The organism is Staphylococcus sp. HMSC072H03 (assembly GCF_001809305.1).
In the GTDB taxonomy this organism is placed as follows: Bacteria; Bacillota; Bacilli; order Staphylococcales; family Staphylococcaceae; genus Staphylococcus; species Staphylococcus hominis.
In genome coordinates this window covers 44,402-102,072 of the sequence record NZ_KV796872.1, presented here as the reverse complement: position 1 = coordinate 102,072, position 57,671 = coordinate 44,402, and the positions used below count along the sequence as shown (strand labels likewise).

The 57,671-nt window shown below is 30.8% G+C and carries 56 protein-coding genes and 3 pseudogenes (1 of these 59 cut by a window edge); 35 read left to right on the top strand and 24 right to left on the bottom strand.

Annotated features, from left to right (window positions below; translation table 11 throughout):
• The 9 genes from ilvA to ilvD all read right to left on the bottom strand — a co-directional run.
• Positions 1 to 1,119 carry the 5' portion of a threonine ammonia-lyase IlvA gene (ilvA, locus tag HMPREF2578_RS01790; protein WP_017175296.1) on the bottom strand. Its footprint begins 150 nt before the window's first position, so the window shows 1,119 of its 1,269 coding nt (coding positions 1–1,119); its start codon is at positions 1,117 to 1,119; its stop codon lies beyond the left edge, outside the window.
• Positions 1,120 to 1,131: 12 nt separating this feature from the next.
• Positions 1,132 to 1,701 (bottom strand): 3-isopropylmalate dehydratase small subunit, encoded by a 570-nt coding sequence (gene leuD / locus HMPREF2578_RS01785; RefSeq protein WP_017175295.1) that lies wholly within the window; start codon positions 1,699 to 1,701, stop codon positions 1,132 to 1,134.
• Positions 1,702 to 1,704: 3 nt separating this feature from the next.
• A complete protein-coding gene (gene leuC / locus HMPREF2578_RS01780) occupies positions 1,705 to 3,075 on the bottom strand; it encodes a 3-isopropylmalate dehydratase large subunit (RefSeq protein WP_037541697.1) in 1,371 nt (456 codons plus the stop codon).
• A gap of 17 nt (positions 3,076 to 3,092) precedes the next feature.
• Complete coding sequence (gene leuB, locus HMPREF2578_RS01775) at positions 3,093 to 4,136, bottom strand: 3-isopropylmalate dehydrogenase (RefSeq protein ID WP_017175293.1); 1,044 nt, start codon at positions 4,134 to 4,136, stop codon at positions 3,093 to 3,095.
• Entirely contained in the window at positions 4,136 to 5,668 is a 1,533-nt protein-coding gene (locus HMPREF2578_RS01770; protein ID WP_017175292.1) for a 2-isopropylmalate synthase, read from the bottom strand. Before HMPREF2578_RS01770 ends, leuB begins: the two co-directional genes overlap by 1 nt.
• Before the next feature lie 20 nt (positions 5,669 to 5,688).
• Entirely contained in the window at positions 5,689 to 6,693 is a 1,005-nt protein-coding gene (gene ilvC / locus HMPREF2578_RS01765; RefSeq protein WP_002455079.1) for a ketol-acid reductoisomerase, read from the bottom strand.
• A 125-nt stretch (positions 6,694 to 6,818) separates the two neighbouring features.
• Complete coding sequence (locus tag HMPREF2578_RS01760; protein ID WP_017175291.1) at positions 6,819 to 7,058, bottom strand: ACT domain-containing protein; 240 nt, start codon at positions 7,056 to 7,058, stop codon at positions 6,819 to 6,821.
• On the bottom strand, positions 7,055 to 8,773 hold the full coding sequence (gene ilvB, locus HMPREF2578_RS01755; RefSeq protein WP_017175290.1) for a biosynthetic-type acetolactate synthase large subunit: 1,719 nt from the start codon (positions 8,771 to 8,773) through the stop codon (positions 7,055 to 7,057). The genes HMPREF2578_RS01760 and ilvB overlap by 4 nt, the downstream gene beginning before the upstream one ends.
• 18 nt (positions 8,774 to 8,791) lie before the next feature.
• Positions 8,792 to 10,480, bottom strand: coding sequence for a dihydroxy-acid dehydratase (gene ilvD / locus HMPREF2578_RS01750; RefSeq protein WP_017175289.1), 1,689 nt, complete (start codon positions 10,478 to 10,480; stop codon positions 8,792 to 8,794).
• 442 nt (positions 10,481 to 10,922) lie between these two features.
• On the opposite strand from ilvD, the gene tsaE reads away from it, so the two are divergent.
• The 4 genes from tsaE to tsaD are packed head-to-tail and all read left to right on the top strand — an operon-like array spanning position 10,923 to position 13,485.
• Positions 10,923 to 11,384: a tRNA (adenosine(37)-N6)-threonylcarbamoyltransferase complex ATPase subunit type 1 TsaE gene (tsaE, locus tag HMPREF2578_RS01745; protein ID WP_017175288.1), complete on the top strand. Its 462-nt coding sequence runs from the start codon at positions 10,923 to 10,925 to the stop codon at positions 11,382 to 11,384.
• Entirely contained in the window at positions 11,365 to 12,030 is a 666-nt protein-coding gene (gene tsaB, locus HMPREF2578_RS01740) for a tRNA (adenosine(37)-N6)-threonylcarbamoyltransferase complex dimerization subunit type 1 TsaB (RefSeq protein ID WP_017175287.1), read from the top strand. The genes tsaE and tsaB overlap by 20 nt, the downstream gene beginning before the upstream one ends.
• A gap of 11 nt (positions 12,031 to 12,041) precedes the next feature.
• A complete protein-coding gene (rimI, locus tag HMPREF2578_RS01735; RefSeq protein WP_369963310.1) occupies positions 12,042 to 12,467 on the top strand; it encodes a ribosomal protein S18-alanine N-acetyltransferase in 426 nt (141 codons plus the stop codon).
• Positions 12,460 to 13,485, top strand: coding sequence for a tRNA (adenosine(37)-N6)-threonylcarbamoyltransferase complex transferase subunit TsaD (gene tsaD / locus HMPREF2578_RS01730; protein WP_017175286.1), 1,026 nt, complete (start codon positions 12,460 to 12,462; stop codon positions 13,483 to 13,485). Before rimI ends, tsaD begins: the two co-directional genes overlap by 8 nt.
• A gap of 337 nt (positions 13,486 to 13,822) precedes the next feature.
• Here tsaD and HMPREF2578_RS01725 read toward each other — a convergent pair whose 3' ends face one another.
• Positions 13,823 to 15,760, bottom strand: coding sequence for an ABC-F family ATP-binding cassette domain-containing protein (locus HMPREF2578_RS01725; protein WP_017175285.1), 1,938 nt, complete (start codon positions 15,758 to 15,760; stop codon positions 13,823 to 13,825).
• Positions 15,761 to 16,007: 247 nt separating this feature from the next.
• On the opposite strand from HMPREF2578_RS01725, the gene HMPREF2578_RS01720 reads away from it, so the two are divergent.
• From HMPREF2578_RS01720 to HMPREF2578_RS01700, 5 genes and pseudogenes are all read left to right on the top strand, one after another.
• Positions 16,008 to 16,646 (top strand): redox-sensing transcriptional repressor Rex, encoded by a 639-nt coding sequence (locus tag HMPREF2578_RS01720; protein ID WP_017175284.1) that lies wholly within the window; start codon positions 16,008 to 16,010, stop codon positions 16,644 to 16,646.
• 66 nt (positions 16,647 to 16,712) lie between these two features.
• Positions 16,713 to 16,871 (top strand): annotated as a pseudogene (locus tag HMPREF2578_RS01715) (sulfurtransferase TusA family protein); the annotation flags it as partial.
• 109 nt (positions 16,872 to 16,980) lie between these two features.
• Positions 16,981 to 18,225, top strand: a complete 1,245-nt coding sequence (locus HMPREF2578_RS01710) for an ammonium transporter (protein WP_017175282.1) — start codon at positions 16,981 to 16,983, stop codon at positions 18,223 to 18,225.
• A gap of 254 nt (positions 18,226 to 18,479) precedes the next feature.
• Positions 18,480 to 19,967: a sucrose-6-phosphate hydrolase gene (locus tag HMPREF2578_RS01705; RefSeq protein ID WP_017175281.1), complete on the top strand. Its 1,488-nt coding sequence runs from the start codon at positions 18,480 to 18,482 to the stop codon at positions 19,965 to 19,967.
• Entirely contained in the window at positions 19,968 to 20,927 is a 960-nt protein-coding gene (locus HMPREF2578_RS01700; protein WP_017175280.1) for a carbohydrate kinase family protein, read from the top strand.
• Positions 20,928 to 20,977: 50 nt separating this feature from the next.
• Here HMPREF2578_RS01700 and agrA read toward each other — a convergent pair whose 3' ends face one another.
• The 6 genes from agrA to HMPREF2578_RS01670 all read right to left on the bottom strand — a co-directional run bounded on the left by agrA (position 20,978) and on the right by HMPREF2578_RS01670 (position 25,971).
• On the bottom strand, positions 20,978 to 21,694 hold the full coding sequence (gene agrA, locus HMPREF2578_RS01695) for a quorum-sensing response regulator AgrA (RefSeq protein ID WP_002455088.1): 717 nt from the start codon (positions 21,692 to 21,694) through the stop codon (positions 20,978 to 20,980).
• 12 nt (positions 21,695 to 21,706) lie between these two features.
• Entirely contained in the window at positions 21,707 to 22,996 is a 1,290-nt protein-coding gene (gene agrC / locus HMPREF2578_RS01690; RefSeq protein ID WP_017175279.1) for a quorum-sensing sensor histidine kinase AgrC, read from the bottom strand.
• Between the two features lie 24 nt (positions 22,997 to 23,020).
• Complete coding sequence (gene agrD, locus HMPREF2578_RS01685) at positions 23,021 to 23,161, bottom strand: cyclic lactone autoinducer peptide AgrD (RefSeq protein WP_017175278.1); 141 nt, start codon at positions 23,159 to 23,161, stop codon at positions 23,021 to 23,023.
• Between the two features lie 2 nt (positions 23,162 to 23,163).
• Complete coding sequence (locus tag HMPREF2578_RS01680) at positions 23,164 to 23,730, bottom strand: accessory gene regulator AgrB (RefSeq protein WP_017175277.1); 567 nt, start codon at positions 23,728 to 23,730, stop codon at positions 23,164 to 23,166.
• A 701-nt stretch (positions 23,731 to 24,431) separates the two neighbouring features.
• Entirely contained in the window at positions 24,432 to 25,217 is a 786-nt protein-coding gene (locus tag HMPREF2578_RS01675; protein ID WP_017175276.1) for a carbon-nitrogen family hydrolase, read from the bottom strand.
• A 130-nt stretch (positions 25,218 to 25,347) separates the two neighbouring features.
• Positions 25,348 to 25,971, bottom strand: a complete 624-nt coding sequence (locus HMPREF2578_RS01670) for a nitroreductase family protein (protein ID WP_017175275.1) — start codon at positions 25,969 to 25,971, stop codon at positions 25,348 to 25,350.
• Positions 25,972 to 26,148: 177 nt separating this feature from the next.
• Here HMPREF2578_RS01670 and HMPREF2578_RS01665 point away from each other — a divergent pair, with 177 nt between their 5' ends.
• A complete protein-coding gene (locus tag HMPREF2578_RS01665; protein WP_070508221.1) occupies positions 26,149 to 27,552 on the top strand; it encodes an SdrH family protein in 1,404 nt (467 codons plus the stop codon).
• 55 nt (positions 27,553 to 27,607) lie between these two features.
• Here the strand turns inward: HMPREF2578_RS01665 and mroQ are convergent, their stop codons facing one another.
• Entirely contained in the window at positions 27,608 to 28,348 is a 741-nt protein-coding gene (gene mroQ, locus HMPREF2578_RS01660) for an intramembrane glutamic endopeptidase MroQ (RefSeq protein WP_037541691.1), read from the bottom strand.
• Positions 28,349 to 28,522: 174 nt separating this feature from the next.
• Here mroQ and groES point away from each other — a divergent pair, with 174 nt between their 5' ends.
• The 4 genes and pseudogenes from groES to HMPREF2578_RS01640 all read left to right on the top strand — a co-directional run bounded on the left by groES (position 28,523) and on the right by HMPREF2578_RS01640 (position 32,067).
• Complete coding sequence (gene groES / locus HMPREF2578_RS01655) at positions 28,523 to 28,810, top strand: co-chaperone GroES (protein WP_017175272.1); 288 nt, start codon at positions 28,523 to 28,525, stop codon at positions 28,808 to 28,810.
• A gap of 56 nt (positions 28,811 to 28,866) precedes the next feature.
• Positions 28,867 to 30,486 (top strand): chaperonin GroEL, encoded by a 1,620-nt coding sequence (gene groL, locus HMPREF2578_RS01650; RefSeq protein ID WP_017175271.1) that lies wholly within the window; start codon positions 28,867 to 28,869, stop codon positions 30,484 to 30,486.
• 518 nt (positions 30,487 to 31,004) lie between these two features.
• Positions 31,005 to 31,214, top strand: a pseudogene (locus tag HMPREF2578_RS01645) (hypothetical protein); the annotation flags it as partial.
• Positions 31,215 to 31,395: 181 nt separating this feature from the next.
• Positions 31,396 to 32,067 carry a type 1 glutamine amidotransferase gene (locus HMPREF2578_RS01640; RefSeq protein ID WP_017175268.1) on the top strand — a complete coding sequence of 224 codons (672 nt, stop codon included), beginning with the start codon at positions 31,396 to 31,398 and terminating at the stop codon, positions 32,065 to 32,067.
• Between the two features lie 50 nt (positions 32,068 to 32,117).
• On the opposite strand, the gene HMPREF2578_RS01635 is transcribed toward HMPREF2578_RS01640, so the two are convergent.
• Positions 32,118 to 33,404, bottom strand: a complete 1,287-nt coding sequence (locus HMPREF2578_RS01635) for an aminotransferase class I/II-fold pyridoxal phosphate-dependent enzyme (protein ID WP_017175267.1) — start codon at positions 33,402 to 33,404, stop codon at positions 32,118 to 32,120.
• Between the two features lie 469 nt (positions 33,405 to 33,873).
• Here HMPREF2578_RS01635 and HMPREF2578_RS01630 point away from each other — a divergent pair, with 469 nt between their 5' ends.
• The 9 genes from HMPREF2578_RS01630 to HMPREF2578_RS01590 all read left to right on the top strand — a co-directional run bounded on the left by HMPREF2578_RS01630 (position 33,874) and on the right by HMPREF2578_RS01590 (position 39,868).
• Positions 33,874 to 34,050, top strand: coding sequence for an SE1626 family protein (locus HMPREF2578_RS01630; RefSeq protein ID WP_002455099.1), 177 nt, complete (start codon positions 33,874 to 33,876; stop codon positions 34,048 to 34,050).
• A gap of 187 nt (positions 34,051 to 34,237) precedes the next feature.
• Positions 34,238 to 34,618 (top strand): PSM export ABC transporter transcriptional regulator PmtR, encoded by a 381-nt coding sequence (locus HMPREF2578_RS01625; RefSeq protein ID WP_002450053.1) that lies wholly within the window; start codon positions 34,238 to 34,240, stop codon positions 34,616 to 34,618.
• Positions 34,615 to 35,514, top strand: coding sequence for a phenol-soluble modulin export ABC transporter ATP-binding protein PmtA (locus tag HMPREF2578_RS01620; protein ID WP_017175265.1), 900 nt, complete (start codon positions 34,615 to 34,617; stop codon positions 35,512 to 35,514). The genes HMPREF2578_RS01625 and HMPREF2578_RS01620 overlap by 4 nt, the downstream gene beginning before the upstream one ends.
• Entirely contained in the window at positions 35,511 to 36,173 is a 663-nt protein-coding gene (locus HMPREF2578_RS01615; protein ID WP_017175264.1) for a phenol-soluble modulin export ABC transporter permease subunit PmtB, read from the top strand. The genes HMPREF2578_RS01620 and HMPREF2578_RS01615 overlap by 4 nt, the downstream gene beginning before the upstream one ends.
• 17 nt (positions 36,174 to 36,190) lie before the next feature.
• The gene (locus HMPREF2578_RS01610; RefSeq protein ID WP_017175263.1) at positions 36,191 to 37,063 is read left to right on the top strand and encodes a phenol-soluble modulin export ABC transporter ATP-binding protein PmtC; all 873 of its coding nucleotides are present in this window, start codon (positions 36,191 to 36,193) and stop codon (positions 37,061 to 37,063) included.
• Positions 37,064 to 37,792 carry a phenol-soluble modulin export ABC transporter permease subunit PmtD gene (locus HMPREF2578_RS01605; RefSeq protein WP_017175262.1) on the top strand — a complete coding sequence of 243 codons (729 nt, stop codon included), beginning with the start codon at positions 37,064 to 37,066 and terminating at the stop codon, positions 37,790 to 37,792.
• Between the two features lie 145 nt (positions 37,793 to 37,937).
• Positions 37,938 to 38,423 (top strand): hypothetical protein, encoded by a 486-nt coding sequence (locus HMPREF2578_RS01600; RefSeq protein ID WP_002450066.1) that lies wholly within the window; start codon positions 37,938 to 37,940, stop codon positions 38,421 to 38,423.
• A 48-nt stretch (positions 38,424 to 38,471) separates the two neighbouring features.
• Positions 38,472 to 39,026, top strand: coding sequence for an HAAS signaling domain-containing protein (locus tag HMPREF2578_RS01595; protein ID WP_017175261.1), 555 nt, complete (start codon positions 38,472 to 38,474; stop codon positions 39,024 to 39,026).
• On the top strand, positions 39,026 to 39,868 hold the full coding sequence (locus tag HMPREF2578_RS01590) for a DUF4097 family beta strand repeat-containing protein (protein WP_017175260.1): 843 nt from the start codon (positions 39,026 to 39,028) through the stop codon (positions 39,866 to 39,868). Before HMPREF2578_RS01595 ends, HMPREF2578_RS01590 begins: the two co-directional genes overlap by 1 nt.
• Before the next feature lie 65 nt (positions 39,869 to 39,933).
• On the opposite strand, the gene HMPREF2578_RS01585 is transcribed toward HMPREF2578_RS01590, so the two are convergent.
• Complete coding sequence (locus HMPREF2578_RS01585) at positions 39,934 to 40,974, bottom strand: C45 family autoproteolytic acyltransferase/hydrolase (protein ID WP_017175259.1); 1,041 nt, start codon at positions 40,972 to 40,974, stop codon at positions 39,934 to 39,936.
• 279 nt (positions 40,975 to 41,253) lie between these two features.
• Between HMPREF2578_RS01585 and HMPREF2578_RS10960 the strand changes: the two genes are divergently transcribed.
• The gene (locus tag HMPREF2578_RS10960; protein ID WP_002450085.1) at positions 41,254 to 41,427 is read left to right on the top strand and encodes a hypothetical protein; all 174 of its coding nucleotides are present in this window, start codon (positions 41,254 to 41,256) and stop codon (positions 41,425 to 41,427) included.
• 122 nt (positions 41,428 to 41,549) lie between these two features.
• Positions 41,550 to 42,596, top strand: a complete 1,047-nt coding sequence (locus HMPREF2578_RS01580) for a 6-phosphogluconolactonase (protein WP_017175258.1) — start codon at positions 41,550 to 41,552, stop codon at positions 42,594 to 42,596.
• Positions 42,597 to 42,653: 57 nt separating this feature from the next.
• Here HMPREF2578_RS01580 and HMPREF2578_RS01575 read toward each other — a convergent pair whose 3' ends face one another.
• The 3 genes from HMPREF2578_RS01575 to HMPREF2578_RS01565 all read right to left on the bottom strand — a co-directional run bounded on the left by HMPREF2578_RS01575 (position 42,654) and on the right by HMPREF2578_RS01565 (position 45,754).
• The gene (locus HMPREF2578_RS01575) at positions 42,654 to 44,036 is read right to left on the bottom strand and encodes an aldehyde dehydrogenase (RefSeq protein WP_017175257.1); all 1,383 of its coding nucleotides are present in this window, start codon (positions 44,034 to 44,036) and stop codon (positions 42,654 to 42,656) included.
• A gap of 179 nt (positions 44,037 to 44,215) precedes the next feature.
• The gene (locus tag HMPREF2578_RS01570) at positions 44,216 to 45,145 is read right to left on the bottom strand and encodes a manganese-dependent inorganic pyrophosphatase (RefSeq protein ID WP_017175256.1); all 930 of its coding nucleotides are present in this window, start codon (positions 45,143 to 45,145) and stop codon (positions 44,216 to 44,218) included.
• Positions 45,146 to 45,193: 48 nt separating this feature from the next.
• A complete protein-coding gene (locus tag HMPREF2578_RS01565) occupies positions 45,194 to 45,754 on the bottom strand; it encodes a cysteine hydrolase family protein (RefSeq protein ID WP_002450084.1) in 561 nt (186 codons plus the stop codon).
• A 133-nt stretch (positions 45,755 to 45,887) separates the two neighbouring features.
• Here HMPREF2578_RS01565 and HMPREF2578_RS01560 point away from each other — a divergent pair, with 133 nt between their 5' ends.
• Together HMPREF2578_RS01560 and HMPREF2578_RS01555 are read left to right on the top strand one after the other, a co-directional pair.
• On the top strand, positions 45,888 to 46,970 hold the full coding sequence (locus tag HMPREF2578_RS01560) for a glycosyl hydrolase family 28-related protein (protein WP_029376776.1): 1,083 nt from the start codon (positions 45,888 to 45,890) through the stop codon (positions 46,968 to 46,970).
• Positions 46,971 to 47,236: 266 nt separating this feature from the next.
• Complete coding sequence (locus HMPREF2578_RS01555) at positions 47,237 to 48,796, top strand: SLC13 family permease (protein ID WP_017175254.1); 1,560 nt, start codon at positions 47,237 to 47,239, stop codon at positions 48,794 to 48,796.
• A gap of 180 nt (positions 48,797 to 48,976) precedes the next feature.
• On the opposite strand, the gene pheA is transcribed toward HMPREF2578_RS01555, so the two are convergent.
• Positions 48,977 to 49,777 carry a prephenate dehydratase gene (gene pheA / locus HMPREF2578_RS01550; protein WP_017175253.1) on the bottom strand — a complete coding sequence of 267 codons (801 nt, stop codon included), beginning with the start codon at positions 49,775 to 49,777 and terminating at the stop codon, positions 48,977 to 48,979.
• A gap of 30 nt (positions 49,778 to 49,807) precedes the next feature.
• Positions 49,808 to 50,875: a nitric oxide synthase oxygenase gene (locus HMPREF2578_RS01545; RefSeq protein ID WP_017175252.1), complete on the bottom strand. Its 1,068-nt coding sequence runs from the start codon at positions 50,873 to 50,875 to the stop codon at positions 49,808 to 49,810.
• 178 nt (positions 50,876 to 51,053) lie between these two features.
• On the opposite strand from HMPREF2578_RS01545, the gene HMPREF2578_RS01540 reads away from it, so the two are divergent.
• The 8 genes and pseudogenes from HMPREF2578_RS01540 to HMPREF2578_RS01505 form a co-directional block, all read left to right on the top strand.
• Positions 51,054 to 52,523 carry a nicotinate phosphoribosyltransferase gene (locus HMPREF2578_RS01540; protein ID WP_017175251.1) on the top strand — a complete coding sequence of 490 codons (1,470 nt, stop codon included), beginning with the start codon at positions 51,054 to 51,056 and terminating at the stop codon, positions 52,521 to 52,523.
• Complete coding sequence (nadE, locus tag HMPREF2578_RS01535; RefSeq protein ID WP_017175250.1) at positions 52,516 to 53,352, top strand: ammonia-dependent NAD(+) synthetase; 837 nt, start codon at positions 52,516 to 52,518, stop codon at positions 53,350 to 53,352. Before HMPREF2578_RS01540 ends, nadE begins: the two co-directional genes overlap by 8 nt.
• 110 nt (positions 53,353 to 53,462) lie before the next feature.
• Positions 53,463 to 54,068 (top strand): DUF2179 domain-containing protein, encoded by a 606-nt coding sequence (locus HMPREF2578_RS01530; protein WP_017175249.1) that lies wholly within the window; start codon positions 53,463 to 53,465, stop codon positions 54,066 to 54,068.
• Positions 54,049 to 54,231 carry an NETI motif-containing protein gene (locus tag HMPREF2578_RS01525; protein ID WP_002455112.1) on the top strand — a complete coding sequence of 61 codons (183 nt, stop codon included), beginning with the start codon at positions 54,049 to 54,051 and terminating at the stop codon, positions 54,229 to 54,231. The genes HMPREF2578_RS01530 and HMPREF2578_RS01525 overlap by 20 nt, the downstream gene beginning before the upstream one ends.
• A gap of 222 nt (positions 54,232 to 54,453) precedes the next feature.
• Positions 54,454 to 55,749 carry an adenylosuccinate lyase gene (gene purB, locus HMPREF2578_RS01520; RefSeq protein ID WP_070508220.1) on the top strand — a complete coding sequence of 432 codons (1,296 nt, stop codon included), beginning with the start codon at positions 54,454 to 54,456 and terminating at the stop codon, positions 55,747 to 55,749.
• 104 nt (positions 55,750 to 55,853) lie between these two features.
• A complete protein-coding gene (locus HMPREF2578_RS01515) occupies positions 55,854 to 56,156 on the top strand; it encodes a YerC/YecD family TrpR-related protein (protein ID WP_017175247.1) in 303 nt (100 codons plus the stop codon).
• A gap of 159 nt (positions 56,157 to 56,315) precedes the next feature.
• On the top strand, positions 56,316 to 57,008 hold the full coding sequence (locus HMPREF2578_RS01510) for a heptaprenylglyceryl phosphate synthase (RefSeq protein WP_017175246.1): 693 nt from the start codon (positions 56,316 to 56,318) through the stop codon (positions 57,006 to 57,008).
• Positions 57,008 to 57,671: pseudogene (locus HMPREF2578_RS01505) on the top strand (UvrD-helicase domain-containing protein); the annotation flags it as partial. The gene HMPREF2578_RS01510 and the pseudogene HMPREF2578_RS01505, both read left to right, overlap by 1 nt.

The window sequence follows — 57,671 nt, the reverse complement described above, 5'->3', positions numbered from 1 at the left end:
TTTTAGATATTCAAATTTAGTAATATCATCTTGAGGACCTAAAACATCATTAACAAATTCTTTTAAAGCTCCTGGACGTTGAGGGAAATTTAAAATGAAATAATGTTTCATTTCTTCATATAAAAGTGAACGTTCTTCAATTTCTTTCATACGATTAATATCATTATTTCCACCACTGACTACGCATACTACAGTTTTTCTTATAATATTGTCTTTATAAAATTCAAGAGCTGATACACTTAATGCACCTGCTGGTTCTGCTACTATTGCTTGTTTAGAGTACATATCTAAAATTGTAGAACATACTGCGCCTTCATCAATTTGTAAGTAGTCGTTGACGTATTGTTTGACAATATTAAAGGTAATATCACCAACACGTGCTACTGAAGCGCCATCAACAAATTTATCTATATGTTCTAAAGTTACAACTTTATTTTGAACTACTACTGATTCATACATACTACTTGCTCCGGCAGGTTCGACGCCAATGATTTGTGTATGTGGACTATGTTCATGCATATATGTACTTACACCGGATATTAGACCTCCGCCTCCAATAGCTGCAAAGAGATAATCAAATTGAATCTTTTCTTTTTTTGCTTCTAATAAAATTTCTTTTGCTAATGTCCCTTGACCAGCGATAGTATAAACATTGTTGAATGGATCAATAAATGTCATATGATGCTCATCTGTATAAACTAAAGCTTCTTTTAAACAATCATCAAATGTATCGCCAGTTAGAACGATTTCTACATTTTCTGCACCGAAGAATTTAACTTGATTTACTTTTTGAAGAGGGGTTGTCACTGGCATAAAGATAACAGCTTTTAAATTTAATGCTTTAGCAGTATAAGCTACTCCTTGGGCATGATTACCAGCACTTGCGCAAGTAATACCTTTTGATTTAGCTTGTGTGTCTAATACTGAAATAGCGTTATAAGCACCACGCAATTTAAATGAGCGTACCCATTGCAAGTCTTCTCTTTTTAAATAAACATTACAATTATATTTTTGTGAAAGATAATGATCATATTGTAATGGTGTTTCTTTCACAACATCTTTTATACGTAAATAAGCTTCGTCTACATCAGTAGCTGTTACCGTTGTCTTTAAAACCATTTGTTATCATCCTTACATTGTTTTCTCATATTTCTCTATTAATTCTTCATATTTTAATGTAATAGCAATATCATCTAATCCATTTATAAGTTTATCTTTCCAAGTTTCATCTATATCAAAGTGGAAAGATTGATGATTTGCTGACACAGTTTGATTTGGTAAATCAACCGTTATATTATTTTGATCGGCTAGATATTTTCTAGATTGTTCATTTAAAACAATAGGTAACATTCCATTTTTTGTACAATTCATATAGAAGATATCGCTAAAACCACCAGCAATAATAATATTAAAGCCAAAATCTTTTAAAGCCCAAGCAGCATGTTCACGACTTGAACCACAACCAAAGTTGTCTCCAGTAATAAGAATTGAAGCACCTTTATATTTTGGTTTGTTTAGATTAAAATCCGGATTATCTGATCCATCAGGTAAATAACGCCATTCATCAAAAGCAAAGGGTCCAAAACCAGTTTTAGTAATTCGTTTAAGATGAACTTTTGGAATAATTTGATCTGTATCAATATTGTCGTTAAACAAAGGGACTACTTTACCTGTGTATTGGGTGATAGGTTGAATATCCATTACTTATACAACCACCTTTCTTACGTCAACGAATTTACCATTTATTGCTGCGGCTGCAGCCATAGCCGGAGAAACAAGATGTGTACGTGCACCTTTACCTTGTCGACCCTCAAAATTTCGATTACTTGTTGAGGCACAATGGACACCTTCTGGTACTTGGTCAGGATTCATTCCTAAGCACATGGAACATCCAGGTTCTCTCCATTCAAAGCCTGCTTCTTTAAATACTTTGTCTAACCCTAGAGATTCTGCTTCTTTTTTTACTGTACGTGAGCCAGGAACAACAATAGCAGTAATTTTAGGATGTACTTTTTTTCCTTTTACGATATGGCTTGCTTCTATCAAATCTGATAGGCGAGCATTAGTACATGAACCTAAAAAGACATAACCTAAATCGATATCTTCTGCTTTTTGACCAGGTTTTAGTCCCATATAGTTGTATGCACGTTCATCATTAATATTTTGAATTTCTGGGAATGGAGAACTAAAATTCACACCCATCTCTGGATTTGTGCCCCATGTCACTTGAGGTTCTAAATTGGTTACATCAAGTGTAATCACTTTGTCAAAATGAGCATCTTCATCTGAATATAGTTTCTGCCATTCTCCAATAGATTGATTAAAGTTCTGTGCATATGGTCGACCTTTGATGTATTCAAATGTAGTTTCATCCGGTTGAATAATACCGTATTTAGCTCCACCTTCAATTGCCATGTTACAAATTGTCATTCGACCCTCCATGGATAGTGATTGAATGGTTTCTCCAGTAAACTCAAGTGCATAGCCTGTTCCGAAATCTACACCATGTTGATTGATTAAATGTAAAATAATATCTTTAGCATACACACCTGGTTGTAATTTACCTGAAACTTCAATTTTAAGATTTTTAGGTTTTGTTTGCCATAATGTTTGAGTTGCAAAAACATGTTCTACTTCACTTGTTCCAATGCCAAAAGCAATAGCACCAAATGCCCCGTGAGTTGCTGTATGTGAATCACCACATACGATTGTCTTACCTGGTTGTGTTAATCCAGTTTCAGGACCTACCATATGAACGATACCTTGCTCATCTGAACCCATATCAAAAATATGTACACCAAAATCTTTGGCGTTTTTCTGTAAAGTCGTAATCTGTTTATTAGCAATTTCATCTCTAATATTAAATATATCGATTGTAGGAACATTATGATCAAGAGTTGCAAAGGTTAAATCTGGACGTCTAAGTTGTCTTTTTTGAAGTCTTAATCCTTCAAAAGCTTGAGGAGAGGTCACTTCATGTATAAGATGCAAATCTATGTATAAGAGTTGAGGTTCGCCTTCTTTACCAGTTAAGACATGTTTATTCCAAACTTTATCAAATAATGTTTGAGCCATTATTTATGTACCTCCCTTTATTGATAACTTTTTTTTAGTAACTCAAAGATGTCTGAAGTTTTATAGTGTCCTCCAAGATCTTTTGTTGTTTTACCAATTTTAATTAAATGATATACAGCATGTTCTAATTCTTCTGCTGCGACACTTTGATTTAAACTTTCTCTTAAACACATTGCTAGTGACAATACCATTCCAAATGGATTAGCAAGATTTTGATGAGCAATGTCAGGCGCTGAACCATGAATAGGTTCATAAAGTCTAGTACCGTGTTCACTAAAACTTGCCGAAGGTGATAAACCGAGTGAACCAGGTATTACTGAAGCTTCATCACTTAAAATATCACCAAAGAGATTTTCAGTAACAATGACGTCGAATTGTGAAGGATGAGTAATTAAATGCATACTACACGCATCAACGAGTAAATGATTTAATTCGATGTCCGGATAAGACTTGCTTACTTCAGTAACAGTTTTTCTCCAAAGTTTACTTGAAGCAAGGACATTCTCTTTATCTACAGAAGTTACTTTTTTACTACGAGTACGTGCTAATTCAAATGCAACTTTAGCAATACGTTCTATTTCAGCTTTAGTATAAGTGAGAGAATCTAATGCTTCAGAATGATTCATATGTCTAGGTTCACCAAAATAAATGCCACTCGTTAATTCACGAACTATAACTAAGTCTGTATGTTTAACACGCTCTTCTTTTAAAGGTGAAAATTGACTGGTACCTTCAGTCACTTTAGTAGGACGAATATTAGCAAATAAGCCTAACTTTTTACGTAACGCTAATAATCCTTGTTCTGGACGATTATTAGGATCTGTCCATTTTGGTCCTCCAACTGCTCCTAATAAAATCGCATCTGCTTCTTGACAGGCAGAGAGTGTTTCATTAGGAAGGGGAGTGCCATGTGTATCAATGGCGGCTCCTCCAAAATCATAACTTTTTAAATTATAGGTGAAATTGTATTTCTTACTTATTATTTCTAATAACTCTAAACTTCCATTTAAAATTTCAGGTCCGATGCCATCTCCGGGTAAAGCAACAATTTTATATGTCATTATTTATTACCTACTTTCTCTAAATCTTGGGCAATATATTTAGCATGAGCTTCTACATATGCTTTACAAGAAGCTTGAAGTATATCATGATCGATACCTATACCATTAACATGTTGATTTTCAATAACAAGCTCAACATGAACCTCAGCTTGTGCATCTGTACCTTCAGTAACTGAATCAATTCTATAATCGATGAGTTCACTATCCTTTTTAAAAATACGATCAACAGCATTGTAAATTGCAACAATTGATCCTGTACCAATGCTTGAATCTTGATAAATATGACCTTTTTTATCTTTAATGACAACAACAGCGCTTTGTAGACCATTTGAAACATATTGTAATTGCAAAGTTTCTACTTGATAAATTGCATTTTGTTCATGTTCAGAACCTTGAATAATCGCATGAATATCTCGGTCAGATACTGATTTTTTCTTATCTGCTACTGCTTTAAATTGTTTGAATAACTCGATTTGTTGTTTAGGTTCAATGTCATAACCTAACGTTTTAAGTTTTTCAGCAAAAGCATGTTTACCAGAAAGTTTGCCTAAAGGTAATTCGTTTTTGCTTATTCCAACAAGTTGAGGCGTCATGATTTCGTACGTTTCAGGATTTTTAAGAACACCATCTTGATGAATACCTGATTCATGACTGAAAGCATTTTGACCAACAATTGCTTTATTTCTTGGAACTCGAATGCCTGCATATCTAGAAATTAAATCTGAAGTCAATTTAGTTTGCTCTAATTTTAATTTTGTTTCAATACCATAATGATCTTTGCGAACGTATAGTGCTAATGCAATTTCTTCTAATGCAGTATTACCTGCACGTTCACCAATACCATTTACAGTACCTTCAATGCGTTTCGCGCCATTTTCAATTGCAGCTAAGCTATTTGCTACTGCCATACCCAAATCATCATGACAATGTGCACTATAAATAATTTCTTTTTCTGATTTAACATTTGTAATAAGAGATTTAAAAATGACACCATATTCACTTGGATAACTATATCCAACAGTATCTGGAATATTGATTATTGTAGCTCCTGCATCAACAGCTGTTTGAACAGATTTTATAAGGAATGCTTGATCTGTTCTTGATGCATCTTCTGGTGAGAATTGTACTACATCGAATAATGATTTAGCATAACTGACATGTTCCTTAATTGATTCTAAGACTTCTTCTTGAGTCATTTTTAGCTTATGCTCTAAATGAATAGGGGAAGTAGCAATAAATACATGAACACGTGGTTTAGCAGCACATTTTGTTGCTTCATATACAGCATCAATATCAGATTTTTTACATCTTGCTAATCCACACACTGCAGTGGTAGTTAATGCTTTAGAGATTGCTTCTACAGATTTAAAACTTCCAGTACTTGAAGCGGGGAAGCCTGCTTCAATAACATCGACTCCCCATTTTTCAAGTTGCTTAGCAATACTTAAACGTTCATCAAATGAAAAATTCACACCAGGTGTTTGCTCTCCATCTCTTAACGTTGTATCAAATATTTGAATATGGCTTTCCATTTTTAACATCTCCTTACATTTTATTTTTGAATGCTTTTAGATTTAATGAATGGCATCATTTTTCTTAGTTCACGACCCACTGCTTCAATTTCATGACCATGTTGTTGTTCACGTAATTCATAAAATTCTTTAAATCCATTTTCGTTATCTTTAACAAAGCGATTAGCGAAATTACCATTTTGAATATCTTTAAGTACTTCTTTCATATTATCTTTAACATCTGGAGTAATGACACGTGGACCAGATACGTAGTCACCAAATTCAGCAGTATTTGAAATTGAATAACGTACATTTTCCATACCGCCTTCATACATTAAATCAACGATCAGTTTCATTTCATGTAGTACTTCAAAATATGCTAATTCTTTTTGATATCCAGCTTCCACTAATGTCTCGAAACCACTTTGAATCAGTTTATGAATTCCCCCACAAAGTACAGCTTGTTCACCGAATAAGTCAGTTTCAGTTTCTTCTTTAAATGTTGTTTCAATAACACCAGCACGTGTAGCACCAATACCTTTTGCATAACTTAAAGCAATATCACGTGCATGACCTGTAGCATCTTGTTGAACGCCAAATAATGCTGGCACAGCTGAACCTTCAACAAATGTACGTCTTACTAGATGACCAGGACCTTTAGGTGCTACTAAGAAGACATCTACATCTTTAGGTGGTTCGATGACGTTAAAATGAATATTAAATCCATGTGCAAAAGCTAATGCATTACCAGCTTCTAAATTTGGAGCAATTTCATTTTTATATACATTACCTTGAATTTCATCAGGAAGTAATACCATAATAACGTCTGCTTGTTTAACTGCTTCAGCCACTGGATAAACATCTAATCCATCTTCTTTAGCTTTATTAAATGAATTACCTGGACGAATACCAACTCTTACGTCGTAACCGTTATCTTTAAGGTTTTGAGCATGTGCATGGCCTTGAGAACCGTAACCGATAATAGCGATTTTTTTACCTTGTAGTGCATCTTTTTCTACTGATTGATCATAATAAACTTTTGTCATAATACTTTCCTCCATTAGTTAAAAAATTTCAAAAATTGCGAATATTAAAAAGGTAATAATTAACTTTATGATGTTAGACATTAAATATGATAATTGATGTAAAATGCTAGCGCATCATCTAAGAATTAATCATTCACATCTTCAACATTAATAACACTGACTTGTTTTTTTAATTTAGTAATTAAAATTCGATATACATCTTCATCCTCAATATGAACTTTGATTGTCATATCAGATATGCCATCTTCACTAGCAGGTTTTACATATAATTCATTGATATTGTACTGTAATCTTACAAAAGCACTTGTGATTCGATTTAACGTACTGACTTGGTCAGCTACTTTTAATTTTAAAGTTCGGTTCATTCTAGGCCCTCCATTTCATGATTAGCTTTACCACTAGGAATCATAGGGTTTACAGGTTCCGCTGGAGAAATTCTTACTTCAATTAAAGCAGGACCTTCATAATTAAAAGCTTCATCTAATTGCGCTTTTAATTTATTAGGGTGATCGATTAAGAAGCTTTTAACACCGTAAGCTTCAGCCATTTTAATAAAATCTGGTTGATCATTGAAAACAGAATGTGAAAAACGTTGATTAAAGAATTTATCTTGCCATTGTTTTACCATTCCTAATGTACCGTTGTTAATTAAAACAATTTTTACATTTAGATGATATTCAGGTAATAACGCCATTTCTTGATTGGTCATTTGGAATCCACCATCACCTACAAAACAAATAACTGTTTTATCTGGAGCTGCGAGTTGTGCACCAATTGCTGAAGGAATACCGAATCCCATTGTTCCTAATCCACCACTTGTAACCCATTGACTATGATGTTTAAACGGATAAAATTGTGCTGACCACATTTGATGCTGACCTACATCTGTAGTGATGATGGCTTCACCATTTGTGATTTTACCAATATATTCAATCGCTTCTTGTGGACGACAAAATGTATCATTAGCTTCTTTGTATTTAAATGGATGTTTTGATTTATTATCTAAACAATGGTCTACCCATTCTTTGTATGTAGCATGACTTTGATGTTCAGTAACTAATGTTTCTAATACTTTTTTACAATCTGCAACAATACCGAGTGTTGTAGGAATCACTTTATTAATTTCTGATTCATCAATATCAATGTGTACCACTTTAGCATTTGGTGCGAATTCGTTAGGATTACTAGCCAAACGGTCATCAAATCGACTACCTAAATTAATGAGTAAGTCACATTCAGTGAGTGCCATGTTACTTGCATAAGAGCCATGCATACCGCCCATACCAAGGAAAAGGGGATTTTCATATGGAATAGCACCTAGACCTAATAAAGTTGTAACAACAGGAATTTGATGGTGAGTAACAAATTCGGTTAATAAATCATTTGATTTTGAGTGATTGATACCTGCTCCAGCTAAAACAACAGGTTGTTTTGCATGATTTAAATATTGAGAAAGTTGTTGAATATCTTCTTTATTTGGATTTTCAGTTACTTGATATGAAGGTAAATGAACTTCTTCTTCAAGTGGAGCAGAAGAAGTTAAAACGCCCATATCTTTTGGGAAATCAATAACTACAGGTCCTTTACGTCCAGTATTTGCTAAATAGAATGCCTCGTGAACAATTCTAGGAATATCATCTACATGTTTAACTTGGTAATTAGCTTTTGTAATTGGCGTCGTCATTGATAATAAATCAGCTTCTTGGAATGCATCTTTACCAATACCAGGGGTTGCCACTTGTCCGGTAAATACGACTAAGGGTAGAGAATCACAATAAGCATCAGTAATACCAGTGATAGCATTTGTAGCTCCAGGACCACTTGTTACGACGACGACACCTGGTTTGCCAGAAACACGTGCGTATCCTTCAGCGGCATGGGTAGCACCTTGTTCATGACGTGCCAGAATATGTTTAATTTTTTCATCATAAAATGTATCGTATAATGGTAAAACTGCACCACCTGGATATCCAAAAATGAAATCAACATCTTCGTGTACGAGTGCTTCTACTAATAAGTCAGAACCGCTTCGAGTTGTAAGTGTTTCAGTTTGTTTATTACTTTCCTTTGTTTTTGACATATTTATCGCTCCTTAAATTTAAATAAGATTTTCTGGGACTTGCATAATACCACCCGTATTTGCACTGGTTACTAAAGCAGTGTATCTTGCAAGATAACCTGTTTTTACTTTAGCTTTAAAAGGCTCAAGTTCTTCTTTACGTTTATACAATTCTTCTTGAGGCTGATTAACATCTAAAGTTCGATTTACTAAGTCAATAGTAATTTCATCACCATCTCTAATCAGACCAATAGGACCTCCTGAGGCTGCTTCTGGTGAAATATGACCTACAGCGATACCACGAGTAGCTCCAGAAAAACGTCCATCCGTAATTAAAGCAACATCTTTTCCTAAACCTCTTCCGACGATAGATGATGTAGGAGCTAACATTTCTGGCATACCCGGACCTCCTTTAGGTCCTTCATATCGAATGACCACTACGTGACCTTCACGAACTGTTTTATTATCAATTGCTTCTACAGCTGCATCATGTGAATCAAAGCAAATTGCTTTTCCTTTAAATACTTTGATTGAAGGATCAACACCACCAACTTTAATTACTGCACCTTTAGGAGCAATATTACCGAATAAGACGGACAATCCACCTTCTTTATCATATGGAGCATCTAAAGAATGAATAACATCGAAATTTTTAATCTCTTTACCTTGGTTATTTTCTCTTAATGTTTTACCAGTAACTGTGAGTCGATCTGGATGTAGGGTTCCTTCTTTTTTCATTAATTCATTAATGATTGCTGGACATCCGCCAGCTTCATGAACATCGTGCATAGAATAAGAAGAACTTGGTGCAATCTTAGATAAATAAGGCGTTTTTTTAGCAATTTCATTAATTCTTTCTAAGTCATATTCAATTCCAGCTTCATTAGCAATTGCTAATGTATGAAGTACAGTATTTGTTGAACCACCCATTGCCATATCTAAAGCAAATGCATCATCAATTGCTTCTTTCGTAACAATATCACGAGGTTTAATATCATTTTTTATATTTTCTACCAATTGGAATGCTGCTTGTCTAATCATTTTACGACGTTGATCGCTTACTGCTAAAGCTGTACCGTTGTAGGGAAGTGCTAATCCTAAGACTTCCATTAAACAGTTCATAGAATTTGCTGTGAACATTCCTGCACATGATCCACATGTTGGACAAGCATTTTGTTCCATATCTAAAAATTCTTCTTTAGTAATTGAACCTTCTTTAAAAGCTCCGACTGCTTCGAACATAGATGATAGAGTTAAAGCTTTTCCCTGAGCAGATAAACCAGCTTTCATTGGGCCACCTGAACAAAAGATAGCAGGGACATTTGTTCTAACAGCTGCTAATAACATGCCAGGTGTAATTTTGTCACAGTTAGGAATATAAAATACACCATCAAACCAATGAGCATTGATAACAGTTTCAGCCGCATCTGCAATAATTTCACGTGACGGTAAGGAATACCTCATACCAATATGTCCCATTGCTATTCCATCATCGACACCAATTGTATTAAATTCAAAAGGAATTGCACCTGCTTCACGAATCGCTTCTTTTGCAATATCAGCTAATTCTCTTAAATGAACATGTCCAGGAACGATATCGATATATGAATTACAAATTGCTACAAAAGGTTTATTCATGTCAGTAGGACTTTTAAGTGCTCCTGTCGCGTGTAATAGGCTTCTTGCTGGTGCTTGGTGATCACCTTTTTTTATCATGTCACTTCTCATTTATTCATTCCCCCATAAATTACTAATTATTAAAATAAAAAAACGCCCCAATAAAGTTGGGACGTTTTTAAGTCCCATTCAATGAGAAATAGGACTTAAACATTTAGTAAATTAAGCTACTAAAGTTCCAGCCCTGAAGAGTATAATAAAATAATTAAATTTTCTAGTGGTGACAGTGAATATGTAAATGATTGCATGGTATTATACTCCTTTCTTGAATGGATGATTATTTGAATAGTTAGAATTGTTTAAAAATTTGATAAATTTAATTTACACTAAACAGATATTAAAGTCAATACTCTTTTTAGAATTTTCTAACAATTTAGAAGAATGATTTATGTTTTATTAATGAGAAATTTTTAGTAAAGTTTGTTACAATTATTAAGTTAAATTTAGATGAAATAACGAAGTGTAAAATAAACATGAGGAGAGAGAACAATACATGATACCTATCAAAAATTTAGATGAGATGGAACATTTTGCTAAAATTTTAATGAAGCATGTTGGTTCAAAAGATGTCATTTTATTGAATGGAGATTTAGGTGCTGGTAAAACAACGTTGACTCAATTTATAGGTAAATATCTAGGAGTAAAGCGTAATATTAATTCTCCTACGTTTAATATCATAAAATCATACAAAGGTAAGGAGTTAAAACTTCATCATATGGATTGTTATCGCTTAGAAGATTCAGATGAAGATTTAGGATTTAATGAATACTTTGAAGATGACGCTGTTACAATAATTGAATGGAGTCAATTTATACAGGAGTTCCTTCCAGAAGAGTATTTAGTGATTAATATTACGACTATAAATGAAAGTCAACGACAAATTAATATAGCAGCAAAAGGCTATCATTATACTAAAATAAAGGAAGAGATAGACAATGAACTTACTGTTAATTGATACTTCAAATCAACCCATGTCAATTGCTTTGATGAACGATGATGAGGTTTTAGCAATAAAAACAACAAATAGTAAAAAAGATCATTCGAGCCAACTTATGCCTGGTATTCAATCCTTATTTAATGAATCGAATTTAAAAAAACAAGAATTAGATGGGATTGTTGTTGCAAAAGGACCTGGCTCTTATACAGGAGTGAGAATAGGCGTTACTGTAGCGAAAACATTAGCCTATGCTTTGAATACTAAATTATATGGTGTCTCATCGTTAAAAGCATTAGCGGCTACTATAGATACGAATGATAAAAGAATTATCGTACCAATATTTGATGCTCGTCGCCAAGCGGTATATACAGGATTATATCAATATGAAAATAATCAATTAAATACAATTGAAAAAGACCAATATATTTCTTTAGAAGCGTTGCATAAAAAACTCAATGCTTTAAATCAACCTTATGTGTTTGTAGGAGAGGACACGGAAAAATTATCTGAATTACTACATGGAGATATTGAGACTAAACTGCCTAATGCAACTGTCATGAAACACTTGATTCATCAACCTGAGAACATTCATACGTTTGTACCAAATTATATAAAATTGTCAGAGGCGGAACGTAATTGGTTAAACCAACAGAAGAACAGTTAACTATTAGAGCGATGCAAGTCGATGATGTACCAAGTGTTTTCGATATTGAGAGAGAAAGCTTCAACGATAGTTCATGGACCATTGATGCATTTTACCATGAATTAAATGAAAATAACTTCGCAAAGTACTTTGTTGTTATTTTTCAAGAAGAAATTATTGGATATTTAGGATTATGGATAGTAATTGATCAAGCTCAAATTACAACCATAGCAATCAAAGAATCATTCAGAGACTATGGATTAGGTCAGCTATTACTTAATTATGTGATGGACTATGCTAGGCATACTTGTGATGTGATGAGTTTAGAAGTGAGAATTACGAATGTGATAGCTCAACATGTATATAAAAAATTAGGGTTTCAATATGGCGGTAAAAGAAAAAATTACTATGGAGAAGGCGAGGATGCATTAGTGATGTGGGTGAATTTAAATGAATAGAGACATATTAATATTAGCGGTTGAAACAAGTTGTGACGAAACAAGTGTAAGTGTTATAAAAAATGGAAATACGATTTTATCTAATATTGTACTTAGTCAAATAGAAAGTCATAAACGTTTTGGGGGAGTAGTCCCTGAAGTTGCAAGTAGACATCATGTAGAGGGAATTACGACTACAATTGATGAAGCGTTATCTTCAGCTAATGCTACTATGGAAGATATCGATGCCGTAGCTGTTACACAAGGGCCTGGATTAATAGGGGCACTTCTAATAGGAATTAATGCAGCAAAAGCTTTAGCATTTGCCTATAATAAGCCAATCATTCCTGTTCATCATATTGCTGGACATATTTATGCTAATCATCTTGAAGAACCGTTAACCTTTCCTTTAATAGCATTAATCGTTTCGGGTGGACATACAGAACTCGTTTATATGAAATCACATTTAAATTTTGAAGTCATTGGTGAAACACGAGATGATGCTGTAGGAGAGGCTTATGATAAGGTAGCAAGAACAATTGATTTACCATATCCAGGAGGCCCAGCTATAGATGCACTTGCTTTGGAAGGAAAGGACACATACCATTTTCCTAGAGTATGGCTTGAAAAAGATAGTTATGATTTTAGCTTTAGTGGATTAAAAAGTGCAGTGATTAATAAGTTACACAATCAGCGACAAAAAAATGAAGACATAAATAAAGAAGATGTTGCTACCAGTTTCCAAGATAGTGTTGTCGATGTATTAAGTACAAAGGCTATTAATGCTTGTAAATCTTATCATGTTGAACACCTTATTGTAGCTGGCGGAGTAGCTAGTAACAAAGGATTAAGAGAACGATTAAATCATTTGTGTAAAGAAAATAACATTAAACTTTCAATACCTAATTCAAAGTTATGTACAGATAATGCTGCTATGATTGGGGCTGCTGGATATTATTACTATAAAGCTGGAGTAACTTCATCTCTAGATTTAAATGGAAAAAATAATATTGATATTGAAGATGTAACAGTTGAATAATAAAGTAAAAAGTAATTGAACTTAAAATCAAATAAGTTTCAATTACTTTTTTATTTAATTAGGTTAATGTATTGATATATGATATATGTCAATAGAGAACGTGTGTACTTATCAACAAATAGTTAATATCTTGTGGATAAAAAGGGGGTAAAGGTGTGAATATAGTTTGAATGTTGTGTAAAAGTTATGTAAATTATTATCATTCACGTTGTGGATAACTAGGATAAGTTCGTGGATAACTGATATATCAGTATTTTAGTTGTTTATAAATTTGTGAATGAAATAAATAAAAAAACTAGTAAAAATTTGATACTTTTACTAGTTTTTCTTAGATATATTAAATTTTTTCTTGCAATTCTTCCCATTCAGCCATAACATTCTCTAATTGTCGTTCGGTACTTAATTTCTGCTCAGCAAGTTCATTTGCCTTAATAGGATCATTAAAAATATCAGGCTGAGTCAATTGTTGATCAATTTGAGTAATTTGTTCTTCATATTTTTCGATTTGTTCTTCACATTGCTCAATTTGACGCTCAATTTTTCGTAATTCTCTCTTATATTGTTTTTGAGAAGCATACGTATTAGTTGTTGACGAATCAGTGTCTTCTAAATCAAGCGTTTCATCTTTATTGTGTTCCGCTTCAAATTCCTTTAACGCAGAAGCTTCTTCTGTTTTCTCAATAAAATATTGATAGTCACCTAAATATAGTTGACCACCATCTTTATTTAAATCAAATACTTTATTTGCTAGTTGATTAATAAAATATCGATCATGGGAAACAAATAAAATTGTACCTTCAAAATCTTTTAACGCTTGTTCTAACATTTCTTTAGAATCTATATCAAGATGGTTAGTAGGTTCATCGAGTATCAAAACGTTATCACGTTGTAACATAAGTAAAGCTAATTGCAAACGTGCTTTTTCGCCCCCTGATAAATCATTAATAACTTTTTTGACGTCATCTTGAACGAATAAAAATCGTCCTAAAATAGCGCGGACATCTTTTTCATTCATCATAGGATATTGATCCCAAACATAATCTAATATTGTTTTATTAGATTTGAATTCTGCTTGTTTTTGATCGTAATATCCTATGTTTAAATTAGCACCATAAGTAATTTCTCCACCTAATGCTTTTTGACGATTTGCAATTGTTTTGATAAGTGTAGTCTTTCCAACTCCATTAGGTCCAATAATAGCAATATGGTCTCCTTTTGTAACTTCAATATTAATAGGAGCAGTGATAGGGGATTGATAACCTACTTCTAGATTACGGATATGCATCACATCATTGCCAGTATTTCTATCAAATCCAAACTGGATATTAGCACTTTTAGCATCCATCATTGGCTTATCGATACGTTCCATTTTTTCTAATGTTTTTCGACGACTTTTAGCCATACCGCTTGTTGAAGCTCGAGTAATATTTTTTTCCACGAAAGTTTCAAGGCGTTTAATTTCTTCTTGTTGTTTTTCATATTCTTGCATTCTTAATTCATAGTATTTATCACGTTGAGTAATAAATTGCTCATAATTACCTACATAACGCTTCACATCTCCTAAAGCAACGTCATATATTTGAGTTACAATTTTATCTAAGAAGTATCTGTCATGACTAATAATAATGATGGCACCTTTAAAATATTTTAAATAATCTTCTAACCACTTAGTTGTTTCCAAGTCAAGATGGTTTGTAGGTTCATCTAATAGTAATAAATCGGGTTCACTTAAAAGCATCTGTGCTAAAGATAAACGTGTTTTTTGTCCGCCACTAAAATCATTAATGGGTTTATCAAATTCTTCTTCAGTAAAGTTTAAACCATGCAATACTGTTTTAATTTTACTTTCATATTGATAACCTTCAAGTTGTTCAAATTGATTAGATAATGATTCATAACGCTCCATATGTTGTTTATAATCTTCTGAATCATAACTATCAACGTGAGCGGCTAACCAATCAGTTTCATCATTAATAAGCGTTTCCATATGCTTAATATGTTCAAATGGTTTTGACATTTCTTCAATTACAGTCAGAGAAGAATCAAGTGTCATTTGTTGAGTTAAATAACCAATGCGTAAATTCTTGATTTTTGAAATATGGCCACTATCATAATCTTCAACACCTGCAATAATCTTCATTAACGTTGATTTTCCAGCGCCATTTCTTCCTACTACGCCAATACGTTCTCCAGTTTTAACTTCAAAATTAACATGATTAAATATATCTTCACCATCAAACGATTTTGAAATATCATTTAATTGTAAAAGTATCATTCAAGTTTCACCTTTCTATCTATGTAACAATCACATTTATTTAACTTTAAATTTGACATTATTATATCATTTTACAATATAAGGTATGCTTAGGAAACTAAGATATTTATTTTTGAAATAGGTTACGGTATAATATTGCAGTATATCCATAATAGGCATTATATATATTTCACTAAAATAACTAATTGCACTCTAGTTAGTTTGAATATATAGATTAAAAAGTTCAAACAAAAGGGGGACATTGCATATGCCTCAAAATCAATCAAAAATACCTCGCGCTACATTAAAACGTTTACCTTTATATTATCGATTTGTTAATTCATTGAAAATCAAAGGTATTGATCGTGTGAGTTCTAAAACAATTAGTGAGGCTTTAGATATTGAATCAGCTACGATAAGAAGAGATTTTTCTTATTTTGGTGAGTTAGGTAAGAAAGGATATGGCTATAACGTTGAGAGTCTTTTAGAATTCTTTAAAACGGAGATTAGCGATAGTAATAATATTCATATTGCTATTGTTGGCGTAGGGAATTTAGGACGTGCATTACTTACTTACAATTTTTCAATACATGATGAAATGACAATTACAGCTGCATTTGATATTGATAAAGATATTGTTGGTACAAAAGTTGGAAAAGTGACAGTAAAGCATATTGATGATATTTCATCTGAACTTCAAAAACAAAATATTAATGTAGTGATTCTTACTACACCAGGAAGTGTGGCACAATCTGTTTCAGATCGACTTATTAAGGCTGACGTAAAAGGTATCTTAAACTTTACTCCTGCTAGAATTGATGTGCCAAATGATGTTCAAGTTCATCATATCGATTTAGGTATCGAATTACAATCACTATTATTCTTTATGAAAAACTCTTCAAATTAATATTAAATTATTTTTTAAAGCTAAAATGCATTTGCATTATAGCTTTTTTATAAATATATTAATTTAATGGAAACATTAAAAAATGGTGACGAATTAAAAATAGACTTTGATTGCACTCAAGCAACTGAAGCCATTCCAAACTGGGCAGCTGAACAAGGGTATCCTGTAACAAACTATGAACAACTTGATGATGCTTCATGGACAATCACAGTTCAAAAAGCTTAAGTTTTTCTTTATAAATGTAATGTAATATGACAAATTGTGTCATTTAATCTTACGTATTTTTGCTATTCTTAAAAACTATTAATATGATGTTTTTAAGGAAGTGGTAAAAATGAAGATGGATGACACAATTTTTTTATTTCTATGTATTTTATTAGTTTGGTTAATGACACCAGGATTGAGTTTATTTTATGGAGGCTTAGTTCAATCTAAAAATGTTTTAAATACTGTGATGCAAAGTATGGCTGCTATAATTATTGTTACGTTTACATGGGTGGTCATTGGATTTTCTTTGAGTTTTGGTCATGGAAATGATTGGATAGGTAATTTTGATTTTATTGGTTTGCAACATGTAGGATTTAATACGAATGTTCAATTTAGTCCACATATTCCGTTTGCCTTATTTATGTTATTTCAGATGATGTTTTGTACTATTGCGGTTTCCATTTTATCAGGTTCAATTGCTGAGCGAATGAGATTTATTCCTTTTACTATTTTTATATTTATATGGGTAATTATGATTTACAGTCCTGTAGCTCATTGGGTATGGGGCGGTGGTTGGATTCAACAACTTGATGCTTTAGATTATGCTGGAGGTACCGTAGTACATATTACATCGGGAGTATCAGGATTAGTATTAGCAATAATGATAGGTCACGGAAAAAAAGTAGAGAAACTACAGCCGAATAATTTACTTATTACACTTATAGGTGGTATTTTTGTTTGGATAGGATGGTACGGTTTTAATACAGGAAGTGCGTTTACTTTAAATGATATAGCAGTGATATCGTTTGTAAATACTATCATTGCTGCGAGTGGAGGAGCATTTAGTTGGTTGATTCTTGAATACTTTTCTAATAAAAAGTTAAGCTTACTTGGTTTATTATCAGGTGTACTGTCAGGACTCGTAACCATTACACCAGCAGCTGGATTTGTAAACTACTTAAGTGCATACATTATCTCTATGATTGGTGGTATAGCATGTTATTTTGTGGTCAATTCTATAAAAGAAAAATTAAGATATAATGATACACTTGATGCCTTTGGTATTCATGGTGTTGGAGGTGTGATTGGTGCAATATTGACTGGTGTATTTCAATCACATAAAGTTAATAAAGATATATTAGATGGATTAATCTATACTGGTCATTTACATACTATATGGATACAATGTATTGCAGTTATAGTAGTAGTACTTTACTCGATTATTATAACTTTTATTATTGGAAAGACATTATCAATTTTTATGTCCCTTGCTACGACTGTTGAAGAAGATAAGAAAGGTTTAGATCAACTTGTGCATGGTGAAAAGGCATATTTTTATGGAGAATTAAATAAATTACATAAAAGGTATTGATATATATTTAAAATGTTGAAGTTTCATTAGTAAAACAGTATTTGAAGATAATCACGATATGATAAAATTAATATTATGTTGATATTAATTTAGATGATTAGTCTATTAAAAAATATATCAGATATTGCAAAGTTTGCGGGAGTATTGTAAATACAATTTCCCGCTTTTTAAATCATGGATTGTAAAGTCTTAAGACTAATTACCGTTACGATATTAAATGATAAAATTAATACTAATGATTTAGGAGGCCTAATATGACTGAGTGGTCAAGAGAACAACGCTATCGTCGTATTGAAGATGTGAACAAAGATGAATTAGAAGCGTTAAAGCATCGAATAGAACAATCAAGCTATCGTCAACACTTTCATATTCAACCTGAAACAGGTTTATTAAACGATCCTAATGGATTAATGTTTTATAACGGAACATACTATGTATCTCACCAGTGGTTTCCATTGGGTGCCGTGCATGGACTGAAATATTGGTTTAATTATACTAGTAAAGATTTAGTGACATTTGAACCAAATGGTCCCATATTAAAACCTGATACGATTTATGATAGTCATGGGGTATACAGTGGAAGTGCTTTTGAATTTGAAGGAAACTTATATTATATGTATACAGGTAATCATCGAGATGAAGAATGGAAAAGATATGCGAGTCAAATGATTGCAAAAGTAAAACAAGATGGTTCAATCGAAAAATTAAATAAGCCTGTGATTGCTCATCAACCTGAAGGATATACAAGTCATTTTAGAGATCCAAAAGTATTTAAACATCATGAAGAATATTATGCAATATTAGGTGTCCAAACCCAACAAGAATTAGGACGTTTACTTTTGTACAAAATGATACATCGACAGATTGATCAATGGGAATATATTGGAGAAATTACAACCGAACTAGAAGATTTTGGCTATATGTGGGAATGTCCAGACTATTTTAGTTTAAATGGACAAGATGTAATTATTTTTAGTCCTCAAGGTATTGATGCAAAAGATGAAAAATATAGAAATATTTATCAATCTGGATATCTAATCGGTCATTTAAATTTCGATACATTAGAATTCAAACATGATACATTTATGGAACTTGATAATGGTTTTGATTTTTATGCGCCACAAACATTTATAGATGAATATGGTAAGCGTATTTTAATTGGGTGGATGGGATTACCAGATACTCAATATCCTACAGATGAAGAAGGTTGGGCACATTGTTTAACGATACCTAGAGAGTTAACAATCGAAGAAGGACGGTTACGCCAACGTCCTTTGAAAGCGTTAGAGACGTTACGTCAAAATAAAGAAACAGCATTAGGTTATGCTAACAAATATAATACAACACTTCATCCTTATGAAGGTACGCAATATGAGCTTATTATTGATATTTTAGAAAATGAAGCAACAGAAATATATTTTGAATTAAGAGCATCTAAGTTAAATTCAACATTAATTTCTTATAATACTAGGGAGCAAAAGATTACATTAGATCGATCAGAAAGTGGTGCATTACCTAGTAATGTTGAAGGTGTGACAAGATCTACATATTTAGATTCGCCATTAAAGCAATTACACATTTTTGTGGATACTTCAAGTATTGAAATTTTTTGTAATGATGGAGAGCGTGTCTTGACGTCAAGAATTTTTCCTGATGAAAATGCTACAGCAATTCGCACATCTACAGAAACAGGTCAAGTTTATTTGAAATTTACTAAATATGACTTAGGGAGAGATAAATAAATGAGAAAGTTATACGCTATTGGTGAAGCATTAATCGATTTTATTCCAAATAGAACAAATATTGAACTTAAAGATGTAACGCAATTTAGTCGACAAGTTGGCGGGGCACCTGCTAATGTGGCAAGTGTGGCTAAAAAATTAGGTAGTAGTACAGAAATGGTTACACAACTAGGTAATGACGCTTTTGGAGATATTATTGTAGAGACGTTAGAAAAAATAGGCGTTGGTACAACATATATTAAACGAACAAATACAGCTAATACTGCACTCGCTTTCGTTAGTTTAAAAGAAAATGGAGAACGAGATTTTTCTTTTTATCGTAAACCATCAGCTGACATGCTTTATCATGCTTCGAATTTAGATGAAATCAATGTTTCTAATCAAGATGTTCTACATTTTTGTTCTGTTGATTTAATTGAATGTGATATGAAAAATGCACATCTTGCTATGATTGAAAAATTTGAAGCGGCTCATGGGATGATAGTATTTGATCCAAATGTTAGATTACCACTATGGGATAGCGCAGAAGCGTGTAAAGTAACTATTCAATCATTTCTTCCCAAAGCAAATATCATTAAAATTTCAGATGAAGAAATTGAATTTGTTACTGGAATAAGTGATGAACATAAAGCGATTCAATCTTTATTTAAAGGAAATGTTGAAGTAGTTATCTATACACAAGGAGACAAAGGAGCAACAGCTTATTTAAAAGATGGGACAATTATTCATCATCAAGGGTATAAAGTTGAAGCTGTTGACACTACTGGTGCTGGAGACGCGTTTATTGGTGCAGTCATTAATAGAATTTTAAATACAGAATTAACAGACATTACTTCTCTATTTAAAGGAAAAGGGGAAGAAATTTTAAAATTTAGTAATTTAGTAGCTGCAAAAGTAACTACTAAGTATGGCGCTATCGAAAGTATTCCAAGTTTAGAAGAAATTATTGAAGAACTTTAAAAAAGAGATTAAGAAACCCCTTCAGATATTAAAATGAAGGGGTTTTAATATTATATCTTTTTAACATTACGTACAGAGGCATAGCAATGCTCACCATTTCTGAAAGTTACAATTCGTTCTTTAGAATCGACTGAATCGATATTATGGCGATTTACAACAAAACTATTGTGACATCTGAAAAAACGATCATCGAGTTGTGCTAATTCTTTAAGATTTCCGTAGAATTCAATCTGACGGTTATCAAGATGCGCAATTAAACGATGGGATTTTGTAGACGATTCAAAGAACATGACATCATCATATTGTACATATATTGAATTGCTACCACGCTTTAATTCAATTGTCTCAACATTACTTTCTTTTGAAAGTAATTTTAAACGTGTATGAGCAGTTTCAATACAATCTATTATTCGCGTTTTAAGTTGATTAGGATCATCTTTAAAAATAAAATCCATTGCAGATACCTTATAGACAAATGTTAGGTAAGTGAGTTCACTATGACTTGTAACAAAGATGATATTCCCAATAGGATCATACTTTCGAATTTCACTTCCAAGTTTAATACCGTTAATATCAGCTTCTAATTGTATATCTAAAAAATAACATCCAACATCATTCATTTCTTTTGACTGTTCAATAATTTCATAAGGATCATCTGTCGCTAACGCTATTTCCATCGGTTTTTCTTCAATCATTATATAGTTATTAATAATTGAAACCATATTTTCACGTTGTTTCACATCGTCTTCACAAATGAATATTTTCATTTTTTCACATCCTTATGGCATATTATTTATAATTTCTACTTTTTGAACGAAGTAGCCATTTTCTATAGTAGTATCAAGTAACACGTTTTCAGTAGTATCAGTAATGTCTTTTAAAGTCGTTAGACCAAGTCCTCTGTTATCTCCTTTAGTTGAAAAGGAATCTTGAAATAATTCATGGATTTTCGGCATATCTTCTTTACATTTATTCATAACAATAAACATGACTGACGTTTCGACATTGATGAATGCAATTCTAATTAAGGCATCTTCTAATTCTTCTGAAGCCTCAATAGCGTTATCAATGATAATCCCAATGATACGGCTTAAATCAACTGTATTCATCTCAATATGATCAATTAACTCTGGCACTTCAATACTAATAGGTATATTTTTTTCTTGAGCTTGTAAAATTTTAGTTGTTACTAATCCTTTAATAGCACGCACTTTTAAATTATCCGTACCATTAATTTTGATTGAGTTCATTTGAAGGTTATCTTTCATAGGAACAATATTGTCATTAAAATATGTCTTTAAACCATCCATATCATTTTCTCTTATGTATTCTGACATTGTAGTAAGAATATTGACGTAATCATGTCTAAACTTACGCATTTCATTATTAATCGATTCTATTTGTAGTGTGTATTCATAATACGTTTCAATTTCTTCCAAACTTTGCTTATAACGCATTTCTCTTAATGTGTTTATCGATATTAATATAATAACAATGGCGAAAAAGAGAAGTATACTAATAAAAATTAAAGCATAACCTTTTAAAGTTGTTTCACTACTCTTAGGTATTTGAGAATACGTAGAAAGTATCATAAATGATGAAACTAATACTATAGAAATAACAAGTAAATAAGTTTTGTTAATTGCTAAATAAGATTTTTTAAGTCTTTTAAACAGAAATTTAAAAGAATAACCTAGGATAATAGAAATAAATGAAAAAAATATAGTATAAGAAATAGCAACTAAAATAGTATTACTAATATAGAATCGCAAGAAAATTGATATAAAAAAACCTATAAAGTTACTTAAAAACATTAAGATTGCACTACTTAGGACAGCTAAAATAGAATATAACTTTACTTTTAAATATAAAAATATTACACAACTAATAAGTAAAAATAATAATAGAAAACTGCCAAAAAAGTAATACAAAAAAGCAGAAGGGATTATAATCGCAAAAATGATTAAATAATCCCTTAAATTATATTTAATATCTAAAATAATTTTTGCAATTAAAAATAAAAGAAAACTTTGAAAAAAAGGCAAAGCTAAGTTTTCAAACAAATTCATAAGTCACACACTTTCTGACAAATACTATCTTTCTAAATTTGTTAACTCTTCAGGAACTTCTGATTCATCGAAATATCCATAGCATGTTGAATAAGTGGCAAGTGTACCAACAGTTTCTAAGATTAATGAGAATAGTTTAATGAATAAATCTGTAATAAATGTCATAATTAATAATCCTCCCTAGGAAAAAAGAATGGTAATAGTGTTGTACTTTCAAGTATCATACCTAATAAAATTAATTGTTTATATGGCTCTGGTACTATAATAGAAATAATGATTAAAACCACTACTAAAATAATAGACTTTATTTTTTTGCGAGGTTTTAGTCGTTCGGGTATGGGTTGTTTCTTAGTGGCAGCTGGTGCATAAATAATAATCAGTAATAATGCAATACCACTAACACTATACATGATACCCGTATTAATATGATAGTAAGCAATGAGCCATGGTAAACCAACAAATAAAATTAAATTTTGAATATGGCATAGCAAAGTAGACTTTGCATGCGCTCCGTGTGCATTGTGTCGAATTAAAAAATAACTAATGTGTGTGATTAAAGTATACAAAAATGTATGGAATATGAGCGCAGCACCATATGTCACAATTGTTTTAGCAATATTACTAACAACCACTTGCATGCCTAATCGTACTTTTAAGAATTGGATATGATCAAGGTTGTTTTTCTCTTGTAAATAAGATGCAAAGTGCTCAATTTTATCATCAATTGCTTTCAATATTGTGCCACTCTCCTTGACTATATTATACAATTTTGTGCAATTAGTCTGTAAAATAATGCTTAACTGTTAAAATTTAATACTTAACTGTAAAAGTAATTCGATAACTCATATTTTACCATATAAAAATAAACAGTTTAGTAGAAAAAGATGCAAGTTAAGAAATTTTTAATAACTTAAATGAATGTTATGTTTTAATATACTCATATCACATTAAAGTGATATAAACTTAATAATCTTAGTCTTTAAATTGTTAGTCTTTGTTTTATTCGAATAAATCTTTTTTTGATTTTGTTAGTAGTTGCGAAATTAAAAGTTGATTTATCGATGAGTTGTAAGGAATGTTTGTGTAGTTTGACTATGTATTTGTGATGATCGAGACCAATGGGTTATTCGATAATAACGATTTTCATAGTGAAATATTTCATTTATTTATTTCTTCGTGTAGTTCTATTCATTAATAAGTTATCCCAACTTATTGATGAAAAATGCATAATACTCGCTGAAGTGTTAACTCAGTAGAAAATAATTAACTTAGCTATTCTGAATAGAAGGTAATTATTTTCAATATGCAAGCTATCAAAACATTGTTATGCAATGTAATTTTTCATAATTAATAACATCCCCAAAAAATTGAAAAATAACTGTAAAACATTCCCTTAATTAAAAGTCGTGAGTCTCTCCCAAGCTCACGACTTTTTTTATTTATATAAATGAGGTTTTAAATTTCTAAAGATTGGAATAGCATCTCTTTGACGTGATACTTCTTGAATGTTGATATCAACTGAAATAGTATCTTCTTCTCTGTTTAACTCATCAAGAATATCTCCATTAGGATTGATAACCATTGAATGTCCAGCGTATTCAGTATTTCCATCATGACCTGTGCCATTACATGCGACGATGAAAATATCATTTTCTATCGCTCTAGCTTGAAGTAAGCTTCTCCAATGATTAAGGCGAGATGTTGGCCATTCGGCGACATAAAATGCGATTTGAGCACCTTCTCTAGAGGGATATCTTAGTAATTCAGGAAATCTTAAGTCATAGCATATAATTTGAGTGGCGAGCGCACCTGATGATAAAGTAAATGGTTCTGGAACTGTTTTTCCATCTTCTAAAAATTCTGGTTCATTTAGCATTGGAACTAAATGAACTTTATCATATTTGTTAATACGACGGCCTTCTTTAGAAACAGTAAAAGCAGTATTATAAACTTTATTATTTCGTTTATTTGAAACAGATCCTGCGACGATATCAACTTGATATGTTTGAGCAAGATTCGAAATGAAAGGAAAACTACGTGATAATGCTTGATCTGCTTTTTCATTTAATTTTTCTAAAGCATAGCCATTGTTCCACATTTCTGGTAACACAACAACTTCAGTATCAGCATCTAATTGAGTATTAAACCATTCTGAAATTTTTTGTTCATTTTTCTCAACATTTCCATATTCGACATAAAATTGGAATATTTGTATTTTCACTTTAACCACTCCTCAACCTGCTTAATAATTTCAATTTACTAAATTTAGCTATGAAAAGCAAAATGAAGCACATTACAATTAAGGTAAAATGACTTAATTGAAATATACTTCATTGATAAGTTTAAATTTATTATTTTTTAATAATAAATCGTTGATCAGTAGGGTGAATTTCTTTTTCACCAGCTTGTTCTTCAATATCACCAAATGGCATTTGTGCTACAAGTTTCCATGATGCTGGAATATCAAATGTTTGTGCTGTAATTTGATCAACTAGTGGATTATAGTGTTGTAACGATGCACCGATACCTTTTGAACTTAGTGCAGTCCAAATGGCGTATTGATACATAGCATTTGTTTGAACAGCCCAATTAGCAAAATTATCAGCATATGATGGCATTTGTTCTTGTAATGATTTTATCACATCTTCATCTTCAAAATATAAAATAGTTCCGTAGGCATGCTCGAAACCATTAATTCTTTGATCTGTAGGTTCAAAGTCGCGATCTGGTCCTATTACATCTTTGAGTACAGTTTTAGCGTTTTCCCAGAATTTAATATGTTGATCGTTAAGTAATAAAACAATACGTGTTGATTGTGAATTAAAAGCTGAAGGCATATATTTTACAATATGTTCAATCAATTCCTCTAATTCTTCATCACTAATAGAAATAGATGTTTTAGTTTTATAAATTGTACGTCTGTTTTCAACTTCAGTTAAAAATGGTTTTGTGTTTTCTTTATCAAATAATCCCATCAGATAATATCCTTTTTTAATATATATCCAGTATAAAATTTATACTAGAATAAGTAAATTATTATATAACAAAAAATTTCATAAATATTAATATTCTTTATCAATTTGTTTATATACATGCATGATATTTTTTTATTCTTTATACTAAAACTGTTAAAAATAAGAGGAGGTCTCAGAATGATAAAACAAAACGTTATTCGAACAAGTCTTATTTTTGCTATAAGTGCAACTATATTCAGTCACTATAGTTATGCTGAAACCTCTTCTAATATAGAGAGTGAAGACGTAGATCAGAAAGTAAACCTACAAAAAACTTCTGACACTCAGCATTCTAAAATTAAACTCAGTAATGAAAATGAAAACATAAACGAATTTAATCATACTAGCGATGAAACTAGCAACACAGAAGAATCAAAAGCAGAAGAACCACAACAAGAAAGTAACGAAACTAACAGTAAGGAAGAATCAAAAACAGAAGAATCACAACAAGAAAGCAACGAAACTAACAGTAAGGAAGAATCAAAAGCAGAAGAATCACAACAAGAAAGTAACGAAACTAATAAACCTGAAGAACCAAAAACAGAGAAAGCACATGAAACGAACAAGGAAACTGATAGCATAGAAGAACCAAAAAAAGAAAAAGTTAATGATAAGAATCAACAAAAGAGTGGAATAGAACATATTCATAAAAATAACACGTCATCTTCTGAAGAAAAAAATCATAATAAATATAAAACAGCACAAAAAAGTAAAAATTATAAAAATGAGGATTCAACTATTTTTAAGCAAGAAGAACATCAAAATGTAATGTCTAAATCAATGAAGTCGAAACAAAATCAAATCATACAACCATATAACGATAATACTTCATCCAATGTTTACTCAAACACTAATTATCAAAAGGGTAAGTCTCAAAATAGTGTTTCAAAAACAATGTTTAACCAATTATTTTCACGACAACTAGTTGAAAACAATCATAATAACTTTGAACCAACACATTTAAAGCAAAATAATCTATATTTTCAAAGTGATAGAAGAAAAGAATCCACTTATCCAAATATATATCAAATAGAGTCAAGATTTTCAGAAAATATCTTAAATAGGTTTAATCAATATGCAAAAGGTGCTTATAAGTACAACCCTTATATTATTAATAAGGTTAATCATTTAGATGATAATGGTGAAAAAATAACAAATAAAGATTTTAATCATTTAATTAAGAAACAAAAATTTGATAATCAAAATCTAAATATATTACAAGAGGATTCTCAATACTTTAGATTTCAATATTTTAATCCACTTAATGCTAAAGAATATTATAAAAATTTAGATGAGCAAGTTTTATCATTAATTACAAATGACATTGGCTCTATGCCTGATTTAAAAAAGCCAAAAACAATTCATAAAGATGAAGTGGAAGAAGAACAACACAAAAAAGTCATTACTTCTTCTCATAAAAAAACAGAATCAAAATCATATATAAAAACTTTGAATATGATACTGATTCCTACTTTAATTTTAATATCTTCCACTGTAATGATAATTTATGTATATCAAAAGTTAAAAACGAAAAAAAAGTAAAAGCATCAAATGTCTAGAGCATTCGATGCTTTTATTTATTAAGATAAATTATGTGCTAGTTACACAAATGAATAATAAATTGAGTTTGTTGTTTTAAATGATTTAATGAATCGCCAAGGAAAATTTGCATTACTACAACGAAGCCATTTTGAAACATATGAATAAGTATCGGAACAGAAATTCGTTTTGTTAAAGTATAAGCTAATGAAAGTATCATCCCCATACCAAAATAAATAAGAATAAATTTAATATCATTATGCGCTAATGCAAAAAGTAAAGAACTTACGATAGAAGCAATTAAGAAGGCAATGATTCTATTTCCTTTAATTCGATCATATAGTTCACCAAAGAACACTTTTCTAAATACATATTCTTCTAAAATAGGGCCTACAACAGAAATTAATATAATAAAAATAGGGAGTTGTTTTGCTACAGCCATTATTCGTTGAGTATTTGGACTTTGTTGTGGTTGACCGAAAATCCATATGTTAATCACACCTACAATAACTTGATATAACATAACTATGAAAAAGCCAAGTACAGCCCATGGGATAATATAACGTTTTGATTCTTTATGTTCTTGCTCTAAGTTTGTAGGATTCTTAATTTTGAAATGAAGAAAGATGATTAAAATTGCTGCAAGTATAAATAAGATAACTTGAGTATACACTCCAGCCCTAGCTAAAGCCATACCTGATAAACGATTAAATATAGGCGTCTGTGCTAGAACTAAGGGTAAAAATTGTGCTAAAGCGTATATAAATAATGTTAGTATTGCCACCCAAATTCTTGCCATTTGAAACCTCCAGATTAAATATCAATAATTCTTATTTTATCGTAAAAAACTCAGATGTACAAAAGTAAGAGAATGTTTTTACTTGAAATATTGACCAAATTTGATTATTATAAAAATTAGGTTAGCACTCATTATATTAAAGTGCTAAATAGACCCTGCTAAGGAGGAACAATCATGCTTAAACCATTAGGAAACCGTGTGATTATCGAAAGAAAAGAACAAGAAGAAACAACTAAAAGTGGAATCGTTTTAACTGATAGCGCAAAAGAAAAATCTAACGAAGGTGTTGTAGTTGCGGTAGGCAGCGGACGTCTTCTTGATAATGGTGAGACAGTTGCTCCCGAAGTAAAAGAAGGTGATTCAGTAGTATTTCAAGAATATGCTGGATCAGAGATTAAACGTGGAGAAGAAACTTATTTAATTTTAAATGTAGAAGATATATTAGCAATTATAGAAAAGTAAAAATAACTATATAAAAATTGTCAAAAAAATGATTAATATTAATGGAGGTCGTATAGATGGCTAAAGATCTTAAATTTTCAGAAGATGCTCGACAAGCGATGTTACGTGGTGTGGATAAACTAGCAAACGCTGTTAAAGTAACAATTGGTCCTAAAGGTCGAAATGTTGTATTAGATAAAGAATATGTTGCACCTTTAATTACAAACGATGGTGTAACAATTGCCAAAGAAATTGAATTAGAAGATCCATATGAAAATATGGGTGCTAAATTAGTTCAAGAAGTAGCAAATAAAACAAATGAAATTGCTGGTGATGGTACTACAACTGCTACAGTATTAGCACAAGCAATGATTCAAGAAGGTTTGAAAAACGTAACAAGTGGTGCAAATCCAGTTGGTTTACGTGAAGGCATTGATAAAGCAGTCAGAGTAGCAGTTGAAGCATTACATGATATTTCTCAAAAAGTTGAAAATAAAAATGAAATCGCACAAGTAGGTGCAATTTCTGCTGCTGATGAAGAAATTGGTAAATATATTTCTGAAGCAATGGACAAAGTAGGTAATGACGGTGTTATTACAATTGAAGAATCTAATGGACTTGATACGGAACTAGAAGTTGTAGAAGGTATGCAATTTGATAGAGGTTATCAATCTCCATATATGGTAACAGATTCTGATAAAATGATTGCGGAATTAGAAAGACCATATATTTTAGTTACAGATAAGAAAATTTCATCATTCCAAGATATACTACCTTTATTAGAACAAGTTGTTCAATCAAGTCGACCAATCTTAATTGTGGCAGATGAAGTCGAAGGTGATGCATTAACAAATATTGTATTAAACCGCATGAGAGGAACATTCACTGCTGTAGCTGTTAAAGCACCTGGCTTTGGTGATCGTCGTAAAGCAATGTTAGAAGATTTAGCAATATTGACTGGCGCAACAGTGATTACAGATGATTTAGGATTAGAATTAAAAGATGCTTCTATTGATATGTTAGGTACTGCAAATAAAGTAGAAGTAACAAAAGATAATACAACTGTTGTTGATGGTGATGGAGACGATAACAGTATTGATGCACGTGTAAGTCAAATCAAAGCACAAATTGAAGAAACTGATTCAGACTTTGATAGAGAAAAATTACAAGAACGTCTTGCTAAATTAGCTGGTGGCGTAGCAGTGATAAAAGTAGGTGCTGCTTCTGAAACAGAATTAAAAGAACGTAAATTACGTATTGAAGATGCGTTAAATTCTACACGCGCTGCAGTTGAAGAAGGTATTGTTGCAGGTGGCGGTACAGCATTAGTTAATATCTATAATAAAGTTGAAAAAATAGAAGCGGAAGGCGATGTTGCGACAGGTGTTAATATTGTACTTAAAGCTTTATCAGCACCAGTACGTCAAATTGCTGAAAATGCTGGATTAGAAGGTTCAGTTATTGTTGAAAGACTTAAACATGCTGATGCAGGTGTCGGATTCAATGCTGCTACAAACGAGTGGGTGAATATGCTTGAAGAAGGTATTGTAGATCCTACTAAGGTAACACGTTCAGCTTTACAACACGCTGCAAGTGTTGCTGCAATGTTCTTAACTACTGAAGCGGTAGTTGCAAATATCCCAGAGCCTGAAAGTAATGATAATGCTGCAATGGGCGGTATGCCAGGTATGATGTAAAAACGCCTATAAATGTTGATATATCAATGTTTTGTGTTTTTACTGGTCATAATTTAGTTATAGAAATTTAGGAAATATAATAAAAAGACTGATAAGTTCATTTTGAAGTGTGCTTTGTCAAATAGACAAGTAAATAATTAAAAGATATGGTTGGTTTTGTTTTATGCAAAATCAGCCATTTTTAATGTTAGTTTTTTATATTAAAAAAATGGACATATTCTTTAATTATTTGTTTAGCTTTACTGATATCTTTAAATATAATTTAAATATTTTTTACATAAAACTTGTCGAAATTTTACATCTTTTGATTTTCAACAATTTTATTTAATATACAAATTGAAAAAAAGAAAAAGATAATAAATAAAAATGCTAAATTTAATAATCAAAATAATAATATAGATTAATATAGTGATAAAAGAATTCTTGCTTTTTATATTTATGTTGTTATTTAATTTTCTGACGGTTTTGATTATAGAGTGAATCTGTACTGAAATATTGATTAGTTAATTCAAAATGATCCAGTTAAAGGTGATGTGTGGGCTAAATAGTATGCAAATTTATTAAATGTTAATCCTAATATGAATATTGAACTAGCGTCTTCATTTGAACGTGGTGCTAGTAATGAAAAATTCAAAAAACAAGGTGGAACACTGATTTATACTACATGGAAAGATGGAATGAACCCTATTAAATACTATAGTGACTTAATAGGAAATAGAAAAGTATGAGTTTTATATTGGAGTCTATGGCAAAAAATGATTGTCTTAGATTCTTTATATATATTGGATTTATTATAAAAGTTTTTAAATATAAAAATTATATAATTTTTATGATATTTATTTTAAGTGTTTCGAAGTATAATGATATCAAAGATATAAATAAACATTGACTTTTAAAGGAGAATCAGCAATGAGGATTAATATTTTACAACATACCCCTAATGAAGGTCCTGGAGTTATCAGAGATTGGGCTACCGAGCATCACCATGAATTATATATTTATCATCCTTATTTTAATGGCGGTATCATTCCCAATGTTAAAGAAACAGATTTACTTATTATTTTAGGAGGACCCATGAGTCCTAATAATGAGGATAAATGGATTTTTGAAGAAAGAGAATTAATTCGCAATTTAATACAGCAAAATAAGCCAATATTTGGTATATGTTTTGGCGCTCAACAAATTACTAAAGCACTAGGATATACTGTAGGAAAATCTCCAGTAAAAGAAGTCGGTTGGAATAAAGTTTATCTTGAGTCATCCATCATTCCTAATATTCCAAAAGAATTGATGGCATTACATTGGCATGAAGAAACATTTTATATACCTAAAAATGCACAATTATTATTTTCAAGTCAATATTTAAAAAATCAAGGATTTATTTTGAATAATAATATTATCGGACTACAATTTCATTTTGAATCAAGTGCTCATGATATAAAAGAGATTGTCATGAATGATGCTTCATACGCGGTTGATTCCGTATTAAATCAAACGTCAGAACAGATTCTTAACCAAGAAGTACCAAAAGAGAATAAAGAAGTAATGTTTAAATTATTAGATTTTATTACAAGTCATTAAAAAATAGCGAGAGCCTTCCTAGTTAGGTCTCTCGCTATTATACTTTTATGTTATTTTAAGTCATCAATTGCTTTAGCAATAGAATCAAAAACATGTGGAATATCGTTTTTTTCAACACAACTAAAAGCAATACGAATATCTGTATCATTAAGTGCAATAATACCAATTGAGTATTTATCGATTAAATGAACACGAAGTTCTTCAGGGTTAACACCGATTACTTTAAGTGCCATAAAGTATCCAGAGTTAAAATCATATGCTTGCCAATGTTGTTTATATTTTTCATCATAAACTACTTCTTTTGTTACTTCATAACGCTCTTGTAGTGTTTTTACATTAGCTTGTATTTCTTTATCAAATTGTTCATGGTTCTCTAGTATATATTTAATTGCACTTTGAGAAGGCATTGCTCCACTTGAAATATTACTTCTAATTAATCCTTTAACTTTAGCCTCTAATACGTCTTTAGCTTTTTGATTATTTAATCCAAATGTAAGGAAGCCAACACGTAAACCCCAAGCAAAAAATTCTTTAGTTGCACCGTCAAGGCGTATCGGTAGAATGTTTTTTGAATCTAATTGAGTAATTGCAGTAAAAATAGATTGTGTATAGACATCTTCATAAAATAAACCATAGTATGCATCATCTACGACTGTAATCACCTTAGTTCCTTTTTCTGCTAAGCGTTCAATTGCTGAGACAATTGTATGAACTTCTTCTTGAGTAGGTGTATAGCCTGTTGGATTATTAGGATAATTTAAGATAATAATTGCTTTATCTTGTTTAAAATTATCTAAAGTAGATACAAGTGAATTTGTTGTATAATGTCCATCTTGATCGAAAATAGCATAAGTTTCAATATTTGCATTATGTCTTGTATTAAAAATAAGTTTATAGTTTCCCCAGTTATGTGTTGGTAATAAAATTGTATCTTCATCATTTACAAATAAGTCAGCAACTAAAGATAAACCATGTGTTAATGCATTCGTCACGATTGGACGGCTTATAGATGAAGCTTTTAAACTAGGATTTTCTTTTAACATTTTTTGTTGCCATAAATCTCTTAAAGTTTCAATTCCTTGTGGCGGAGCATATGGGAAAATCTCATCCGGAGAAAGATGATTGTAGACATCAAATAATGTGTCTGCATACATTTTTCCTTTATCATTAGTTGCCATACCAATTGTTGCATTGTATTTTGTTGATTTGGCTTCTGCAGACTGAGACAGAATACCTTTGGGATAAAACATAGATTGACCTAATCTCGATAACATGCTTAATATTTCAGGACTGTCATCGACTAGTTGATCGTTTAAATGTTGTGCTAAAGGATTCATTTTCATAACCTCGCTTTAAATTGTTATTCACATTATATATTATCTTGAATTAAACAAAATATAAAGTTTTCTAATAAAAAATAAATCAGAGAAGTGTTTTATTCACAAACGGAACATATGTTCTGTTTGTGTGTTAAAATATATATAGGTCATCATGAGATATGACACTTTACTTTGTGGAGGTGTAGTGTAATGTCGTGGTTATTAGAAGGTTTAGTCACACTTATAACAGGGAGTATGCTTATTATATTTCGAGTTTGGTTAGAAACTAAGTGGAAAAATAAATAAGATGGCCTTACACAAAAACCCCTTAACTTGATGTGGCAAGTTAAGGGGTGTGTAATGTAATTTGTGGATATAACACTATCTTAACATAGAGCATATACAATTCAATTTTAATTAAATAAATGATTAATGCATATAAAATAAAAAATTTGATATAATTATCATAATGAGGTGACTAAAAATGATGAAACACCTAACAAAAATTTTTGTAGGTTTAGCTATTGTTTTGTTTGTCATTGGATATTATCTACAAGCCACTGGACATGAAAGTCAAGGTATAAAGTTATTATTGGCTGCCATTATGTTTATGATATGTGCATTTATTAATCGTAGCAATGACAGACGTAAAAATAAAAAGTAACATATGAAAACTATGATGCAATTACCACTGTAATACTGTATCATAGTTTTTTTGTTTAACTATGTTTATAGTGTATATACAACTTATGTCTTAAGAATACTGATTTTATCTTATTTTTATTATTTCACTTTACAAATCTGTATATACTGTATATATTATTTATATACAGTTGTAAAGGGGGACATAAATGAAAGTTATTCTAAAAAACACCAGTGAACAGCCCATTTATGAACAAATTAAACAACAAATTAAAGAAAATATATTAAAAGGTTACGTTGAAGCTGGAAGTCACTTACCATCTATGAGGGAACTGGCGAAAGATTTGCAAGTCAGTTTAATTACAACAAAGCGTGCCTATGAAGATTTGGAAAAAGAAGGGTTTGTCACAACAATAAGAGGTAAAGGAACATTCGTAAAAGAACAAGACAGTTCAATTTTAAAAGAAAAACAATTTTTTGTAATTGAACATCTTGCACGTTCCATGGTAAAAGAAGCAAAAACAATTGGTATGCCTCTAAAAGAATTAAATGAAGTTTTAGCTTTAATTTACGAGGAGGAAGATGAATGAAAGCGATTGAAGTTAAACACGTAAGTTATAACACTAAAACTTTCCAAATCAAAGATCTTTCATTCAGTATTCCTCAAGGGTTTGTTACGGGCTTTATTGGGAGTAATGGTGCTGGCAAGACAACAATGATTCGATTAATGATGGATTTGCTTGAACCTAATACTGGAGAAATTAAAATCTTAGGACGACAAATGAAAGAGTCGGCAAAATGGATCAAAAATAAAATTGGTTTTGTTTACTCAGAAATGTATTTCAACCAACAATGGAATATAAAAAAACTAGAAAATATGATTTCTCCTTTCTATTCTAAGTGGGATAGTCATATATTCCATCAGTATTTAGAGCGATTCAATATACCAAGTCATCTTAAAATTAAGCATTTCTCTAGTGGAATGAAAATGAAGTTATCTTTAGCCATTGCTTTAAGTCACCACGCTGAGTTATTTATATTGGATGAACCAACAGCAGGTTTAGATCCAATTGTAAGAAATGAAGTTCTAGAAATATTGCAGCAAGAATTAATAGATGAAAATAAAACGGTTTTTATTTCGACTCATATTATTTCAGACTTAGAAAAAATAGCAGACTATCTTGTATATATAAAAACAGGCAATCTTGTACTTGAAGGCTATTGTGATGATATAAAAGAGAAATATTTTATCGTAAAAGGTGATAACAAAGATTTAGATGATGAATTAAATCAACTCCTTTTATATAAAGAAGAAAAGCATACAGGTTATGTTGGTTTTACAAAACATGGTCAAACATTTAAGGAACTATTTGGAAAACAAGTTGAAATAAAACATCCAACGATTGAAGAATTAATGATTTACCTTGAGAAAATGAAAGAAACTAATGATGTTGAAACTCAAAATAGAAACGGGTTGATGACATGAAGCAACTAATAATAAGAAATTTTAAGTTAAGACGTTGGACGCTTATCATTTATTTAGTGCTTATTGTTATTAATCCTATTTATACACTATTTTTTTCAAAAACAAGCTATGGTTTCGTTGTATATATTCCACTTGCCATTACATTAATGATTATAAGCATTTTAGATTCAGGACAATTATTTAGAGTACATAGACGGTTAGGTGGAAAAGAGGCGTATCTTTTTTATGAAAGTTTACCAATAACTAAGAAAGAATTGCTTAATGCAAATTATCTGACATGTATTATATTAACGATTTTAGGAACATTGATTATTGGATTATATAATTTTCAATCAACAAATATTCAGGTAAATGAGTTGCGTTATTCAACAGCACTTTCATTTTTAAGTGTAAATTTATTTAGCATTCCTATTGCCTTTAGTAAAAGTACAGAAAGAAAAAGAGAATATATTTCTTACACTGTTTATATTATTTTAATGGTACTTGCTATACCGATGGCAATTGCATTTATCTTTTTGACTATTAATTTATTTATCTTTCATAATGCACTTGATCCAAATGTATTTAATAAATATTTAAGTATTGGATTAGTTATTATAAGTGTGATTTGGCTAGTTATAAATTATTTTATTCAAATAGCACGTATTAATCGTCGCTAGAAAAAAGGAGGACTTTTATGAAATTAGAAAATATTACTAAAACATACGGTAATCATAATGTTTTAGACAATATAGATTTTGATTTTGGAGATAGCAAAATTGTAGGACTCATTGGTAAAAACGGTGTAGGTAAAACTACACTGATGAAAGTGATGAATGGAAATATTATTAATTACAAAGGTAAAGTTAATTTAAAAGATGATGAAAATATTGGCTATCTCATTGAACATCCAAAACTTTATGATAATAAAACGGGGCTTTATAATTTAAGACTCTTTGCTCAGGTGCTTGGTCAAGGATTTGATAAAGCCTATTCAGATAAAATTATAGATGCTTTTGGTATGCGTCCTTATATTAAGAAAAAAGTTAAAAAATATTCAATGGGTATGAAACAAAAATTAGCGATTGCCGTATCATTAATGAACAAACCAAAATATCTTATTTTGGATGAACCTACGAATGGTATGGATCCAGATGGCTCAATCGATGTTCTAGAAACGATACAATCTTTAGTAAATGAATTAAATATGAAAATTCTTATTTCAAGTCATAAATTAGAAGACATCGAATTGATTTGTGATAGAGCTGTCTTTTTAAGAGATGGACATTTCGTTCAAGATGTCAATATGAAAGATGGTAGTGCAGAAGAAAGTACCTCTATTACGTTGGACAATGATGATTTTGATCAAGCGCTAAATTATTTACAAGAACATTTTAATGTTATTCATTCTTATAAACAAAATGGAGAAATTCTTATTAAAGCAGAACGAGATTATCGAACATTGCTTAAAGCGCTCGCACATATTAATGTGTATCCTAAATATATTGAAACACGTAAAAATTCGCTTCGAGATACGTACTTTAATATTAATCAAAGAGGTGACCATTAGATGAAGAGTTTACAATTAGTTAAATATGATATATTAAGTTTTTTTAAAAGTTATTTAACATATATCGCGCTTATATGTATCTGGGGTATCATCACAGCAATGACTGTACTATTAGCAAAAAATAATGATAAAGTCGATTATTCAATGATATTACCAATGGCAAATTGGATGTTTCTATTCTTTGGTTTACTCGTTGTTATTAAAACAATTACACGTGACTACTCTCAAGGAACGATTCAACTTTATATGAATAAAGTGAAAAATAGAGTAGGTTATGTGATAGCGAAAACGATTTCGATTATTATTTTTTCGTTCATATTTACACTTATCACGTATGTTACACTTTTAGTTATTCAGACTTTTACAGATGGTAAAAATTTAAATGGAGATAAATTCCTAACGAATATTTGGTTCTATCTTATCTTCTTACTATTTTTTGGACTATTATTATTCTTAATTACTTTAATTGTCCAAAAACCAGCAGTCATTTTTACATTAGGTATCTTTTTAGTGTTTATCGTACCATTTTTACAACCATTTTTAGGCTTAATCCCTGAATGGGGCGATAATATTCAAAAATCACTCAAATATATACCTTTTAGTTACTTAACAGAAAAATCATCATCAGGTAGTATTAAATTTACGAATTGGCAATGGTTCATTTCTATTGCATCTATTGTTATTTTATTTATCGCTGATGTACTTTATGCTGCTAAACGAGACATTTAAATTAATAACTTTTTAATAAAACTGGCGACGATACGTTCAATTTTTGTCGCCAGTTTTATTTGCATTGAAAGGTACTTTAATATTTTTTGAATATAATCATAGTTATGATATATTAAAAAAAATAAGTATATAAGTGGTGGTCCTATTGCATATTCAAAATAGATGGGTTATCTCAATTTTATTTATTGTCATTTCTTTATTAGTTGTACTAGGATTGACAATTTATAAAAATGAAAAAACGGTTGATTTAAGTGATGTAGAAATTAATCATTTAAAGCTTAATGAAACGTTTGATAACTCAGAATATAGTTTAAATAAGCATGTGAAATTAGATAGGTATGTTTTTTATAATCATAATAAATATAAAAATTTAACAATAAAAGTCAAGAAAAAACATCACAAAATTAAAGGAATTATCTTAGTTAAAGATACTTTTGTTAACACAAATTTTGATGTTCATATAGGTGACCAAATCGATGCTGTTATAGATAATCTAGGTTATAACTATGACAAAGATAAGGTAGGTAAAGGTTATGATGCTTTAGTGTATCTTGATAAAGATCATCACATGAAATTATCAATTTTATATAAAGATAATATTGTTAAGCGAATTGAATTCTTTAGTCGTTGATAGTTAATAAAAATAAATTTATGTTTTAAGAAAGTATGTGAAAGAGAAATGGATAAAATTACTTTTTTGAATGAACTGGAAACGGAACTTGATGATTTACCACGTAAAGAAAAAGATAAAGTTATGAATGAATATGAAGATATCTTTTATAATCAAGAAACAAAAGGCAAGACAGATGCTCAAATATTAGATGATTTGAAAAATCCTTATACTATTGGAAAAGAAATAAAAGCTAAAGAAGCAATTTCACATGCTAAAGTTACACCTAACTTTCGTAATATTGTAAAAGCTATTATGGCATCATTAAGTTTGGGCGTTATTTCTTTCTTCTTAATTGTTATCCCAATTATAATATTCTTAATATTTCTAGCCTTTGTTTTCGTCATTTCAATTGTGCTTATTTGTTTACCTATCTTATTAATTATTATTAGTATTCTTAAAGGTACTCCTGACTCTTTAAGTAATTTTCTTTATAGTATTTCTTATGCTGGTATAGGTATATTAGTGTTCGTTGCAATAATAAAAATTGTTCAGAATTTATATAAACTTGTTTTAAAATATTTATCATGGTATATAAAAATAATTAAAGGAAGAATCCAGTGATGAAAAAATTAACAATAAGTGGATTAGTTATATTTGTTGTTTTTTTTCTAGCAGCCACGTTAGTATGGTTTGTTCATGATAAAGATATCTATAAACGACTGAAATATAATGAAACGTTTCATCAATCATCTATCTCTAAATTGAATATAGATAGTTATAGTTCTGATATCACTATTACTCAAGGTTCTTCATTTAGAGTGAAATATTATGGGGACAATAGTATAAAAGTGAACACTCAAAAAGGCAGCTTAAATGTAAAAGAATCACGTTCTTCTAAAAGAGGATATAGCTTTAATCTAAACCCTTTTAAAAGAAGTAAGTTCAACATACATATAACCATTCCACCTGATAAATTAAAACAATTAAATATTGATGCTAAATTAGGAAAATTAAATATTAATAACATAGATATCAAAAAAGCTAGAATTAGAAAAGACGGAGAAAATTTAAATATCAAAGAAGCTAAACTTGATCGTATTGATTATTATAGTGATCATGGCACAATTAATATAAAAAATAGTGATATAAAAAATAGTCAATTTAAAGTAATACATTCTAATATTGTGGTTAATCATTGTACCTTGAAAAATGGATTGTTCATTACAAATGAAGGAAAGCTTGACTTTAAAAACATGCCAAGTCAAATTGATATGAAGAGCTCAAGTAAAAAAGGTGATATAAACATTGATTATAAAACCAAGCCTAAAGACACCTTGTTAAAACTACATCCAGGAATGGGTGACAATAACATTAAGAATCCTTATTTTAAAGATAGCAAAGTAGGTAATAGTTATAATATTATAGAGTGTTATAACGTTAAAGGTGATATAAATATTAAATAGGATGAAAAAGATTAGACAAAACGTTGATTAATTAAATTTTAAAACGTTTATCTAATCTTTTTTTATTAATACGTAGCAAATGTTAAATCAGTATCTAGCTTTCCAGTAAATTCTATTAAATCAAGTTCATGACCCTCTAACCATGATTGAAAGTCGATAGATAGAGGGGGTCTATTCTCACCTAATGTCATCCAAGCTTTTAAATGTTTAGGTTCATACATTGATGTATGAATCGTTCCTGACCAACTTTTAAATAACTTACTATAAATATTATATTTAGGATCATTAAAAAGTTTAAACGCAGTATATTTATCTATATCTTCTGAAGTTTGACTAATTGTGCGAGCAAGACGTTCTTTAGATTCTTTGGTATAGTTACGATTTTCATGTGTTAATATTTCAAAGTGATTAGTACAAACTTTATCATATCTAACATCAAATGAGCGTGGCGTAATTTCAACAATTGCATGATTTAAATGCTTATCCATTAAAATATAACTAAATGAACTTCTATGGGGTAACTCTTTTAGAAATTGAATTGCTTCTTTTACATCTTTACAATATTCTAAGACAAGTCGTCCTACCATATAACATACAAATCCATTTGCAGGATGCTTACGGTGCATAAAATTATATCCCATCACAAGACCTGCTTCATTCATACCATCCATACGACCAGTTACTCTAGAGGTTGGTCCTATTTGCGCGAGTCCACCATCATTTGGTTGATAAAGAAGATATCTGCCATCATATGTAGCAGGATGATAGTCATAATTACGAACCATATAATCTTTACCTTGAAAAACTGTACATCCACTTTCATTTAAATCAGTAAAACGATAGTGACCGAAATTTAAAATCATTTGTTTAGTCGGTAAATTTAATATCTCTTGCATTCCTAATAATTCTTCCCAGATTTCTGGTGCATACGTTTGGAAAATGCTATATGTTTCATTAACATCAATGTCAAAACGAGGTATACGCTTCTTCCATTCACGTTCTCTATTTTCTAGTAAGGGCGTCTGTTTTAACCACTGAGCAGTTTTGATACCTAAATCAAAATGTGATCCGCGAAAGGTCATAATATCTGACTTAACTTCTTGCATGAAAAATCCTCCTATCATTTGTTTTATTATTTATATTGAACAATAATTTATATTAAATTTAAAGTCTTATAATGTTTATTTATATATGATAGTAATTCACTGTGTAAATAAGATAAATGTCATTCATTATAAATAAAGAAAAAATATTTGATTTTTTAAAAATCTTTAATTTTAGGTTTGAAATAATATATAAAAAGGTATGTATTTAATCATAACGTTAACTATGTTAAAATGATTTAATGTAAACGTATTTATTTTAAGTACAGGGGTGAAACATAAATGTGGGATTTCATTAAAGGTTTATTTAAATTCTTATTAAGCTTTACAGCTATTACAGCACTAGTTGTTGGTGTAGTAGTAGTAGTATTTGGCTTTATTTTCAAAAAAGACTTTGAAGATATCGAAAGAAAAACAAAAGAAATCGTATCTGATATTGAAAGCAATAATGCTTAATGCAACGATGTACTATATACCAGTAATTTCATTTGAAGTTACTGGTTTTTTTTATTACTCTTAAATAAATACAATTGGCTAGTATAAATGTTAATAATATTGAATATAATGGAGGTATTAAAATGACAACCAAAGGTTATGTGGGGTCTTATACAAAAAAAGAAGGTAAGGGTATTTATATATTCGAACTTAATGAAGATAATGGAGAAATACAATCAGTAGATACAGGATATGATATCGAAGCATCGACTTATCTTGCTCAAACTGAACAATTTTTGTATGCAATTACTAAAGAGAATGAAGCATGTGGTGTGGCTGCATTTAAAAAAGACGAGAATGGACAGCTTACACTCATTAATAAATGTTTAGCTTCAGAGAATGGAACAGGGTGTTATATTTCTGTTTCTAGTGATCATAACTTCTTATTCGAAGCGGTTTATACTGCTGGAATAGCACGTATATATCAACTTAATCCAGAGACAGGCGAAGTGGTAAAATTAATTGAAGAGTTAGAACATAGTTATCCAACTGGAACACATGAGCGTCAAGATCATAATCATATTCATTTTATTAGAGAAACCCCTGACCATAAATATGTAGCTGTGACTGATTTAGGTGCAGATAAAATTGTAACATATACATTCGGAGTTGAAGGGTTTAAAGAACATGCAGTATCAAAATTCCATGCTGAAGATGGACCGCGTCATATTGAATTCCATAATAATGGGACATACGCGTATGTTGTTCATGAGTTATCTAATAGAGTAAGCGTTGTACAATATCATGATGGAAAATTTGAAGAAATTGAACGTCATTTAACGATTCCTGAAGATTTCACTGGAGAAACTAAATTAGCAGCTGTGAGACTATCTCATGATCAACAAAATCTATATATTAGTAATCGCGGACATGATAGTATAGCGATATTTACAGTAGTTGATGATGGAAAAGGAATTAACCCGATTGAAATAGTAAAAAGCGGGGGAGAATTTCCAAGAGATTTTAATATTACTGAGTCAGATGAATACCTTGTATGTGCACATCAAGAAGGAAATTACGCGCTAACAGTATTTAGACGTGATACAAATAGTGGTATGTTGATTGCTACTGACAATCAGTATACCGCACCTGAAGGTGTATTTGTTGATTTCTTGAATTCATTGTTATAGATAAAAAATATCCCTATAATGTAAACACTTGTAAAGTGAGCCATTATAGGGATTTTTTTATAAGTTTTTGAAAAATGTTCTAATATATTTGAATTTACCTTTATAAGGGGGATAGATAATACTCGAATCTAGTCGAGTAGATTTAAAAATATATGATTTCATATGACTAAATGTATCAAATGAATATTTGCCATGATATTCGCCAATTCCTGAAGCACCTACGCCACCAAAAGGTAAATTTGGGTTAGCTAAATGCATTAAAGTGTCATTGATTGCACCGCCACCAAATGACAATTCTTCTAGCACACAGTTCGTTGTATTTTCATCTTCACTAAATAAATATAAGCTTAGAGGTTTAGATTTGCTTTGAATAATATCTATCGCTTCATTAAAATCATCGTAGACGATGATGGGTAATAATGGACCAAAAATTTCTTCTTCCATAATTTTAGATTGTGGGGTAATGCCGTCTAAAATTGTAGGTTCGATATATTGTTCATTTTCATCCGTATGCCCACCAAAAATCACTTCATTACGATGTATTGCTAATAATTCAGAAAGTCGATTAAAATGTTTTGTATTAACAATACGTCCAAAATCAGGACTATTTTGAATATTTTTGCCATAGAATTCTTCAATAGATTGTTTAAATGATTGAATTAATTCATTTTTAACTTTTCTATTCACTAAAATGTAATCTGGTGCTACACAAGTTTGACCAGCATTGGTGAATTTACCAAAGCTAATACGATCACTTGCTACTTTAATATTAGCAGTTTCATCTACAATCACTGGTGATTTACCACCAAGTTCAAGTGTGACAGGAACTAAATTTTTACTTGTTGCTTCGTAAACAATTCGACCTACATTTTCGCTACCAGTAAAGAATATATAATCAAATGGAAGATTGATTAATGTTTGAGTTTCTTCAACGCCACCTTCAACGACAGCTACAAAATCGCTTGTAAATACATCCTCAATCACTTTTCGCACTACTTGTGCAACATGAGGAGTAAGTTCAGAAGGTTTAATGATGGCGTTATTACCAGCTGCTATAGCACCAATAAGAGGTTCGAATAAAAGTTGTACAGGATAATTAAAGGGACCGATAATTAATATTGTCCCATAAGGCTCAGGCTTAATATAACTCTTTGATGGAAACATAAATAGGGGTGTATCTACTTGCTTAGTTTTAGCCCAGTTTTTTAATTCTTTACGAGCTGTTTTTATACTTTTTAAAAGTATACCAATTTCAGTAGCATACGCTTCTACTGAACCTTTCCCTAAGTCTATTTTTAACGACTCTAATAATTCTGTTTCATGGTCTTTAATACTTTTACTTAATAGTTTTAATTGTTGTTTACGAAATTTGATATCTTTAGTTTGATGTGTTTTAAAAAACTGTTTACTTTCTTGAAATTGTTTTTCTATTAAATTCAATTGTAGTACCTCCTGTACAGTCAATCCCAATACCGTTATAGGTGTGATTGACTATATAATTTTAGTTAAATGTATCCAAGGTTAAAACATTTGAATGAATGATTAAAATAAATTAAAAAAAGGCTGAGAGTTAAGTAACCTACTATCTCAGCCTTATTATATATGAATTAAAATATGAATTATTTAGTTAAAATTTCAGTGATTTGAGGTACAACTTGTTTTTTACGAGAAACTACACCTGATAAGAAAGCCATACCATCATCTAATTGAACATTGAAGGCTTGACCAACTTTATCCTTTTCAGCCCCGACAACTAAAATTTTAGAATCACTGTTAATAATATCAGTGACAACTAATACAAATAAATCATATTTTTCGTTTGCACTTGTTTCTAACATTGCTTTTTCCAATTCATCTTTACGATTTAAGACTTCATCAATATCTACAGTATTGACTTGAGCAATACGAGTAACATAATCTCCCATATTAAATGATTTAGCATCCATATTTAATAACTCTTCAGCAGATTTATCAGTTGTTGAAGCACCTGCTTTCAACATTTCTAAACCATATTCATCTAAATCGACATTAGCAATGTCTTTTAATGCTTTAGCAGTATTTACATCTTCTTCAGTACATGTTGGAGATTTAAATAATAAACTATCTGAAATAATAGCTGAAATCATTAATCCAGCAATTTCAGGTTTAATCTTAAAGTTACGTTCTTTATACATTTTATAAAGAATTGTAGCAGTACAACCTACAGGTTCTGCACGATAGTATAAAGGGCCTGCTGTTTCAAAGTTCGCAATTCTATGATGATCTACGACATTCACAATATTCGCTTTAGCAATAGTTTCAGCACTTTGTTGGAATTCATTGTGGTCAACTAAGATAACGTCTTGACCTTCTAAATCATCATTTAATAAAGTTGGTGCATCAACTTTAAAATGATCTAATGCATATTTTGTTTCAGCACTCACTTCACCTAAGCGATAAGGAGTTGCTTCAGAATTTCCAGTTTGTTGTTCAAAATCAGCCATGATAATAGCTGAAGATATTGCATCTGTATCCGGATTTTGATGTCCAAAAATATAAGTTTTTGCCATTGATTTATTCACCCTTAATTTTTAAATTTATCCTTATTTTAGCATGTTTTAATTGATAACTTCTACCTTTGCACCTAATGAGTTTTTAAAATGAGCTAAAGCGAACTGATGACCCTCTTCATTAAATGAGGCAACACCTTGTTCAGGGATGATAATATGATAGCCTAAATTATAAGCAGAAATTGCTGTATGGAGTACACATATATCAGTACATACACCTACAATTTCAACAGTATCAATATGTCTTTCTCTTAATAAACTATCTAAAGCAGTACCATAAAAAGAATCATAACGTCGCTTATCTAAATAATGTACAGTATCTTCATTTTTATATTTATCAAAAAATGATTTTACCTTACCATATAATTGACGACCTGAAGTGCCTTCAATGTTATGTGGTGGGAATAATTTAGTTTCAGGATGATACGGGTCTTCTTCAAAATGTAAATCCATCATGAAAAAGATATTATCATGTTGATGTTGATATTGATTGAGTCTTTCTACAATAAACTGTTCAATATCTTGGCCTGGTTTACCACAAGTTAATCGACCGTCATCAGCGATAAAATCATAAGAATAATCTACAACAATCAATGCTTTGTTAGTCATAATAAACATCCCTTTCTTAATAAATGTTTGAATACCTTAAAAAATGTATAATATTAAATTATAAATATAGTATAGCTATACACCATTATGGTTACAAATATATTTAATAACAACATAAGATAGGGGATAAAAAATATTGATCAATGCACAGGATTTTGGTTTAAAAGGAAAACATAAACGAAGAGATACTAAAGCTATACAAAAAGCACTTAATGCCGCAAGATACGGAGAACATACAGTTTATATACCATCTGGGACTTATTATATTAGTAAAGCATTAGTGATATATAATCATACCACTTTAATATTAGAAGATGATACCATCTTGCAGCGTCACTCGAGAGATGCATTGTTAAAAAATGGTAAAAAATTTGGTTTCTATCATGGATATCAAGGAAATGGGCATATTAAAATAAAAGGTGGTATATTTGATATGAACGGTTCAAAGTACCCCTATAATAATACCGCAATGTCTATAGGTCATGCTGAAGATATCGAGTTAATAGATATTACAGTACTTGATGTTGTAGGTGGACATGCACTAGATGCTTGTGGAATCAATGGTTTATATATTAAGAACTGTAAGTTTAAAGGCTTTTTTGATGTAAATGGTGATCGCTCATTTTCTGAAGCAATTCAATTAGACATTCAAGTGCCTGGGTCATTTCCTAAATTTGGTACGACTGATGGCACGATTACCAAAAATGTTGTCATTGAAGATTGCTATTTTGGAAATTCAAACCAATATAAAATGCAAGCTTGGAATAGAGCGATAGGCTCTCATGCCAGTCGTTATAATCGCTTTTACGAAAATATTCATATAAGGAATAATGTGTTTAACGGAATGAATGAATATGCATTAACTCCGTTAAAATCAAAGACAATGTTTATCTCAAATAATACCTTTATAAATTGTAATGGTGGTATTCGTTTTCTTGGAGTTAAAGATGGAAAAAATGCGGCTGATGTTTCTACAGGACAAGTTCAAAAGACTCAAGCTGGAGATAATTTGACTGTAACCGGTAATCATTTCGAAGGAGAAATGAAAAGAGATGCTATACACGTGAGAAGTTATAATAATGTAAAACATACTAATGTTTTTATTGCAGGTAATTCGTTTAATCATTCGACACAAAGATTACATTTAGAAGATATTTCTAATTTGACATTTAATCAAAGTGATAAAGTTAAAGTTAAAAAAATTAATATTGATTAGTATTTAATTTAAAAAGGTATAATTATAGATGAAAAATAAATGATACGCGCTTTATTATGATATATAATAAAGCGTTTTCTTTTATGTTATAATATCATTATTTTCTTTTATGTTATAATATCATTATATATTTTCAAAAAAGTCAGATTTCTATGAGGCTTGTTTGCAATATAATAGGTATCAAATCAACTTTGTTGAGATGATGCCATATTTCTAAAAATAGAATATATTAAGTTAAGTTTCTAATTTTAAAGGGGGAGAATTAGATGACTAAGCAATCAGGTTTTCGAAGAAATGCACAATACTTAACATTTTTTTCTAAAAAAGATCATACAAATCAATCTTATTCTATGGGGCAATTATTGGGGCTCATTTTAGGACCGTTATTGTTTGTTCTTATCTTATCATTCTTTCATCCAGTAGAACTTCCTTTCAAAGGGGTATATGTTTTAGGAATTACGGTGTGGATAGCTATTTGGTGGATTACAGAAGCGATACCAATTGCTGCAACGAGTTTTTTACCACTCATACTTTTGCCTTTAGGACATGTACTTTCGCCTGAACAAGTCTCTTCTGAATATGGTAATGATATTATCTTTTTATTTTTAGGTGGTTTTATTCTTGCAATTGCTATGGAAAGGTGGAATTTACATACACGTGTAGCTTTAACTATTATTAGATATATTGGGGCAAGCACGAGTAAAATATTATTAGGATTCATGATTGCTACAGGATTCCTATCAATGTTTGTATCAAATACAGCGGCTGTTATGATAATGATACCTATTGGTTTAGCAATTATTAAAGAAGCGAATGAGTTGAAAGATGATGACGTTAAATCAGATAGTATTTCGAAATTTGAAAAATCACTTGTTTTAGCAATTGGTTATTCTGGGACCATCGGAGGATTAGGTACACTTATTGGAACACCGCCACTCATTATACTAAAAGGACAATTTGAACAACATTTTGGACAAGAAATTAGCTTTGCTAAATGGATGATTGTTGGTATTCCTACAGTCATTATTTTAATAGCACTAGCATGGGCTTATTTAAGATTTATCGCATTTAGACATGATCTGAAGTATTTACCGGGTGGTCAAACATTGATTGAAGATAAACTCAATCGTCTTGGTAAAATGTCTTATGAAGAAAAAGTAGTTCAAGCTATTTTTATTCTTGCCAGCTTACTATGGATAACAAGAGAATTTATTTTAAAAAATTTTTCAATAACATCTGAAGTTGCAGACGGTACAATTGCAATATTTATTTCTATTTTACTTTTTATATTTCCGGCTAAAAGTAAAGAAAAGCATAAGCGAATTATTGATTGGGAAGTGGCAAAAGAATTACCATGGGGTGTACTTATATTATTTGGTGGAGGCTTAGCTTTAGCAAAAGGAATTTCAGAAAGTGGTTTAGCAAAATGGCTAGGTGAGCAACTGAAAATGTTAGATGGGGTGCATCCACTAGTAATCGTTATTGTCATTACAATATTTGTGTTATTTTTAACAGAAGTGACTTCGAATACAGCAACTGCTACAATGATTTTACCTATTCTTGCTGCGCTATCTGTAGCAGTAGGTGTACATCCATTGTTATTAATGGTACCTGCAGCTATGGCAGCAAACTGTGCTTACATGTTACCAGTAGGAACACCCCCAAATGCTATTATATTTGGATCAGGTAAGTTGAGTATTAAAGAAATGGCTAAAGTAGGAGTTTGGGTTAATTTAATTTCTGCAGTGATTATTATAGTAGTTGTTTATTTCTTAATGCCACATATTTTAGGATTTGATATTTCTGACACATTAAATTTAAAATAAAATTAAATATCTTGAAATCATATATTCATTATGTATGTTTTATCTTAATACTTTAAATAAATACATAAAAAGAGCCTGGGACATCATGAGTTCATGAGTGATCCTAGGCATTTTTAATATGATGCGGTTAGATTTTCAGAATGAGAGGATAACTTCAACACAAATATTGTCCACTCTATTTTATTGACGATGAAAAGCGCCAATAATTTTTACTGAAAAATCTAATGTTTCTAATATCGAGATAACTTTATTCAAATTATCTGATAGACCGGTATCTGCTTGTACAAAGAAACGATACATACCCAGTTGAGTTTTCAGTGGTCTTGATTCAATCCATGATAAATTAATATCAAATAATGCAAATGTAGTCAGTATACTTGCCAGTAATCCAGCTTTGTCATACTTAGGGGTAATTAATAGCATTGTGTTATTCGTTTTAGACTCAAAGTTATTATCATTTTTTATGACTAAAAAACGTGTAACATTATGCGGATAATCTTGAATATTACTCTCTATAGCAGTATATCCGTACATTTCACCACTACCCACAGGAACAATGGCAGCTACATCTGAGGAAATTTTTTCTAATCCTTGAATCGTACTGTCAACATAATCGTAAGAAAATTGATGTTTTTGAATGTATTGGCTTGTTTGACTGATGGCTGGTGCGATAGAGTATACCTTTTTTATATTTTCTACCTTTGAATCACTTGTCGCATATAAACCAAAATTAATATCTAAATGTATTTCCCCATGTGCAAAAACATGTTGTTGAGCCAGTGCATCTGCCACAATGTTTATAGTTCCTTCAATTGAATTTTCTATTGGTACAATTGCTACAGATTGAGCGTCACTATTTACTGCCTTAATGACTTCGTATAAATTAGACTTTGGTATGAAATTAAAGTTATCTTTTGAAAAATATTTTTTAGCAGCTAAATATGAAAATGTACCTTCGGGACCTAAATAATATAAATGCATGATGAATTGTCACCTCATGAATCTTGTACACTAGTGGAATGGACATTTCATCGGTATCGCTTTTTTATAATGGAAATTAGGATCTTTAATAATATTTTTGTATCCATGATGATAATTAGCAGTTAACGTTGGCGATAACGGTGGGGCTAACCATGACCATTTTCCAGTAACATCACGATGATGCTGTTCCTCTTTTTCTTCAAATAATTCAAATTGTTTAGCAGCAGTTAAGTGGTCAACAATAGAAACACCCTGTGATTTAAAAGAGTGATAAACTGCATAATTTAATTCTACTAATGTACGATCTTTATTAAATGAATTATTTTTAAGTGTACCAAATTCAAATGTTTCTGCAACTTTTTCAAGCAAATTATAGCGGTAAGTATCAGTAAAATTACGAACTGCAATTTCAGTGACCATGTACCAACCATTAAAAGGAGCAGTTGGATATGTAATTCCACCTATTTTCAAATCCATATTAGAAATAATAGGAACACCATACCATTTTAAATGTAAATCTTTCAGCTTTGGAAATTGATCATGTTCTATATCAACTTCTTTAATCAATGAAGCTGGAAATTCATGATATTTTATAGGTGAATTTGGTAATTGATAAATAAGAGGAAGCACGTCAAAGTCTGAACCTTTGCCTTTCCATCCCAAATGATTAGCTAATTGCGTTATCTCGCGTTCTGATGGATCGCCTTTATCTTCATATCCTGCGTAACGTATTAATTGATTGTTATATATTTTAGGTGCATCAGTTGAAGAAAATATAGTGATATATGGTTTGATTTTACCGCCATTTGTTGCTTTGCTTAAATGATTATGAAGCGCATCTAAGAAATGTTGTTCTGTATAAATATCTCGTGCATCCACAACGTTTAATGATTCCCAAAATAAGCGGCCGACACATCGATTGGAATTACGCCATGCCATTTTAGCACCATAATTTAGTTCTTCATAAGTATGTGTATAAGTACCTGTTTGATTGATTTCTTTCTCTATCTCAGTGATACGTTTAGAAATAATATGATTTGAGTAATTTAATTCACCATACATAGTTTGGATAAAATTTTTAGCTTCTTCTAATAGCATATAAACACCTCAATAGTATTATAAGCGAGTAACTGATATAACACATACAATAAATACTTATGTCATGAATTTGTCGAATTAAAAAAATTTAATTTTTAAATTAAAGACTATTATCGAAAATACTCACTATTACTGAATTGTGATAAAATATACAAAAAGGTTGTTAGGAGAGATGAGGATGTATCGTTACGAAGATGATAGTTTAATGTTACATAATGACTTATATCAAATAAATATGGCAGAAAGTTACTGGAATGACGGTATTCATGAAAGAAATGCAGTGTTTGATTTGTATTTCAGAAATATGCCATTTGGAAGTGGATATGCTGTTTTTAATGGGTTAAAAAGGATGATTCAATTTATAGAAAACTTCCATTTTAGTGATTCTGATATCGAATATTTACAATCAATAGGATATAAAAATGATTTTTTAAAATATCTTAAAAATTTGAAATTTACAGGGAATATTCGCGCGATGCAAGAAGGGGAATTGTGTTTTGGGAATGAACCATTATTACGAGTAGAAGCGCCATTAATTCAAGCTCAACTTATTGAAACGATTTTACTTAATATTGTAAATTTTCATACGCTTATTACAACGAAAGCTAGTAGAATTCGTCAAGTTGCACCACAAGATACGTTAATGGAATTTGGTACACGACGTGCACAAGAAATTGATGCCGCAGTTTGGGGAGCGCGTGCAGCATATATTGGTGGGTTTGATTCAACAAGTAATGTCCGAGCAGGCAAATTATTTGATATTCCAGTTTCCGGAACTCATGCTCATGCACTCGTTCAAACATATGGTGATGAGTATAAAGCATTTAAGATTTATGCAGAACGACATAAAAATTGTGTGTTTTTAGTAGATACGTTCCACACTTTAAAATCAGGGGTACCAACTGCAATTAAAGTTGCAAAAGAATTAGGAGATTCCATTAATTTTATAGGTATAAGATTAGATTCTGGTGACATTGCATATTTATCGAAAAAAGCTCGTCGTATGCTTGATGATGCAGGCTTTAAAGACGCAAAAATCATTGCTTCAAATGATTTAGATGAGCAAACAATTACCAGTTTAAAGGCACAGGGTGCAAAAGTAGATTCTTGGGGTGTAGGGACTAAATTGATCACGGGTTATGATCAACCAGCCTTAGGAGCAGTTTATAAGCTTGTCGCTGTTGAAAATAATGAAGGTGAATATGTAGATCGTATCAAGCTATCAAATAATGCGGAAAAAGTTACTACGCCTGGTAAGAAAAAAGTATATCGTATTATTAATACTAAAACTGGCAAGGCTGAAGGTGACTATATCACGCTTGAACATGAAAATCCTAATAAAGAAAAACCATTAAAGATGTTCCATCCAGTTCATACTTATAAAATGAAACATGTTAAGCATTTTGAAGCGGTTGATTTACATCATTCAATTTTCGAAAATGGTAAGTTAGTTTATGACTTACCAAGTGAAAAAGAAACTCAAGATTATTTAAAACAATCATTATCACAATTGTGGGAAGAAAATAAACGTTATTTAAATCCACAAGAATATCCAGTAGATTTAAGCACAAGTTGTTGGAATAATAAACAAAAGCGCATTCTTGAAGTGACAGAACATGTTAAGGAAATGGAGGAAGACAATGACTAATTTACAAGATATCGTAGTAAAAGAAATGAAAGTAAAGAAACATATTGATAGTCAACAAGAAATTCGTGAGATTATCCAATTCATTAAAAATTATGTTCAATCACATACATTTATTAAGTCATTAGTACTTGGTATATCTGGTGGTCAAGATTCTACACTCACTGGTAAATTAGCGCAATTAGCAGTTGAAGAACTCCGTAAAGAAGGAAGAGAATGCCAATTTATAGCAGTTAAACTTCCCTATGGTAAACAAAAGGATGCTGATGAAGTAGAAGATGCACTTCATTTTATTCAACCTGATGAAGTGATTACAGTTAATATTAAACCGGCAGTAGATCAAAGTGTAGCATCATTGAAAGAAGCGGGTATTGAACTTACAGACTTCCAAAGAGGAAATGAAAAAGCAAGAGAGCGCATGAAAGTACAATTTTCTATTGCTTCAAATCGTAGTGGTATTGTTATAGGAACGGACCATTCAGCTGAAAATATCACAGGTTTTTATACTAAATACGGTGATGGTGCTGCTGATATTGCACCTATTTTTGGACTGGATAAACGCCAAGGTAGACAGCTTTTGGAATATTTAGAAGCGCCATCACATTTATATGAAAAAGTGCCTACTGCTGATTTAGAAGATGATAAACCTCAATTACCTGATGAGGAAGCATTAGGGGTAACTTATAATCAAATTGATGACTACTTAGAGGGCAAAGAAGTACCAAGTGATGCAAAAACAACGATAGAGAATCATTATGTTAAAAATGCACATAAAAGAGAATTGGCATATACTCGCTATACTTGGCCTAAACATTCACATGCAAAAGAATAAATGAATACGTTAATAATTAAATGATTTAATTACTATTAGTTTTTAGTGACAAAATTATTTGTGACTGATAAAATTATTTCGAATTTTAGTTAAATGAAATGAGGAATAATATGTCAGTAATAACGTCAAATCCATGGATAATGGTATTAGCGATATTCATCATTAACGTTTTTTATGTTACATTTCTTACAATGCGCACAATTTTAACGTTAAAAGGATATCGTTATATGGCAGCAGTAGTAAGTTTTTTTGAAGTTTTAATATATGTTGTTGGATTAGGGCTAGTGATGTCTAGTTTAGATCAAATTCAAAATATTATTGCATATGCCTTTGGATTCTCAATAGGTATCATTGTTGGAATGAAAATTGAAGAAAAGCTTGCGTTAGGCTATACAGTTGTAAACGTAACATCTTCAGAATATGAGCTCGATTTACCTAAAGAGTTACGAAATTTAGGTTATGGTGTTACTCACTATGAAGCACATGGTAGAGATGGAAGTCGAATGGTAATGCAAATTTTAACACCTAGACGTTATGAACGAAAATTAATGGAAACTGTTCGTAGTTTAGATGAAAAAGCATTTATCATTGCGTATGAACCTAGAGCCATTCACGGTGGATTCTGGACTAAAGGTGTTCGAACTAAGAAAGTAAAAGCATATGAAGTAGAAGAAATAGAAAGTGTTGTGGAACATAGTGAAGTTCAAGGTAAATGAAAATGAAACTATTTCAGATTGTATTGCACGTATGAGAAAAGAAGGATACATGCCAGTCAGACGTATTGAAAAACCTGTGTACTTTGAAGATAAACAAGGAAATATAAAGATATTACGACAAGATATTCAATTTGTTGGTAAGAAAATCGAAAACGACATTTAATAACTGCTCATATATAGGTCTTTGACACTTTAGAAGTCAGAGACCTTTTAATATTTTTATAAAGTTCGTAAACCTATATTCAATTAGAATAAAAAATCTTTATACTTTTAGTATAGAATCTGTTAAACTATAAATATAGAGTTAAATACGAACTATTTTACTTAAAATCGATTTAATGTACAGCTTTTTATAAAAATAATTACATAAGATAGGAGTTTAATAATGATTGAACGTTATTCAAGAGAAGAAATGTCTAGTATTTGGACAGACCAAAATAGATATGAAGCATGGTTAGAAGTTGAGATTCTTGCTTGTGAAGCCTGGAGCGAATTAGGGTATATTCCTAAGGACGACGTAAAAAAAATTCGTGAAAATGCTAAAGTTGATGTCAATCGTGCAAAAGAAATTGAACAAGAAACACGTCATGATGTAGTAGCATTTACAAGACAAGTATCTGAAACACTTGGAGAAGAACGTAAATGGGTTCATTATGGATTAACTTCTACAGATGTTGTAGATACTGCATTAAGTTATGTAATTAAACAAGCTAATGAAATTATTGAAAAAGATATTGAACGCTTTATTAAAGTACTTGAAGAAAAAGCTAAAAAATACAAATATACATTAATGATGGGTCGTACACACGGTGTTCATGCTGAGCCAACTACTTTTGGCGTAAAAATGGCATTATGGTATACAGAAATGAAACGTAATTTAAAACGTTTTAAAGAGGTACGTAAAGAAATTGAAGTTGGGAAAATGAGTGGTGCAGTAGGAACATTTGCCAATATCCCTCCTGAAATTGAAAGTTACGTTTGTAAACATCTCGGAATTGACACAGCCCCTGTATCAACTCAAACACTTCAACGTGATCGTCATGCTTATTACATTGCAACTTTAGCGTTAATTGCGACATCATTAGAAAAATTTGCTGTAGAAGTTCGTAATTTACAAAAAACTGAAACGAGAGAAGTTGAAGAAGCATTTGCAAAAGGTCAAAAAGGATCATCAGCAATGCCGCATAAACGTAATCCAATCGGTTCAGAAAATATTACAGGTATTTCAAGAGTGATTCGTGGTTATATTACGACTGCTTATGAAAATGTCCCATTATGGCATGAACGAGACATTTCTCATTCTTCTGCAGAGCGAATTATGTTACCAGATGTAACAATTGTATTAGATTATGCTTTAAATAGATTTACTAATATTATCGACCGTTTAACAGTATTTGAAGATAATATGAGAAATAATATCAATAAAACATTTGGTCTTATTTTCTCACAACGCGTTTTACTTGCATTGATTAATAAAGGTATGGTTCGTGAAGAAGCATACGATAAAGTACAACCTAAAGCAATGAAATCTTGGGAAACTAAAACACCTTTCCGTGAACTTATAGAACAAGATTCAACCATTACAAATGTTTTATCTAAAGAAGAATTAGACGAGTGTTTTGATCCAAAACATCATTTGAACCAAGTTGATACCATTTTTAAACATGCTAATTTAGAATAGTTTACTAATATAGTTTTAGTATTTTCAATTGAAATAACTACACTTTAATTAATTAATGCGTTAAAATATAGTTATATTTAATTTGAAAATAGGGGTTGCTTGAGATGCAAATTGAAAAATTAAGAGGAGAAGCATTGGATGAATTATTTGATGCTATCTTAACACTTAAAGATAGAGAAGAATGTTATCAATTCTTTGATGATTTATGTACAGTCAATGAAATTCAATCTTTATCTCAAAGACTTCAAGTTGCTAAAATGATAAAGCAAGGTTTTACTTATGCAACTATAGAAAAGAAATCTGGTGCATCAACAGCTACGATATCTAGAGTTAAACGCTCACTGCAATGGGGTAATGATGCGTATACAATGATTTTAGATAGATTAAATGTTGAAACAAAAGAATAAATAAAGAGAGACAATTGCTTAGCTAAAAATAGCAATTGTCTCTTTTTTGTGAATATAATTTTTACAATTTATACTAGTATAAACTTAGTGTATTGATTTAGAATTGCAAAGGTAAAAATGCTATAATTTAGTGTATGTTAAAAGAAGGAGTTATGGATAATGTATGACATTAGAAAGTGGCAGCATGTATTTAAACTTGATCCTGCCAAAGAGATTAGCGACGAAAATTTAGAAGCCTTATGTATGTCAGATACTGATGCCATCATGATTGGTGGGACAGACGATGTAACTGAAGATAATGTCATTCATCTTATGAGTAGAGTTAGAAGATATCCATTACCTTTAGTACTAGAGGTTTCAAATTTAGATAGCGTAATGCCTGGCTTTGACTTTTATTTTATACCTTCAATATTAAATAGTAATGATGTGACGTATCATAATGGTTTGCTTCATAAAGCATTAAAACAATATGGTCATATGATTAATTTTGAAGAAGTGATGCTTGAAGGGTATGTCGTTCTTAATCCAGATAGTAAAGTAGCCAAACTGACACAATCAAATACTCAGTTAGATGTTGAAGATATTGAAGCTTATGCTCAACTCGTTGAAGAAATGTATAAGTTGCCAATTTTGTATTTAGAATATAGTGGTACATATGGAGATAAAGATATTGTAAAAGCCGCTTCCCAAATGTTAACCCATACACAATTATTTTATGGTGGCGGTATTAGTTCTTTAACTGAAGCTAAAGAAATGAAAAACTATGCCGATACAATTATTGTAGGTAATATTATATACTCAGATATTAAAAAAGCTTTAAAAACTGTAAAAATAAAGAAGGAGTCGAAATAATGAATGCTCTAGTAAGTAATATGAATAAAGAACAAAGTGAAGCAGTTAGAACGACAGAAGGTCCTCTGCTTATCATGGCTGGCGCAGGTTCAGGTAAAACAAGGGTGTTAACACATCGCATAGCCTACTTATTAGATGAAAAAGATGTGTCTCCGTATAACATTTTAGCTATTACCTTTACTAATAAAGCTGCAAAAGAAATGAAAGAGCGTGTGGAACACTTGGTTGGTGAAGAAGCTCAAGTGATTTGGATGTCAACGTTCCATTCAATGTGTGTAAAGATTTTAAGAAGAGATGCAGATCGTATTGGAATTGAACGCAACTTTACCATTATTGATCCAACTGATCAAAAATCTGTAATTAAAGATGTACTTAAAAATGAAAATATTGATAGTAAACGTTTTGAACCGAGAATGTTTATTGGTGCCATCAGTAATTTAAAAAATGAATTGAAAACGCCCGAAGATGCGATGAAAGAAGCAAATGATTTTCATTCACAAATGGTTGCAACAGTATATAGTGGATATCAACGTCAACTGTCTAGAAATGAAGCATTGGATTTTGATGATTTAATCATGAAAACGATTCGTTTATTTGAACGTGTACCAGATGCATTAGAATACTATCAAAATAAATTTCGAAGTGAATGCGTTCATTTATGAC

Bases quoted from the DNA above. Each gene is read 5' to 3' on its own strand.
- leuD (WP_017175295.1), bottom strand. From the start codon at position 1,701: ATGGATATTCAACCTATCACCCAATACACAGGTAAAGTAGTCCCTTTG.
- leuC (WP_037541697.1), bottom strand. From the start codon at position 3,075: ATGGCTCAAACATTATTTGATAAAGTTTGGAATAAACATGTCTTAACT.
- leuB (WP_017175293.1), bottom strand. From the start codon at position 4,136: ATGACATATAAAATTGTTGCTTTACCCGGAGATGGCATCGGACCTGAA.
- HMPREF2578_RS01770 (WP_017175292.1), bottom strand. From the start codon at position 5,668: ATGGAAAGCCATATTCAAATATTTGATACAACGTTAAGAGATGGAGAG.
- ilvC (WP_002455079.1), bottom strand. From the start codon at position 6,693: ATGACAAAAGTTTATTATGATCAATCAGTAGAAAAAGATGCACTACAA.
- HMPREF2578_RS01760 (WP_017175291.1), bottom strand. From the start codon at position 7,058: ATGAACCGAACTTTAAAATTAAAAGTAGCTGACCAAGTCAGTACGTTA.
- ilvB (WP_017175290.1), bottom strand. From the start codon at position 8,773: ATGTCAAAAACAAAGGAAAGTAATAAACAAACTGAAACACTTACAACT.
- ilvD (WP_017175289.1), bottom strand. From the start codon at position 10,480: ATGAGAAGTGACATGATAAAAAAAGGTGATCACCAAGCACCAGCAAGA.
- tsaE (WP_017175288.1), top strand. From the start codon at position 10,923: ATGATACCTATCAAAAATTTAGATGAGATGGAACATTTTGCTAAAATT.
- tsaB (WP_017175287.1), top strand. From the start codon at position 11,365: ATGAACTTACTGTTAATTGATACTTCAAATCAACCCATGTCAATTGCT.
- rimI (WP_369963310.1), top strand. From the start codon at position 12,042: ATGCAAGTCGATGATGTACCAAGTGTTTTCGATATTGAGAGAGAAAGC.
- tsaD (WP_017175286.1), top strand. From the start codon at position 12,460: ATGAATAGAGACATATTAATATTAGCGGTTGAAACAAGTTGTGACGAA.
- HMPREF2578_RS01725 (WP_017175285.1), bottom strand. From the start codon at position 15,760: ATGATACTTTTACAATTAAATGATATTTCAAAATCGTTTGATGGTGAA.
- HMPREF2578_RS01720 (WP_017175284.1), top strand. From the start codon at position 16,008: ATGCCTCAAAATCAATCAAAAATACCTCGCGCTACATTAAAACGTTTA.
- HMPREF2578_RS01710 (WP_017175282.1), top strand. From the start codon at position 16,981: ATGAAGATGGATGACACAATTTTTTTATTTCTATGTATTTTATTAGTT.
- HMPREF2578_RS01705 (WP_017175281.1), top strand. From the start codon at position 18,480: ATGACTGAGTGGTCAAGAGAACAACGCTATCGTCGTATTGAAGATGTG.
- HMPREF2578_RS01700 (WP_017175280.1), top strand. From the start codon at position 19,968: ATGAGAAAGTTATACGCTATTGGTGAAGCATTAATCGATTTTATTCCA.
- agrA (WP_002455088.1), bottom strand. From the start codon at position 21,694: ATGAAAATATTCATTTGTGAAGACGATGTGAAACAACGTGAAAATATG.
- agrC (WP_017175279.1), bottom strand. From the start codon at position 22,996: ATGAATTTGTTTGAAAACTTAGCTTTGCCTTTTTTTCAAAGTTTTCTT.
- agrD (WP_017175278.1), bottom strand. From the start codon at position 23,161: ATGACATTTATTACAGATTTATTCATTAAACTATTCTCATTAATCTTA.
- HMPREF2578_RS01670 (WP_017175275.1), bottom strand. From the start codon at position 25,971: ATGGGATTATTTGATAAAGAAAACACAAAACCATTTTTAACTGAAGTT.
- HMPREF2578_RS01665 (WP_070508221.1), top strand. From the start codon at position 26,149: ATGATAAAACAAAACGTTATTCGAACAAGTCTTATTTTTGCTATAAGT.
- mroQ (WP_037541691.1), bottom strand. From the start codon at position 28,348: ATGGCAAGAATTTGGGTGGCAATACTAACATTATTTATATACGCTTTA.
- groES (WP_017175272.1), top strand. From the start codon at position 28,523: ATGCTTAAACCATTAGGAAACCGTGTGATTATCGAAAGAAAAGAACAA.
- groL (WP_017175271.1), top strand. From the start codon at position 28,867: ATGGCTAAAGATCTTAAATTTTCAGAAGATGCTCGACAAGCGATGTTA.
- HMPREF2578_RS01640 (WP_017175268.1), top strand. From the start codon at position 31,396: ATGAGGATTAATATTTTACAACATACCCCTAATGAAGGTCCTGGAGTT.
- HMPREF2578_RS01635 (WP_017175267.1), bottom strand. From the start codon at position 33,404: ATGAATCCTTTAGCACAACATTTAAACGATCAACTAGTCGATGACAGT.
- HMPREF2578_RS01630 (WP_002455099.1), top strand. From the start codon at position 33,874: ATGAAACACCTAACAAAAATTTTTGTAGGTTTAGCTATTGTTTTGTTT.
- HMPREF2578_RS01625 (WP_002450053.1), top strand. From the start codon at position 34,238: ATGAAAGTTATTCTAAAAAACACCAGTGAACAGCCCATTTATGAACAA.
- HMPREF2578_RS01620 (WP_017175265.1), top strand. From the start codon at position 34,615: ATGAAAGCGATTGAAGTTAAACACGTAAGTTATAACACTAAAACTTTC.
- HMPREF2578_RS01615 (WP_017175264.1), top strand. From the start codon at position 35,511: ATGAAGCAACTAATAATAAGAAATTTTAAGTTAAGACGTTGGACGCTT.
- HMPREF2578_RS01610 (WP_017175263.1), top strand. From the start codon at position 36,191: ATGAAATTAGAAAATATTACTAAAACATACGGTAATCATAATGTTTTA.
- HMPREF2578_RS01605 (WP_017175262.1), top strand. From the start codon at position 37,064: ATGAAGAGTTTACAATTAGTTAAATATGATATATTAAGTTTTTTTAAA.
- HMPREF2578_RS01595 (WP_017175261.1), top strand. From the start codon at position 38,472: ATGGATAAAATTACTTTTTTGAATGAACTGGAAACGGAACTTGATGAT.
- HMPREF2578_RS01590 (WP_017175260.1), top strand. From the start codon at position 39,026: ATGAAAAAATTAACAATAAGTGGATTAGTTATATTTGTTGTTTTTTTT.
- HMPREF2578_RS01585 (WP_017175259.1), bottom strand. From the start codon at position 40,974: ATGCAAGAAGTTAAGTCAGATATTATGACCTTTCGCGGATCACATTTT.
- HMPREF2578_RS10960 (WP_002450085.1), top strand. From the start codon at position 41,254: ATGTGGGATTTCATTAAAGGTTTATTTAAATTCTTATTAAGCTTTACA.
- HMPREF2578_RS01580 (WP_017175258.1), top strand. From the start codon at position 41,550: ATGACAACCAAAGGTTATGTGGGGTCTTATACAAAAAAAGAAGGTAAG.
- HMPREF2578_RS01570 (WP_017175256.1), bottom strand. From the start codon at position 45,145: ATGGCAAAAACTTATATTTTTGGACATCAAAATCCGGATACAGATGCA.
- HMPREF2578_RS01565 (WP_002450084.1), bottom strand. From the start codon at position 45,754: ATGACTAACAAAGCATTGATTGTTGTAGATTATTCTTATGATTTTATC.
- HMPREF2578_RS01555 (WP_017175254.1), top strand. From the start codon at position 47,237: ATGACTAAGCAATCAGGTTTTCGAAGAAATGCACAATACTTAACATTT.
- pheA (WP_017175253.1), bottom strand. From the start codon at position 49,777: ATGCATTTATATTATTTAGGTCCCGAAGGTACATTTTCATATTTAGCT.
- HMPREF2578_RS01545 (WP_017175252.1), bottom strand. From the start codon at position 50,875: ATGCTATTAGAAGAAGCTAAAAATTTTATCCAAACTATGTATGGTGAA.
- HMPREF2578_RS01540 (WP_017175251.1), top strand. From the start codon at position 51,054: ATGTATCGTTACGAAGATGATAGTTTAATGTTACATAATGACTTATAT.
- nadE (WP_017175250.1), top strand. From the start codon at position 52,516: ATGACTAATTTACAAGATATCGTAGTAAAAGAAATGAAAGTAAAGAAA.
- HMPREF2578_RS01530 (WP_017175249.1), top strand. From the start codon at position 53,463: ATGTCAGTAATAACGTCAAATCCATGGATAATGGTATTAGCGATATTC.
- purB (WP_070508220.1), top strand. From the start codon at position 54,454: ATGATTGAACGTTATTCAAGAGAAGAAATGTCTAGTATTTGGACAGAC.
- HMPREF2578_RS01515 (WP_017175247.1), top strand. From the start codon at position 55,854: ATGCAAATTGAAAAATTAAGAGGAGAAGCATTGGATGAATTATTTGAT.
- HMPREF2578_RS01510 (WP_017175246.1), top strand. From the start codon at position 56,316: ATGTATGACATTAGAAAGTGGCAGCATGTATTTAAACTTGATCCTGCC.